This window comes from Promicromonospora sp. NPDC110617 (assembly GCF_055598465.1).
In genome coordinates, this window is record NZ_JBVKBM010000003.1 from 841,851 (window position 1) to 888,762 (window position 46,912).

At 73.2% G+C, this 46,912-nt stretch carries 33 protein-coding genes and 1 riboswitch (1 of these 34 running past the window's edge); of the genes, 14 read left to right on the plus strand and 19 right to left on the minus strand.

The window, feature by feature from the left end; all coding sequences use genetic code 11:
• The 4 genes from ACZ7LE_RS21530 to ACZ7LE_RS21545 all read right to left on the minus strand — a co-directional run.
• Window positions 1-535: the 5' portion of a MerR family transcriptional regulator gene (locus ACZ7LE_RS21530; RefSeq protein WP_470405280.1), read on the minus strand. 239 nt of this gene lie to the left of the window's left edge; only the first 535 of its 774 coding nucleotides appear in the window; its start codon is at window positions 533-535; the stop codon falls past the left edge of the window.
• Between the two features lie 46 nt (window positions 536-581).
• Window positions 582-1,379: an ABC transporter permease gene (locus ACZ7LE_RS21535; RefSeq protein WP_470405281.1), complete on the minus strand. Its 798-nt coding sequence runs from the start codon at window positions 1,377-1,379 to the stop codon at window positions 582-584.
• The gene (locus tag ACZ7LE_RS21540) at window positions 1,376-2,149 is read right to left on the minus strand and encodes an ABC transporter ATP-binding protein (protein WP_470405282.1); all 774 of its coding nucleotides are present in this window, start codon (window positions 2,147-2,149) and stop codon (window positions 1,376-1,378) included. The genes ACZ7LE_RS21535 and ACZ7LE_RS21540 overlap by 4 nt, the downstream gene beginning before the upstream one ends.
• Window positions 2,150-2,226: 77 nt before the next feature.
• Window positions 2,227-3,099: a M15 family metallopeptidase gene (locus ACZ7LE_RS21545; RefSeq protein ID WP_470405283.1), complete on the minus strand. Its 873-nt coding sequence runs from the start codon at window positions 3,097-3,099 to the stop codon at window positions 2,227-2,229.
• Window positions 3,100-3,195: 96 nt separating this feature from the next.
• Between ACZ7LE_RS21545 and ACZ7LE_RS21550 the strand changes: the two genes are divergently transcribed.
• The 4 genes from ACZ7LE_RS21550 (at window position 3,196) to ACZ7LE_RS21565 (ending at window position 6,979) form a co-directional block, all read left to right on the plus strand.
• Window positions 3,196-3,867 carry an RNA polymerase sigma factor gene (locus ACZ7LE_RS21550; RefSeq protein ID WP_470405284.1) on the plus strand — a complete coding sequence of 224 codons (672 nt, stop codon included), beginning with the start codon at window positions 3,196-3,198 and terminating at the stop codon, window positions 3,865-3,867.
• 1 nt (window position 3,868) lies between these two features.
• Window positions 3,869-4,813 carry a hypothetical protein gene (locus tag ACZ7LE_RS21555; protein ID WP_470405285.1) on the plus strand — a complete coding sequence of 315 codons (945 nt, stop codon included), beginning with the start codon at window positions 3,869-3,871 and terminating at the stop codon, window positions 4,811-4,813.
• Between the two features lie 205 nt (window positions 4,814-5,018).
• Window positions 5,019-6,218, plus strand: a complete 1,200-nt coding sequence (locus tag ACZ7LE_RS21560) for a Cmx/CmrA family chloramphenicol efflux MFS transporter (protein ID WP_470405286.1) — start codon at window positions 5,019-5,021, stop codon at window positions 6,216-6,218.
• 203 nt (window positions 6,219-6,421) lie between these two features.
• Entirely contained in the window at window positions 6,422-6,979 is a 558-nt protein-coding gene (locus tag ACZ7LE_RS21565; RefSeq protein WP_470405287.1) for a hypothetical protein, read from the plus strand.
• Window positions 6,980-7,027: 48 nt separating this feature from the next.
• Here ACZ7LE_RS21565 and ACZ7LE_RS21570 read toward each other — a convergent pair whose 3' ends face one another.
• Together ACZ7LE_RS21570 and ACZ7LE_RS21575 are read right to left on the minus strand one after the other, a co-directional pair.
• Entirely contained in the window at window positions 7,028-7,933 is a 906-nt protein-coding gene (locus tag ACZ7LE_RS21570) for a LysR family transcriptional regulator (RefSeq protein WP_470405288.1), read from the minus strand.
• Between the two features lie 44 nt (window positions 7,934-7,977).
• The gene (locus ACZ7LE_RS21575) at window positions 7,978-8,682 is read right to left on the minus strand and encodes a type 1 glutamine amidotransferase domain-containing protein (protein ID WP_470405289.1); all 705 of its coding nucleotides are present in this window, start codon (window positions 8,680-8,682) and stop codon (window positions 7,978-7,980) included.
• 178 nt (window positions 8,683-8,860) lie between these two features.
• Window positions 8,861-8,964: riboswitch (SAM riboswitch) on the plus strand.
• Window positions 8,965-8,972: 8 nt separating this feature from the next.
• Between ACZ7LE_RS21575 and metE the strand changes: the two genes are divergently transcribed.
• On the plus strand, window positions 8,973-11,366 hold the full coding sequence (metE, locus tag ACZ7LE_RS21580) for a 5-methyltetrahydropteroyltriglutamate--homocysteine S-methyltransferase (protein WP_470405290.1): 2,394 nt from the start codon (window positions 8,973-8,975) through the stop codon (window positions 11,364-11,366).
• Between the two features lie 150 nt (window positions 11,367-11,516).
• Here the strand turns inward: metE and ACZ7LE_RS21585 are convergent, their stop codons facing one another.
• The 7 genes from ACZ7LE_RS21585 to ACZ7LE_RS21615 form a co-directional block, all read right to left on the minus strand.
• Window positions 11,517-13,040 carry a ricin-type beta-trefoil lectin domain protein gene (locus ACZ7LE_RS21585; protein ID WP_470405291.1) on the minus strand — a complete coding sequence of 508 codons (1,524 nt, stop codon included), beginning with the start codon at window positions 13,038-13,040 and terminating at the stop codon, window positions 11,517-11,519.
• Between the two features lie 316 nt (window positions 13,041-13,356).
• The gene (locus ACZ7LE_RS21590) at window positions 13,357-17,703 is read right to left on the minus strand and encodes a GH92 family glycosyl hydrolase (protein ID WP_470405292.1); all 4,347 of its coding nucleotides are present in this window, start codon (window positions 17,701-17,703) and stop codon (window positions 13,357-13,359) included.
• 82 nt (window positions 17,704-17,785) lie between these two features.
• A complete protein-coding gene (locus tag ACZ7LE_RS21595) occupies window positions 17,786-18,787 on the minus strand; it encodes a LacI family DNA-binding transcriptional regulator (protein ID WP_470405293.1) in 1,002 nt (333 codons plus the stop codon).
• 4 nt (window positions 18,788-18,791) lie between these two features.
• Window positions 18,792-20,009: a sugar ABC transporter permease gene (locus ACZ7LE_RS21600; RefSeq protein ID WP_470405294.1), complete on the minus strand. Its 1,218-nt coding sequence runs from the start codon at window positions 20,007-20,009 to the stop codon at window positions 18,792-18,794.
• On the minus strand, window positions 20,006-20,830 hold the full coding sequence (locus ACZ7LE_RS21605; protein WP_470405295.1) for an ATP-binding cassette domain-containing protein: 825 nt from the start codon (window positions 20,828-20,830) through the stop codon (window positions 20,006-20,008). The genes ACZ7LE_RS21600 and ACZ7LE_RS21605 overlap by 4 nt, the downstream gene beginning before the upstream one ends.
• Window positions 20,827-22,005 (minus strand): substrate-binding domain-containing protein, encoded by a 1,179-nt coding sequence (locus tag ACZ7LE_RS21610; RefSeq protein ID WP_470405296.1) that lies wholly within the window; start codon window positions 22,003-22,005, stop codon window positions 20,827-20,829. Before ACZ7LE_RS21610 ends, ACZ7LE_RS21605 begins: the two co-directional genes overlap by 4 nt.
• Window positions 22,002-23,120, minus strand: coding sequence for an ROK family transcriptional regulator (locus ACZ7LE_RS21615; RefSeq protein WP_377231174.1), 1,119 nt, complete (start codon window positions 23,118-23,120; stop codon window positions 22,002-22,004). Before ACZ7LE_RS21615 ends, ACZ7LE_RS21610 begins: the two co-directional genes overlap by 4 nt.
• A 361-nt stretch (window positions 23,121-23,481) precedes the next feature.
• Between ACZ7LE_RS21615 and ACZ7LE_RS21620 the strand changes: the two genes are divergently transcribed.
• The 3 genes from ACZ7LE_RS21620 to ACZ7LE_RS21630 all read left to right on the plus strand — a co-directional run bounded on the left by ACZ7LE_RS21620 (window position 23,482) and on the right by ACZ7LE_RS21630 (window position 26,664).
• On the plus strand, window positions 23,482-24,771 hold the full coding sequence (locus tag ACZ7LE_RS21620; protein ID WP_470405297.1) for an ABC transporter substrate-binding protein: 1,290 nt from the start codon (window positions 23,482-23,484) through the stop codon (window positions 24,769-24,771).
• Window positions 24,772-24,877: 106 nt separating this feature from the next.
• Entirely contained in the window at window positions 24,878-25,780 is a 903-nt protein-coding gene (locus ACZ7LE_RS21625) for a carbohydrate ABC transporter permease (protein WP_470405298.1), read from the plus strand.
• Window positions 25,777-26,664 (plus strand): carbohydrate ABC transporter permease, encoded by an 888-nt coding sequence (locus ACZ7LE_RS21630; RefSeq protein WP_470405299.1) that lies wholly within the window; start codon window positions 25,777-25,779, stop codon window positions 26,662-26,664. Before ACZ7LE_RS21625 ends, ACZ7LE_RS21630 begins: the two co-directional genes overlap by 4 nt.
• 163 nt (window positions 26,665-26,827) lie before the next feature.
• On the opposite strand, the gene nhaA is transcribed toward ACZ7LE_RS21630, so the two are convergent.
• Complete coding sequence (gene nhaA, locus ACZ7LE_RS21635) at window positions 26,828-28,741, minus strand: Na+/H+ antiporter NhaA (protein ID WP_470405300.1); 1,914 nt, start codon at window positions 28,739-28,741, stop codon at window positions 26,828-26,830.
• A 144-nt stretch (window positions 28,742-28,885) separates the two neighbouring features.
• Between nhaA and ACZ7LE_RS21640 the strand changes: the two genes are divergently transcribed.
• The 4 genes from ACZ7LE_RS21640 (at window position 28,886) to ACZ7LE_RS21655 (ending at window position 36,879) form a co-directional block, all read left to right on the plus strand.
• The gene (locus ACZ7LE_RS21640; protein WP_470405301.1) at window positions 28,886-29,887 is read left to right on the plus strand and encodes a hypothetical protein; all 1,002 of its coding nucleotides are present in this window, start codon (window positions 28,886-28,888) and stop codon (window positions 29,885-29,887) included.
• Window positions 29,888-30,024: 137 nt separating this feature from the next.
• Entirely contained in the window at window positions 30,025-34,716 is a 4,692-nt protein-coding gene (locus tag ACZ7LE_RS21645; RefSeq protein ID WP_470405302.1) for a S8 family serine peptidase, read from the plus strand.
• A gap of 159 nt (window positions 34,717-34,875) precedes the next feature.
• The gene (locus ACZ7LE_RS21650; RefSeq protein WP_470405303.1) at window positions 34,876-36,174 is read left to right on the plus strand and encodes an amidohydrolase; all 1,299 of its coding nucleotides are present in this window, start codon (window positions 34,876-34,878) and stop codon (window positions 36,172-36,174) included.
• A gap of 231 nt (window positions 36,175-36,405) precedes the next feature.
• The gene (locus ACZ7LE_RS21655) at window positions 36,406-36,879 is read left to right on the plus strand and encodes a hypothetical protein (RefSeq protein WP_470405304.1); all 474 of its coding nucleotides are present in this window, start codon (window positions 36,406-36,408) and stop codon (window positions 36,877-36,879) included.
• A gap of 38 nt (window positions 36,880-36,917) precedes the next feature.
• Here ACZ7LE_RS21655 and ACZ7LE_RS21660 read toward each other — a convergent pair whose 3' ends face one another.
• Complete coding sequence (locus ACZ7LE_RS21660; RefSeq protein ID WP_470405305.1) at window positions 36,918-37,403, minus strand: SMI1/KNR4 family protein; 486 nt, start codon at window positions 37,401-37,403, stop codon at window positions 36,918-36,920.
• Between the two features lie 13 nt (window positions 37,404-37,416).
• Window positions 37,417-43,815, minus strand: coding sequence for a polymorphic toxin-type HINT domain-containing protein (locus ACZ7LE_RS21665; RefSeq protein WP_470405306.1), 6,399 nt, complete (start codon window positions 43,813-43,815; stop codon window positions 37,417-37,419).
• Window positions 43,816-44,068: 253 nt separating this feature from the next.
• On the opposite strand from ACZ7LE_RS21665, the gene ACZ7LE_RS21670 reads away from it, so the two are divergent.
• The gene (locus ACZ7LE_RS21670) at window positions 44,069-44,914 is read left to right on the plus strand and encodes an SDR family NAD(P)-dependent oxidoreductase (protein ID WP_470405307.1); all 846 of its coding nucleotides are present in this window, start codon (window positions 44,069-44,071) and stop codon (window positions 44,912-44,914) included.
• 132 nt (window positions 44,915-45,046) lie between these two features.
• Here the strand turns inward: ACZ7LE_RS21670 and ACZ7LE_RS21675 are convergent, their stop codons facing one another.
• Together ACZ7LE_RS21675 and ACZ7LE_RS21680 are read right to left on the minus strand one after the other, a co-directional pair.
• Window positions 45,047-45,472 (minus strand): ACT domain-containing protein, encoded by a 426-nt coding sequence (locus ACZ7LE_RS21675; RefSeq protein ID WP_470405308.1) that lies wholly within the window; start codon window positions 45,470-45,472, stop codon window positions 45,047-45,049.
• Window positions 45,469-46,011, minus strand: coding sequence for an OsmC family protein (locus ACZ7LE_RS21680; protein ID WP_470405309.1), 543 nt, complete (start codon window positions 46,009-46,011; stop codon window positions 45,469-45,471). Before ACZ7LE_RS21680 ends, ACZ7LE_RS21675 begins: the two co-directional genes overlap by 4 nt.
• A 64-nt stretch (window positions 46,012-46,075) precedes the next feature.
• Between ACZ7LE_RS21680 and ACZ7LE_RS21685 the strand changes: the two genes are divergently transcribed.
• Window positions 46,076-46,816, plus strand: a complete 741-nt coding sequence (locus ACZ7LE_RS21685) for an ArsR/SmtB family transcription factor (RefSeq protein ID WP_470405310.1) — start codon at window positions 46,076-46,078, stop codon at window positions 46,814-46,816.
• Here the strand turns inward: ACZ7LE_RS21685 and ACZ7LE_RS21690 are convergent.
• Window positions 46,813-46,912 (minus strand): integrase core domain-containing protein (locus ACZ7LE_RS21690; RefSeq protein WP_470405328.1); only part of this gene is annotated, 100 nt, incomplete at its 5' end. The genes ACZ7LE_RS21685 and ACZ7LE_RS21690 overlap by 4 nt on opposite strands.

Genomic DNA, 46,912 nt, shown 5'->3' on the forward strand with positions numbered 1-46,912 from the left:
CGATCCCCTCGCCGATCGCCCGCAGCACGTCGACGAACTCGGCGTCCTCCAGCAGGCGCCCCTTCGCCACCATCGCCGCGGCGATCTGCTCGCGCGAGTACACGGCCAGCGACAGGATCCAGCTGTCCCGCTCGATCTCGACGACCCGCTCGGGCACGCCCAGCGCCCGCCACCGGTCGAGGTAGGCCACGCCCTCCGGCGGCAGCGCGAGGCTGTCCCCCGCGGCGAGCCGTGCGATGCGCTCGCGGTGCCGCTCCCGCTCCTCGATCTCCGACCGCAGCCGCGCGTCGATCTCGGCGACGGCGGCCGCGAGCTCCGCCTCGTCGGCGTGCAGCAGCTCCTGGACCCGGGCCAGCGGCACGCCGGCGTCGGCCAGGGTCCGGATCCGGATGAGGTCCACCACGGCCTGCGCGCCGTACCGGCGGTACCCGGCGTGGTCGCGCTCCGGCTCCGGCAGCAGCCCGACGGCGTGGTAGTGCCGCACGGTGCGCGCCGTCACCCCCGCGTAGGACGCCACCTGTCCGATCGTCAGCATCTCCCCATCCTCCCGTCTGTCCGCCGGCCCGCGCCGTGGTGTCCGTTCAGCGTGCGGTGGCCGCGACCCGGCCGAAGGCGTGGCGGGACCAGGCGAAGCCCACACCGGCGATCAGCACGCACCAGCCGATCGCGAGCCAGCCGGCCGACCCGACGGGCGTACCCGACGTCAGGGCGCGCAGGGTCTCGATGACCGGCGTGAACGGCTGGTGCTCGGCGAACTGCCGCAGTCCGGCCGGCATCTGCTCGGTGGGCACGAACCCGCTGCTCACGACCGGCAGCACCATCAGCACCAGCGGCGTGTTGCTCGCCGTCTCGACGCTGCCGGCGGCCAGCCCCATCGCGACGGTCAGCCACGTGAACGAGAACGCCAGGAGCAGCACCAGCCCGGCGGCCCCGAGCCAGCCCACGACCCCGGCCTGCGACCGGAACCCGAGCAGCACCGCGAACCCGACCATCACCGTCAGGGCGAGCACGGTCCGGACCACCGCGCCGAGCACGTGCCCGGTCAGCACCGAGACACGGGCGATGTCCATGGTCCGGAACCGGTCGAACATCCCGCCGGTCCGGTCGATCGCGACGGAGACGGCGGTCCCGTTCGCCACGCTGGACACGGTCATCACCCAGATGCCGGGGACGAGGTAGTTCAGGTAGTCGGCGCGGCTGCCGCCGCCGTCGACCGGGAGGCCCGCGCCCAGCGTGCCCCCGAACACGTACACGAACAGCAGCAGGAACACGACGGGGATGGCGATCAGCATGACCGCCAGCGACGGGTAGCGGCTGAGGTGGCGCAGGTTGCGGCGCAGCATGGTCATCGAGTCACGGACGGCGTACGTGGTGCTCATCGTGCGGTCACCTCCGCGGCGTGCCCCGTGAGCGCCAGGAACACGTCGTCGAGACTGGTGGCGCCGCCAGGCACCTGCGCCTTGAGCTCACCCGGCGTCCCCTCGGCCACCAGCGTGCCGGCGTCGAGCACGCCGACCCGGTCGGCCAGGGCGTCGGCCTCCTCCAGGTACTGGGTGGTCAGCAGCACGGTGACGCCGTCGGCCACCTGCTCCCGGACCACCTGCCAGACCGCGCGGCGGCTGCGCGGGTCCAGCCCCGTCGTCGGCTCGTCCAGGAAGATCAGGCGCGGCCGCGTGACGAGCGTCATCGCCAGGTCGAGGCGGCGCCGCATACCGCCGGACCAGGTCAGTGCGCGACGGTCGGCGGCGTCGGCCAGGTCGAAGCGGTCGAGCAGCCCCGCGACGTCCCGGACGGCCGTCGCCCGGTCGAGATGGGTCAGGTCGGCCATGAGGCGCAGGTTCTCGCGGCCGGTCAGGAACATGTCGATCGCCGAGAACTGCCCGGTCACGCCGATCTCCGCCCGCACGCGCGCCGGCTCGCGGCGCACGTCGTGGCCCGCGACGCGCACCTCGCCGGCGTCGGCCGCGAGCAGCGTGGACAGGATGTTCACCATGGTGGTCTTGCCCGCGCCGTTCGGCCCCAGCAGGGCGTAGACGGAGCCGGCGGGGACGACGAGGTCCACGCCGTCGAGCACGTGATGGTCGCCGTAGGACTTGTGCAGGCCGGCGACCTCGATCGCGGTGCCTGTCACCGGTTGTGGTGTGGTCATGACCGCAGCGTGCAGGGTTGCCGCTACGGCAAGGTCAAGCCCGACGGCCCGGCGAGCACGTGAGCCGGGCCGGGCCGTCAGTCGGTGTAGCCCCCGCCGGGCACGTCGAAGACCTCCTCCAGCGTCGTGACACCGGTGTCCGCCAGGTACCCCGCCAGGTCGCGGCCCACCCAGCGCAGGTGCCAGGCCTCGGGGGCATACCCCGTCACCGCGCTGTTCTCGGGCGTGTACCGCACCAGGAAGCCGTACACCGCGGCGTGCTCCGCGACCCACCGCCCCTCGGCGGTCCCCCCGAAGCACGGCTCGAAGTCGCACCCGGGCTCGGTCGTGCCGCCCACGTCCACCGCCAGGCCGGTCTGGTGCTCGCTGTGCCCCGGGCGCGCCGAGACAGCGTCCGCCTGCTCGGCCCCGAGCTGCGCCACCCAGCCCTCGTACACCGCGGCCTGCTTCGGGTACCCGCGGTAGGCGCTGCGGAGCGTGAGGCGGACGCCGTCGGCGTCGGCCGCCGCGAGGAGCGCCGTCAGGTCCGGCGCGACGTCGGGCCGCACGAGGTAGCCGCGCACCGTGGTGAGGTCGGGCTCGAACTCGACCGGGTCGAGCGGCGTGTGCTTGTTGACCACCACCCAGGGGCTCGCCGGGTCGGAGATCGACCGGGCGGTCAGGTCGATGCCCGGGCCGGCACCGGGTGCGCCGTCCGGCTCGCTGCCCGGCCCGGCATCGACAGGCACGCCCTTCGGGAACACGGCGCTCGCGGCGCCCGTCCCGCCGTCGGCTCCCGTCCCGCTGGTCCCCGGCCCCTGCGCACCGTGCCCGCCGGCCTGCTCTCCGGAGCCGGCCGGCCCCGCACTGCCCGGCGGCACCGCGGGACCCGCGCCGGATCCGGCCGCGCAGCCGGCGAGCACCAGAACGGCGGCGAGCAGCACCGCGGCGACGCCCCCGGCGCGGGCCACGGACAAACGGTTCGAAAAGGTAGGCACACCGGAATCGTGTGCGGCCCGCGGTCCCCGATGTCAGGGGCGCGCTGTGACGTGGGCAACACCCGGGTCGTGTCATGGGCGGTTGCCTGCCGGACACACTGTGTCGGAAGCATCCACCCCCAGGGACCCGCACCCCGGGGCCCTGCACCCCGAACCCACGGAGACCCGGAGCCCGCCCTGACCACGAACACCGAGCCGGACCGCGTCGCCGCGGGACCGCTCACGCCCGCGCGCACGGAGGAGCTCTTCGCGACGCACGCGCGCGCCGTCCACCGGTATGCCCGCGCGCGGCTCCCGGCCGCCGAGGCGGAGGACGTCGTGGCCGAGGTCTTCGCGATCGTGTGGCGCAAGGGCGAGCTGCCCGACAACCCGCGGGCGTGGCTCCTGGCCGTCGCCCGGCGGGTGATGGCCAACCAGGCGCGCGCCCGGCAGCGGCGCACGGCCCTGGTCGAGCGGGTGCGCGCGCACCCGGCCCCGGCGAGCACCGACGACGTCCGCCTCGTCGGCGAGCTCGACGAGCTCCGCCGCGCGATGGACCGGCTGCGGCCCGCCGACCGGGAGGTCATCGCGCTGCTCGCAGCCGCGGAGCTCAGCACCGCGGAGGTGGCCCAGGTCCTGGGCTGCACGACGGCGGTCGCGGCCACCCGGGTGCACCGCGCCCGGCGCCGGCTGCGCGCGGCGTACGCACGGCTGAGCGACGAACGGCTGACTGACGAACGGCTGACCGAGGAGGGAGCCTGACGTGGACGACGACGAGCTGACCCGCGCCCGCCGTGCGCTGCGCGCGGCCGATCCCGAGCTCGACCTGGCACGCGCGTACGCCGAGTCCCGCGCGCGGGCCGAGGCGCGGACCCCGACCGGCCGGGACCACACCCGCCACGACGACCCGACCGGCATCTGGTCCGACGACGGGGCCGACAACCCGGCCGACACCGGCACCGTCGAGGTGCTGCTCCGCGATCCCGCCGCGCGACCGGGACGGGTCCCGGCCGCGCTCCGGCGTGCGTCGTCCGGCCGCCGCGGGCCGGTCCTCGCGTGGACGGCCGCGGCCGCCGCGGCAGCGGCCGCCGTCCTCATGCTGAGCCTGGCGGGCGGGCCCGCGCAGGACGCCCTCCCGGGCTCGGCCCCGGACCCGCGCACGCCGACGGCCGACACCCCGCGTCCTGGCGCGTCGCCGTCGCCCACGACCTGGCAGACGCCGGGCAAGGTCGTCACCCTGGCGGGCAAGGCGATGTCCGGCGCGAGCTGCGGCGTGAAGCTCCGCTCGACGCTCGGGGACGACTCCCTCGTGCGCTTCTACCAGGTCGACGAGCCGGACGTGGCCGTGCCCAAGCCCCCGCTGGACCAGCGGCCGCTCCAGGTGCTGCAGGCGGCGTCGGCCCGCGTGGTGCTCGGCCTGCCCGGGTACGACGGCACGAACCAGCGGCTCGACGAGGACCTCGTCGTCGAGGAGCTCGCCGGCCGGACGGTCGCGCGGATCCGGATCACCCCGTCGGACAGCCAGGTGCGGGGCGGCGACGTGACCCGCGTCGAGGTGCTCGTCGACACCGCCACGTGGCTGCCGCAGGCCCAGGAGATCTGGGCCGAGTCCGACGACGGCAAGGGGTTCCAGGTGCGCAGCGAGCTGAGCTGGTCCGGCTGCGCCGAGCCGAGCGAGGCGCCGACGCACGAGAGCGCTCGGCCGTGACCAGCCGGCGCCACCACGTGCTAGCTTCACCGCATGAGGTCTCCAGAAGCATCCAGGTCAGGGCTGCCGGTACTCCGGTAGCCCGAGATGCCCCTGTAGAGACCACCGAGCCGCGCTCCCTTGCGAGCGGGCCATGTCAGCGCATCCGAAGGGCCCGTAGTGCCGTCCCGGCCTACCCGTCTCCCTCCACCCTTCGGAGTTGCTCATGCCTGTCCTGCTCTACGTGCTCGCAGTCGCGGTCTTCGCGCAAGGCACGTCGGAATTCGTCCTCGCCGGGCTCGTGCCCGGCATCTCCCTCGGCCTCGGCGTCTCGGTCGCCCAGGCCGGCTACCTGACCTCGGGCTTCGCGGTCGGGATGGTCGTCGGCGCGCCGCTCACGGCCGCCGTCGGACGCCGCCTACCGCCCCGCTGGACCCTGTCCGCCTGCCTGCTGGCGTTTGCCGCCGCCCACGTCGCCGGGGCGTTGACCGACAGCTTCGCCGTGCTGCTCGGCACCCGGTTCGTCGCCGCGGTGGCGAACGCCGGGTTCCTCGCGGTCGCGCTGTCGACGGTCCAGCACGTCGTCCCCGCCGGCCGGCGTGCCCGGGCGCTGGCCACGATCCTCGGCGGCACGACGCTCGCCCTGGTCGCCGGCGTCCCCGCCGGCGCGCTGCTGGGCGAGCTCTGGGGCTGGCGCTCCGCCCTGTGGGCGATCGCCGGCGTCTCGGCCGCGGCCCTGGTCGCCGTGGCCTGCCTGACGCCGGTGCGGCTCGACGTCGGTACGCCGGGCGCACGGGTGGAGCCGCGCGCCCGGCTGGACCTGCGCACCGAGCTCGGCGCGCTGCGCTCCCCGCGTCTGCGGCACAACCTCGTGCTCGGGGTGCTGGTCAACGGCGCGACGTTCTGCGCGTTCACCTACCTCGCGATCGTCGTCACGGACGGCGCGGACCTCGGATCCGCCCTGGTGCCGGTGGTGCTGGCTCTGTTCGGACTCGGTGCCTTCGCCGGGGTCTCGGCCGCCGGCCGGCTCGCCGACGTCCACGGCGCGCGCCTGCTCGCGGTCGCCGGCCCCGCCCTGCTCGCGGGATGGGTCCTGTGGGCCCTGCTCGCCCCGAACCCCGCGGTGGTGTGGGTGCTCGCGCCGGTGCAGGGCGCGCTGTCGTTCGCCGTGGGCGGCACGCTGATCGCCCGCTCCATGGCGGCGGCCCACGGCGCGCCGACGATGGGCGGCGCGTTCTCGACGGTCGCCCTCAACCTCGGCGCGCTCGCCGGCCCGGTACTCGGCGGGAGCGCCGTCGCGGCGCTCGGGCCCGCGGGGCCCCTGGCGGTGAGCGCGGCGCTGACGGCGGCGGCCGTCACGCTCGGGGTAGTACGGCGCGCACACCTGGGGCAGCACCCGGGAGACGTCGCGCAGCCGAGGAGGTGACGCTGGGGTAGCAGTGCTACCCCAGCGTTACGCCCCCGGCCGTGCGACCCTCTCCCCGGAGCCGCCGGCAGAGGTCGCGCGACCGCACCCGGCGTGCCGAGTTCCCGACCGCGCCGCCGTCGTGCCTGGTAGCGTCCCCGGCACGACGGCGGCGAGCACGAACGAGGAGACGGATGCGGTCCCTGTTGCCAGCACAAGCGTGGTTGCCAGCACAAGCGTGGTTCCGGGCACGGTTCCCGGCACGTGCGCGACGGACCCGCGGCACGGCCGGCCTGGCCCTCGCCGTGCTGATCCCGGGCGTGCTCGCGTCCTGCTCCGCGGGCCCGGACGACGTCCCGGCCGGGCCCGCGGAACCGGCCCCCGCCCGGGAGGCCGCGACGGAGCAGTACACGGCGACGATGGACGACGTCCTCGGGGCGCTCCGGGAGTCCGTCCCGGGGGTGGCGTGGGCCGCCAAGGACCGCTTCCCGTTCGTCACCGGGCAGCCCGACGGCGAGTGCGTGCTCTTCCTCGCCGAGAGCCTGGGCGAGGGCGACCTGTACGAGCCCAGCGACGGTCTGGCCGAGCTCGCCGCCGGGCTCGACCCGGTGCTCCAGGAGCACGGCTTCGACCCGCTGTCGGACGTGACCCACGCCGACAACGGCGGCGACGCGTACGTGACGGCCACCGACCCGGCCGGCTGGGAGCTCCGGGTCTCGGCGTACCCGCCGCTCGTGGGTCTCTCGGGTCCGGTGGAGAGCGACGCGTGCGCCGGGGCGTGACCGGCCGAAGGGCTCGACCGGCCCGGCCGGCGTGACCGGCGTGACCGGCTAGAGGCTCCCCCACTCCGCGGCGGCCTCGGTCAGCCGCGCCTGGACGGCCGCGACCGCCGGCCCGCGCGGCACGCCGCGGCGCCCCGCGAGGTACAGCGTGTTCAGCGGCGGCGCCTCGGGGTGGTGGAGCTCGACCACCTGCCCGGCGTCCAGCGCCGTCGTGACCAGGTACCGCGGCAGCACGGACACGCCCGCGCCGCCGGTGACGGCGGCGAGCACGGCGCGCAGGTCGGGCACCACCAGCGCCGTCGTGTTGGGCGGGCGCCGGCCGAACTCGCTGCGCCAGTACCGGCGCACGATCGGGAGGTCCTCCGCGTAGGCGACCAGCGGCAGGTGCGCCAGGGCGGCCACGGGGTCGGCCGCGAGGCGCACCGGGTCGACGGTGTGGGCCAGCGCCGGCGGCCCGACGAGCAGGAATTCCTCGTCGACCAGCGGCGTCGCCACCACGGCGTCCTGCCGCGGGCGCACCGAGGACACGACCAGGTCGAGGTGGCCGGCCGCCAGCGCGGCCAGCAGCTCGTCGCCGAGCCCGAGCGTCGTGCGGAGCTGGAGCCCCTGCGCGACGAGCGGCGCGAGCGCCGGCAGCACGCGCACCGTCATCAGCTCGGCGGCCCCGCCGATCCGGACGAGCCCGCGCACCGCCGGCTCGACGTCGCGCGGGCCGAGGGCCGACCGGAGCCCGTCCACGTGCAGCCCCACCTCGGCGGCCAGCGCCACGGCGCGCTCCGTGGGCTCGGCGCCCCGGCGGGACCGCACGAACAGGCGGGTGCCGAGCTGTTCCTCCAGGCGGGCGAGCTGCCCGGTGACGGCGGGCTGGCTCACGCCCAGGCGCTCCGCCGCCGCCGACAGCGACCCGGTGCGGTAGACCTCCAGGAACGTGGCGAGGAGGTCAAGACCCGGCACCGGCACCACCCTCCGTCGTCGTCCTGCCCACAGGCTAGCCGGGCTCAGCGCGCCGCGAGCGCCGTGAGCACCGCCTCGGCGGCGGCCGCGCTGGACTGCGGGTTCTGCCCGGTGATCAGGTTGCCGTCCTGGACCACGGTGCTGCTCCAGGCCGCGCCGACCTGGACGACGGCGCCGCGCTCGCGCAGCCGCGACTCGACGAGGTAGGGCGCGGCGTCGCCGAGGCCGCCCTGGCGCTCCTCCTCGTCCGTGAACGAGGTGAGCGCCCGGCCCGCGTAGGCGAAGGTGCCGTCCGGCCCCTGGGCGCTGAGCAGCGCGGCGACGCCGTGGCACAGCGCGCCGACGGTCGTGCCCCGGTCGTTCGCGGCGAGCAGCAGGCGGCCGAGGTCGGCGTCGTGCGCCAGGTCCGCCATGGGGGCGTGGCCGCCGGGGAGGTACACGGCGTCGTAGCCGGCGGCGTCGACGTCGGCCAGCGTGAGCGGGTGGTCGAGTTGGTCGGCGATGCCGTCCAGGTACGCCCGGAACTCCGCGGCGTCGGCTGCGGGCACCCCACCGCGCTCGTCGAGGCTGACCGGGTCGACCGTGGGCGCCACGCCGCCCGGCGTCGCGACGTCGACCTGCGCGCCGGCCGCGGTGAGCACGCGGTGGGAGGCGGCGACCTCCTCGGCCCAGTAGCCGGTGGGGTGCTCGGTGCCGTCGGCCAGGCGCAGGCTGCTCGCGGCGGAGACGACCATCAGGATCTTCGACATGGTGTGGTTCCGATCTGTTCGGGGAGTGTCCCGCTGGGGTGCGGTCCTCGGGGAACGTCAGATTCCATCACCGGATGCCGAAACGGTCGGCCGGAGCTATAACCAGACTTATGGCTCCGATTTGTCCGAGGCGTGGACGGTTTGCCGACCACATCCCGGGCATGCCTACGATCAAGTCTCATCATCCAGAGCGGTCGAGAGTCCTGGCTCCACGACACCGCAGCAACCTACCTCCGAGGCGCCAATCTCGGGGCAAGGTGCTAACGCCAGGTCCGATGGAGCTGATACGCATGGCAGTCACGAACCCGCACCTTCCCACCGCCACGATCCTGGGCTACCCCCGCATCGGCCGGAGGCGCGAGCTCAAGCGCGCCGTCGAGTCCTTCTGGGCCGGCCGCACCACCGCCGACGAGCTGGAGGCGACCGCCCGCGACCTGCGGCTCGCCACCGCCCGCCGGCTCGTCGACCTGGGCCTGGACGCCGGCAACGCTGCCGTCCCCGGCTCGTTCTCGTACTACGACCAGGTGCTCGACGCCGTCGCGCTGCTGGGCGCCGTGCCCGACCGCTTCGCGGGGCTCACCGCGGACGGGGGTCGCCTGACCCTGTCCGCCTACTTCACGGTGGCGCGCGGCGAGGGCGACAACGCACCGCTTGAGATGACCAAGTGGTTCGACACGAACTACCACTACCTGGTCCCGGAGATCGGGCCGGACACCCCGATCGGGTTCGTCGACGACCGCGCGGTGCGCGAGTTCACCGAGCTGGCGCACCCGGCCGACGGCGGCCAGGCCGTCGTGACCCGCCCCGCGTTCGTGGGACCGGTGACGTTCCTGCTGCTCAGCAAGCCCGCTGATGGTTCCCCGGACGGCTTCCGCCCGCTCGACCGCCTCGACGACGTCGTCGCCGCGTACGCCGACCTGCTGCGCGCGCTCGCCGCCGCGGGCGCCCCCTGGGTACAGCTCGACGAGCCGGCCCTGGTCACGGACCTGCTGGACGTCCCGTTCGACGAGGTCGCCGACGCCGTCCGCCGGGCCTACGCCACGCTGGCGACCGAGCTCTCCCCCGCCGCTTCCCGAGCCGACCGCGCCGAGCGCCCCGCGATCCTCGTCACCGCCCCGTACGGCGACCTGCGCAGCGAGGCAGGCGACGGCCTCGCCCTGCTGGCCGGGACCGACGTCGAGGCGATCGCGATCGACCTGGTGCGCGGCGCCATCCCCACGGGCGCGGTGCCCGGCCTGGAGACCAAGACCCTGGTCGCGGGCGCGATCGACGGCCACAACATCTGGCGCGCCGACCTCGACGCCCGTCTGACCGTCGTGGAGGGCCTGGCTGGCCCGGGCACGGGAGTCGGCGCCGGCGCGCTGGCCGTCGGCACCTCGACGTCGCTGCTGCACGTGCCGCACGACGTCGCCGACGAGCCCCGCCTGGACACGGACCTGACGTCATGGCTCGCGTTCGCCGACCAGAAGGTCGCCGAGGTCGTCACGCTGGCCACCGCGCTGACCGAGGGCCGCGCGGCGGTCGCCGACCGGCTCGCCGAGTCGACCGCGGCGGTGCGCTCCCGCGCGGCGGCGCCCGGCGTCGTCGTCCCGGCGGTGCGCGAACGGACCGCCGCGCTGACCGCCGCCGACGTCGAGCGCGCGCCGTACGCGGAGCGGGCGGCCGCGCAGCAGGCGCGGTTGAACCTGCCGCCGCTGCCGACCACGACAATCGGGTCGTTCCCCCAGACCGCCGAGATCCGCAGCACGCGCGCCGCGTGGGTGCGGGGCGAGCTGTCCGACGCCGACTACACGGCGGCGATGCGCGCCGAGATCGCGAGCACGGTCGCGCTCCAGGAGGAGCTGGGCCTGGACGTGCTGGTGCACGGCGAGCCCGAGCGCAACGACATGGTGCAGTACTTCGCGGAGCAGCTCGACGGCTTCGCGACGACCGTCAACGGCTGGGTGCAGTCCTACGGCTCGCGCTGCGTGCGGCCGCCGATCCTGTGGGGCGACGTGTCCCGGCCCGCGCCCCTGACGGTCGAGTGGACGGCCTACGCCGCGTCGCTCACCGACAAGCCGGTCAAGGGCATGCTCACGGGTCCGGTCACGATCCTCGCCTGGTCGTTCGTGCGCGACGACCTGGCCCTCGGCGACACCGCCGACCAGGTCGCCCTCGCGCTGCGCGACGAGGTGACCGACCTGGAGGCGGCGGGCATCGGCGTCGTGCAGGTGGACGAGCCCGCGCTGCGCGAGCTGCTGCCCCTGCGCAAGGCCGCGCACCCGGGCTACCTCGACTGGTCGGTGCGCTCGTTCCGGCTCTCGACCGCCGGGGCGGACACCGCCACGCAGGTGCACACGCACCTGTGCTACTCGGAGTTCGGGCAGGTCATCGGCGCGATCGACGGCCTCGACGCGGACGTCACGTCCGTGGAGGCGGCCCGGTCCCGCATGGAGATCGTGCCCGAGCTGGCCGACGCCGGGTACGGGCGCGGCATCGGGCCGGGCGTCTACGACATCCACAGCCCGCGCGTGCCGTCGGTGCAGGAGGTGACCGACCTGGTCGAGCTCGCCGCCAAGTCGATCGACCCGCGACTGGTCTGGGTCAACCCGGACTGCGGCCTGAAGACGCGCGCCTACGCGGAGACCAAGGAGTCCCTCGCCAACCTGGTGACGGCGGCGAAGACGGTCCGCGCGACCCTCTGACGCCGGTTCCGACACCGGCTCGCGCCGCTCGCCTTTGAGGCCCGGGTTTCTTCGCTTTGACATGTGTCAAAGCGAAGAAACCCGGGCCTCAAAGGTGATGGCTCACAGGCGGTGACTCGGAGACGATGCGGCGTCACCGACCGGATACCGTCAGCCCACGCGCCACTTCTGGGCCGCGGTGCCGTTGCAGGTCCAGATCTGGAGCTTCGTGCCGTCCGCGCTGTTGCTGTTCGGCACGTCCACGCACTTGTTCGCGAGGATCGAGACCAGGTCCCCCGCCCCGCTCAGCGTGAACTGCTGCGCCGGGTTGCCGCTGCAGTTGGCGAGCTGCACCGCGGTGCCGTCGCCGGTGTTCGCCCCGGCCACGTCCATGCACAGGCCGCCGGCCCGCAGCGTCCCGTCGGCCTGGAACGTCCAGTTCTGGGCGCCCGTGCCGTTGCAGGTCCACAGCTGCAGCCGCTTGCCGTCGGTGAACTCGGAGTTCGGCACGTCGATGCACTTGCCCGCCAGGCCGATCAGCGGCCGGCCCCCGCTGCCGCCGCCGGTGGTGGTGAGCTGCAGCCCGTACGCGCTCAGGATCGGGTTGACCGGCTGGTAGATGAACCGGCCGTTCGTCGAGCAGTCGCCGATGCGGCCCGACGTGACACCCTGCGCCTGGTTGCCCGAGAGCACCGAGCCGCCCGAGTCGCCGCCCTCGGCGCACGCCGAGCCGGTCGCCATGCCGGGGATGTCGCCGGAGCCGTAGTTGATGGTGACGTTCTTCTCCTGGATGACGCCGCAGCGCCAGCCCGTGGTGCGGCCCGACCGGCACACGGCCGCGCCGATGCCCTGCTCCGCGGAGCCCGCGACCGCCGTCGTGCCGCCCGCGTAGTTGTTCACCGCCGGGGTGGGCGTCCAGTTGCCGTTGGTGCCGACCCAGGCCCAGTCGTGGCCCGGGAAGGTGGAGCCGCGGTAGGTGCCGAGCGCGGCGCCGTCGGGGGCGTTGACCGGGTCGCCGGTCGAGCCGCAGTGCCCGGCCGTGACGAACCCGCCGGAGACCGCGAAGCCGATCGAGCACAGCGTCACGTACCCGTTGCCGAGCGGCTTGTGGAACTCGTCGCCGCCGCGGATGTCGCGCGCCGTCCGGGGCGCGACCTTCGACCTCTCCACCCGCACGGCATCGGCCGGCACGTCCGACGCGGCGATCATCGCCTGGGCCGCCGCGGTGTCGGCGGCCTCGATCACCACCTCGTTGGTGACCGGGTCCGCGTACCAGGCGTGCACCGAGGTGGGGGCGCCCACGTCGTCGAGGGCCTCCTTCCACCCGGTCAGCTCGTCCAGGCTGCGTTCGACGACGACGGCGTCGGCGCCGGCGCGCTCGGCCACCTTGGCCGCCGCCGCGCTGGTGACGGCGACGCGCGGCGCGTCGGCGCCGTCGGGCAGCCAGGTGCCCGCGTACCGGTCGCCGAGCGCCGCGGTCAGGTGCGCCTCGACGATCGCGGCGTCGGCGTCGCGGGCCAGGCGGGCGGGGATCTCGGCCCGAGTGAGGCCGAGGTCGCGCTCCATCGCGCCGACCTGGCCCTCGGGCAGGTTGTCGGGGGCGTCGGCGCCCCGGACGTCCGCCGCGGTGCGGGCGTCCTGCGGTGCCGGGGCCGCGCCCGCCGTGCTCGCGCCGGTCAGCGCCGTGCCGACCATCAGCACCGCTGCTGACAGCGCTATCAGGGAACGTGACGTTCTCAGGGATCGTGACATGGTGGTGTGCTCCTCATCAGGCCTGGGGAACCTCGTGTGCCTGGGAGCGTATTGACGCCGGCCCACCACCAGAACGGGTGGGACGACCCTGTGTGGAAAGTACCTATCCGCCCTGTATGCACTGATACCGCAGCGCCGCAGGGTGAACGCACGCACGCGGGGTGTGTTGCTCCGCGTGGACAACGTCTACGCACAGCAACACACCCCGCGGAGGTGGTGTCGCCCCGGGAGGCGACACCACCGCACTGGCCCGTCGAGATCAGCCGCAGGCGGCCGCCTGGTACGGCACGGTCACCGTCTCGGTCGCCTTCTCGCCGTCGACGGTCGCCGTCACGACCGCGGTCACCGCGCCGGTGCCGACCTGCGCCGAGCCCGACTCGAACGTCAGCTCGCCGCCGCCCTTGACGGTCTTGCTCCCGAAGTCGGACGTGACCCTGACGGTCGCGCCCTTGGCGCCGTCCACCACGACCCGCAGCGTCGAGTCGCCGTCGACGCAGGCCGGGGCGGCCCACACCGTGATGCCGCCCGCCGTGTCCTCCGCCTGGTCGGCGGCCCGGGCCTTCGCTCGCGTCTCCGCGTCCGGCGGCGCGGCCGCCTCGAGCGGCAGCGCGTCGGCGCCGGCGCCCTGGTCGGCCAGTAGCTGCACCTCGGCCAGCGACAGGTCGCCGTCGCCGGCAACTTCCTGCACCACGATCCGCAGGTGCTCGTACTCCTCCGGGTCGTCGACCTGGAACGTCCGGGTCTGCAGCGCCCAGCGGAACGCCTCGCCGTCCCGCTCGTCGAGCACGGTCCAGCTCTCGCCGTCGTCCGACCCCTCCAGCCGCCAGGCCGACGGCGCCGCCGTGCCCGCCACGCCCGAGGTCAGCGTGTACGTGCCGACCGTGGCCGTCGTGCCGGATCCGTCCCACGTGATCGTCGGGGTTCCGGTCGCGAACGTGGTGCGCGAGGACGACGTGTCGTCCACCAACGCGTCGGCGTCAGCGGCAGAACCTCCGGCAACAGTAACGCTCCCCGCCGCCGTGGCATCCCGGTCCGGCGTCGGCGGCTCGTCACCCTCGGTGAGCGACGGCGGCGCGTCGTCCGCCCCGGTGCCCCACGCCGACGGCTCCGCGCCCATCACGAAGTCCAGCCGGGCGCCGCCCGACAGGTCCGCCTGGGACAGCGACGTCGACGTGCGCTTCTTGCCGTCCACGCGCAGCGACTGCACATAGACGTTCTCCACCGAGTTGTTCCGCGCGTTGATCACGAGGTCGCCGTCCGGCAGGTGCACGGTGGCCTTGTCGAACAGCGGCGAGCCGATCGCGTACTGGTCGGAGCCGACCTGCAGCGGGTAGAAGCCGAGCGCGGCGAAGATCCACCACGACGACATCTCGCCGTTGTCCTCGTCGCCCGGGTAGCCCTGGCCGATCTCGCTGCCCACGAACAGGCGGCGCGTGACCTCCCGCACGATCTCCTGGGTCTTGTGCGGCGCGCCCGCGGCGTCGTACAGCCACGGGATGTGGTGCGAGACCTGGTTGCTCATGCCCCACTGGCCGAGCCGGATGTCCCTCGCCTCGCGCATCTCGTGGATGACGCCGCCGTAGCCGCCGGTGTGCGTGGCGTCCTCCGGGGTGGCGAAGAACTCGTCGAGCTTGGCCTCCAGGCCGTCCTGGCCGCCGTAGAGGTTGCCGAGGCCGCGCGGGTCCTGCGGTGCGTGGAACGAGAAGTTCCAGCCGCTGGTCTCGGTGTAGCCCCCGCCCCACGTGCGCGGGTCGTAGTCCTCGGGCGCGTTGAGGAACTCGCCGTCGGCGTGGCGGGGCTGGAAGAAGTCGATCGCCGGGTCGAAGAGCTCGCCGTAGTGCGTGGCGCGCTCCAGGAAGTAGGCCGACTCCTCGCGCAGCGTCGCGCGCCGCTCCCGCGGCGTGCGCCGGTCCTCGGCCAGGGCCGCGGCCATGTTGCCGATGCCGAAGTCGTTGATCAGCCCCTCCAGGCCCCAGGAGACGGACTCGTGGGTGCTCTCCGGCGTGAAGCCGAGGAACGGCGAGGACTCCAGGCCCTTGCGGCCCACCGCGTTGTTCGGCGGGGCCACGGTGCCGTTCCGTAGCGCGGCGTCGTACGCGTCGAGCGCCTTGTCGGTGGGCAGGGAGCCCTTGAGGTAGGCGTCGGCGAACGCGACGTCGGACGACGTGCCCGTCATCAGGTCCGCGTAGCCCGGCGAGGACCAGCGGGCGATCCAGCCGCCGTCGCGGTACTGCTGCACGAACCCGTCGACCAGCTCCGCGGCGACGTCCGGGTACAGGAACGAGTACGCGGGCCAGGCCGTGCGGTAGGTGTCCCAGAACCCGTTGTTGACGTAGATCTTGCCGTCCGTGATCTTCGCGTTCGTCGCGGTGTCGGTCGCCTCGCCGGACGGCGCGGTGACGGGGCTCGCGTACTTGTACACGGGCCGCTTGGCGGTGCCGGTGTTCTCGAACTGCGAGTTCGGGTACAGGTTGAGGCGGTACAGGTTCGAGTACAGCGTCACGAGCTCGTCCTCGCTGCCGCCCTCCGTCTCGATCACGCCGAGCCGGTCGTTCCACTGCCGCTCGGCGGCCCGCTGGACCGTGGCGAACGAGCGGCCCGTGACCTCCAGGCCGAGGTTGGCGCGCGCCTGCTCCAGCCCGATGAACGAGGTGGCCACGCGCAGCTCGACGGTGCGGTCGGTGCTGGTGTCGAACGTCGCGTAGCGGGCTCCGGCGCGGTCGCCCGCGGCCTCGCCCACGGCCGACGGCGCGCGGTCGAACGTGCCCGCCACGTACATGCGGGTGCGGCCCACCGAGAGGCCGCTGCCGTTCTCGACCCAGCCGGTCAGCTCGCCCGTGATGGCGTCGAACGACAGCTTCGAGGACCCGGCGACCCGGTCGACCAGCACGTGGCCGGTCGCGGGCCCGGCGTCCGCGTCCGCGTCCGCGTCCGCGGGGAACGTGTACCGCAGCACCGCCGCGTGGTCGGTCGGCGTCACCTCGGCCTTGATCCCGTCGGCGAAGGTCACGCCGTAGTAGTCGGGACGCGCGGTCTCGTCGGCGTGGTCGAACGCCAGGCCGCGCGCGTCGAGGCCGCCGTCGGGCACGCCCGCGCCGGTGGCGGGCTGGAAGGCGAGCTGGTTGCGGTCGCCCATCCACGGGCTCGGCTCGTGCGAGATGCCGATGCCCTGCAGCACCGGGCGGTTCTGCTCGTCGTTGGCGGCCTGGTACTCGTACAGCCAGCTCTGCGAGGACGCGTTGGTGAGCGGCGTCCAGAAGTTGAAGCCGTTCGGCACGGCCGTGGCCGGCACGTTGTTGCCGCGCGAGAACGACCCGCTGGACAGCGTGCCGCGGCGCGTGTCGACGTAGTCGGTCAGGCTGTCCCCGTCGATCCGCTCGGGCTGCGCCTCGATGGCGACGTCGTCCAGCCAGCCGGCGAACTTCGTGACTGCCGCACCGCCGTCGTTGTCGTAGCCCAGCAGCACCTGGTCGACCGTCTTCCCGCGCGCGACCGACCCGAGGTCGACCCGCACGGAGTTCCACTGGTCGGCGTACAGGATCTTGCCCGCGCCCTGCCCGGCGGCCGTCGCGACCGTCCCGTGCGCGTCGCGCGCGTCCAGGTCGGACAGGTAGGTGCCGTCGGTGAAGCGCAGGTCCATGCTCGCGTAGGTGGACGGGTACTCCAGGTCGCCCAGCAGCTCGGGGAAGATCTTCCAGCTCAGCCGGGTGTCGCGGCCCACGCGGACGTCGACGTCGTCGTAGAGCACGTTGGTCGCGTGCGCCGGGCCGTCGGCCTGGTGACCGCCGTCGTACCGCAGGGAGCGGGTGCCGGTGAAGCCGACGCCCTTCTTGTTCGTGAAGTCCACCGTGGTGGGCCCGGAGCCGACGGCGGTGGTCATCGGCCGGTCCGCGGGCTGCTCGGTGAGGTCCGCCGACAGGTCCCAGTCGGCGAGCTGCACGATGCCCGCGCCCGCGTTCTGCGTCACGTCCAGGCGGAACCAGGTGTAGGCGGCGGTCGGCTCGTCGAGCTCGAAGGTCCGCTGCTGGAAGCGGTCCTCGAAGGCCTCGCCGCTGCGCTGGTCGATCGTCTCCCAGGTCTCGCCGTCGGTGGAGCCCTGCAGCGTCCAGGCGCGCGGGTCACGGTCGGCGAAGTCGTTCGCCGAGGTCAGCGCGTAGGCCGTGACCACGGTGGGCTCCGCCATCTCGTAGGTGGCCCAGCCCGTGGTAGCGAACGTGAGCCACTTGGTGGCCGACGACGCGTCCGCGAGGTTCGCCGCGCCCTCGTTCGGCAGGTTCTCCGCGCTCGCCGCGACGGCGGAGACGCGGTCCAGCACGCTGCCGGGCAGCCCCACGACGAACTCGCCGACGTTCTCCTGCCACGGCGCCCCGTCGCGCTGCGCCGGAGTGGACTCCAGCGGCGCGGCGTCGTCGTCCTCGAAGGACGTGGCGAAGTCGCCGCCGGCTCCCCCGCCCGGCGCGGGCGCTGCGGGCGCGGTGGCGCCCGGCGCGGTCGCTGCGGGTGCCGCCAGTGCGGTGCCCGACGGCACCGCGAGCAGCAGGGCGAGTGCTCCCGAGAGAGCGGCGGCCGCCTGCCGGGATCTGGCCCGGCCGGGGACTGTGGACATGGGTGGTCTCCCTCGTCGGCTGACAGCGCTGTCGAGCCAGAACGTAGGTGGAGGTCAGGCCCGGTGTCAACGGGCCGGTCCGTCAGCGGGGCGGCCGCTCGCCGCTGCCGCGGGTCACCACCCGCGTGGGCAGCACCACCTGCTCGACCGTCCGGTCGGCGTCGGCGGACCGCGCGACGGCGAGCTCGGCGGCCCGCCGCCCCATCTCGACGGCGTCGTAGGCGACCACGGTGATGCCCAGCAGGTCGGCGAGCTCGAAGTCGTCGAAGCCGACCACGGCGACGTCCGCCCCGCCCGGGGTGTCGCGCAGGGCCTGGAGCGTGCCGACGGTGGCCCGGTTGTTCGCGGCGAGGATCGCGGTGGGTGGCTCGGGCGCCGCGAGCAGCTCCAGCGCCAGGTCGCGGGCGGCCGCGGCGTCGTGGGCGCCGGAGCGGACCCAGCGGTCAGCGTCGGACACTCCGGCGTCGCGCATCGCGGCGAGGAACTCGTCGCTGCGCTCCTGGTAGGTCCACAGATGGGGCTCGTCGCCCACGAACGCGATGCGGCGGTGGCCGTGCGCGAGCAGGTGGCCGACGGCGGCGCGTGTGCCGCCCCGGTTGTCGATGACCACGGTGTCGACGTCCATCCCGGCCGCCGGCCGGTCCACGACCACCACGGGCAGCCCCGCGGCGATCTCGCCGCGCAGCGCCGAGTGGTCGGCACCGGCGGGCGTGACGATCAGGGCGCCGACCCGCCGTTCGAGCAGCTCGCCCGTCAGGGACGCCTCGCGCTCGGGGTCCTCGTCGGACGACGCCGTCAGGAGCTGCAGCCCGTGCTCGCGCAGCTCCCGCTCGATGCCGCTGGCCAGGGCCGAGTAGAACTCGTTGGCCAGGTCTCCGGTGATGAACCCGACCAGCCGCGAGAGGCCGCCGCGGGCCAGGTCGGCGGCCACGGCGTTGCGGCGGAAGCCGAGCGACGCCGCGGCGTCCTGCACGCGCTCGCGCGTCGCGGACGCCACGTTGGGCTCCCCGTTCAGCACCCGGGAGGCGGTCTTCAGGCTCACCCCGGCGGCCTGCGCCACCACTGCCAGCGTCGGTCGACGCATCACCTCAGGCCTCCCGTCGCTTGCGCATCAGCATGTCGATGATGATCGCCAGCAGCAGCACCGCGCCGGTCACCATGTATCGCGCGGCCTGGTCCACGTTCATCAGCGTGAGCCCGTTCGCGATGGACTGGATCACCAGGACGCCCAGCACGGCCGACCAGGCACTGCCACGCCCGCCGAACAGGCTGGTGCCGCCGATCACGGCCGCGGCGATCGCCACGAGGTAGGTGTCCGCTCCCCCGGTCCCCTGGTTCGCGGCGCCCAGCCGCCCCGCGGCGAGCACGCCGCCGAGCGCGGCCAGCGTCGAGCAGGCGACGAAGCACAGCACCACCGTGCGCTGCACGGGCACCCCGGCGAGCATCGCCGCCCGCCGGTCGCCGCCCACCGCGCGCACCGACCGCCCCCACCGGGTGCGGCGCAGCAGCACGTCCGTGACCACGACCAGCGCGGCGAACAGGACCACGGTGTACCCGATGCCGCGCGCCGTGCCGAGGTAGGCCACGATCGCCGACAGCACGGCGGCCAGCACCAGGGTCCGCACCACGATCTGGGGCACGCTCGCGCAGGCGAGGTCCGCCCGGCGGCGGCGGACCCGGGCCACGACCTGCACCGTCGCCGTGGTGGCGACCACGGCCACCACGAGCGCCCAGGCCACGGCCGGCGAGAGGAAGCCCTGCTGCACCGACCGGACGAACCACGACTCGAACGGCAGGTTGATCGAGCCGTACGGCCCGAGCACGCGCAGCTGCACCCCCGCGAGGAACAGCAGGCCGGCCAGGGTGAAGACGAAGCTCGGCAGCCCGAGCCGCGTCGAGAGCGCGCCGTACGCCAGCCCGACCACCACCCCGCACGCCAGCGCGGCGAGGATCGCGAGCGCCACGGGCCACCCGAGCGTCACGGAGCCGACGGCGACGACGGCCGCGGCGAGCCCGCTCACCGAGCCGACGGACAGGTCGATCTGGCCGACCAGGAGCACGAGCACGACGCCGAGCGCGATGACGCCGACGGGCGCGCTCTGCAGCGTGAGGTTGACCAGGTTCTCGGGGGCGAGGAACGCGGGGTTGACGGCGCCCATCACCAGCCAGATCACCACGAGCGCCCCGACGATGGGGAGCAGGCTGTTGCCGCCGCGCACGCGCTGCCAGACGGCGCCGGTCAGGCCGCCGGTCCCGGCCAGGCCCGTGCCGGAGATCCCCGCCCCGGTGCCGCCCTGCGCGGTCATCGGCGCACCGCCCGGCCGGACTCGGCACCGGACTCCGCGCCCGACCGGCCGCCGGTGCGCGCGCCGGAGCGGGCTCCGGTGTGCTTTGCCCCCGGGCGGACCGCGCCGGTCATGGCGGCGAGCAGGTCCTCGTAGGACGCGTCGCCGTCGAACACGTCGTGCACGCGACCGAGCCGCAGCACGAGGATGCGGTCGGCGACGGCCTGCAGGTCGCCCGCCTGGTGGCTGACCAGCACGACGGCGTGGCCGCGCTCCCGCAGCCGGACGATGAGGTTGAGCACCTCGGCGGTCTGCCGCACGCCGAGCGACGCCGTCGGCTCGTCCAGCACGACGACGCGCGGCGAGCCGAGCAGCGCGCGGGCCACGGCGACGGTCTGGCGCTGCCCGCCGGACAGGGTGCGGACGGGGTCGCGGACGCTGGGCACGCTGGCGGCGAGCTGGTCGAGCAGCTGCCACGCCTCGCGCTCCATGGCCACCTCGTCGAGCAGGGGCCCGCGCCGGGTCTCGTGCCCGAGGAACAGGTTCTCCACGACGTCCAGGTCGTCCACGAGCGCGAGCTCCTGGAACACCGCGGCGATGCCGAGCGCCCGCGCGGCGGCGGGCGAGTCGAGCACCACGGGGCGCGCGTCGAGCAGCACCTGGCCGGCGTCGGGCCGGTGGGCGCCGGCGAGCACGCCCGCCAGGGTGGACTTGCCGGCCCCGTTGTCGCCGACGACGGCGAGCACCTCGTGCTCGTGCACGTCCGCGTCGACGTCCACCAGGGCGCGGACGCCACCGAACCGCTTGGAGACGCCGCGCAGCGAGAGCACCGGATCGCTCATCGGACCGCCTCCCCGAGGGTGGCGGGCACGGAGGCGTCGTCGGCAGCCGCGCCGGCGTCCGGGCCGATCAGGCCGGCGCGCTCGCACGCGTCCCGGTAGGCGGGCACGCAGATCTCGTCGGTCGTGTACACGTGCCCGTCGACGATCACGTGCTGGACGTCGTCGACGCCCACGGCGCGGGGCGCCAGGAGCACGGTGGGCACGCCCTGGATGACGGCGGTGGTGCGCGGCTCCTCGCCGCGGAGCACGCGCACCGCGAGCTCCGCGGCGGTCTGGGCCTGCTGGTCGGTCGCCTTGTAGACCGTCATGTACTGGTCGCCCGCGATGATGCGCTGCACCGCGGCCAGCTCGCCGTCCTGCCCCGTCGTGACGGGGACCGGGTCGAGGCCCGCGGCCTTGGCCGCGGCGATCGCGCCGCCCGCTATGCCGTCGTTGGCGGCGAGCACGCCGTCGACCTGCCCGGGGAACCGGGTGAGCATGGCCTCGGTCCACTCGGTGGCCTTGTCCGGGCTCCAGTCGGGCGTGTAGTACTCGGCGAGCACGTCGATGTCCTCTCCTTCGAGGGCGCGGCGGGTGCCGGCGGCGATGGCGAGCGCGTTGGGCTCGGTCGCCGATCCGTGCACCAGGAGCACCCCCGGCCGGTCCTCGGCGTCCGGTCCGGCGTCTGCGTCTGGTTCAGCTTCTGTCTCAGCGTCTCGTTCCGTGACGCCACCGGCAAGTGCCGAGCCCAGCAGGAAGCCGATGAACTCGTAGTCGTACGACACGTAGTAGTCCGCGCCGTCCACGAACCGATCGTAGGCGATCACCTGGGCTCCCAGGCGCTTGGCCTGCGCGACGATCCCGGCCGCGGCCACGGTGTCCACGGCGTCGAGCACCAGCACGTCGGCCCCCTGGGCGAGCATCGACTCCGCCTGCTGGAGCTGCGCCGCGGCGTCCTGCCCCGCGTTGGCGTACAGCACGGTGCAGCCCGGGCACCGGCGGCCCGTGACGGACACGAACGTCGGGTGGTCGGACGCCTCGTACCGCGCCGTCTGGGCCTCGGGCAGGAGCAGGCCGATCGTCCCCTCGTGCGGCACGCCGGCGGACCCGGCGGGCTCGGCCGGCGCGCACCCGCCCAGCCCGGCCACGAGCGCGAGCCCGGCGACGGCCGCCACGGCCCTGGTCAGGCGGGTCATGAGCTCACCCCCAGGGAGCCGAACATCCGCGCCTGGTCGAGGGCGGCCGCGAGGGCGCCGCGCACCCCGGCGTCGGCCCCCAGGGCGGACGGGACCACCTCGACCGGGCCGCGCGAGGTGGCGACGACGCGCTGCCCGAGCGAGGTGCGCAGCGGTTCGAGCAGCAGCTCGCCGGCCTCGGCGAGCTTGCCGCCGATGACCACGACGTCGGGGTCCACGAGGTTGCACAGGTTGGCGAGCGCCACGCCGAGGTGGCGTCCGGCGTCGAACACGACCCGGCGGGAGCCGGCGTCGCCCTCGCGGGCGCGGGCGACCAGGTCGGCGAGGGTGAGGTGCCCCGCCTCGGGCGGGAGCATGGCGAGCAGGCTGGAGGCGCCGACCAGCATCTCGAGGCAGCCGCGGTTGCCGCAGCGGCAGACGGGGCCGTGCTCGTCGACGGACACGTGGCCGATCTCGCCGGCGACGCCGGAGCGACCGTGGACGGCGCGGCCGCCCAGCACGAGCCCGCCGCCCACGCCGTGGGAGACGCGGATGTAGGCGACCGAGTCGTGCCCGGCGCCGGCACCGAACCGGGCCTCCGCGATCGCGGCGAGCGTCGAGTCGTTGTCGGCCGTGACGGGCACGTCGAGCTCGGCGGCGAGGATGTCGTCGACGTGCACGCCGTCCCAGCCGCGCATCATGCCGACGGTGACGACCTGGCCGGTGCGGATGTCGACGGGCGCGGGCACCCCGACGCCGACGGCGAGCAGCTCGGACGGGTCGGCGTCGACGGACTCCAGCATCTCCCGGATCAGCATCGCGGTGCGCTGCAGGCCGGCGTCGGCGCGGTGGTCGGGGGCGAGCGGCATGCGCTGCTCGGCCAGGACCCGCATGGAGGCGTCGGCGAGCGCGACGCTGAGGGAGCGCATGCCGAACCGGATGCCGGCGACGACGCCGAGGTTGCGCGCGAGGGTGACCTGGAGGGCGCGGCGGCCGTTGCGCACCGACTGCGACGTGTGCAGCACGCCCGCGACGGTGAGCTCCTTGACGATGTTCGAGATCGTGGCTGGGGACAGCCCTGTGACGCCGGCCAGCTCGATCTGCGTGAGAGAGCCACGCTGCTGGACGGCGCTCACGATCCGGGCTCGGTTGGCCTCACGCAGTGAGGTCTGCGAACCCGGGGTTACCCGATCCGCGCGCACAGCGCCCAGGGTAACCGCCTTCCGGCGTGCTCCGGCCGGGAATCGGCCTGGTATGACGGGTTTGGATACACGAACTGAACGTTCAGGTCACGATCGAGCGACGCTTGCGTTCATTTCTTGACACCAAGGCCTCGCGGCCGTTCGATAGGACCCGGGTTCACGGGCGTACAGGCGCGCCCGGCCGGTCCACAGGTACGACGCCGTCCTGGCCGCGAGGAGAATTCACCCTCGCCAGGTACGACGACGCCGTCCCGGGTCGGTGCTCCAGCGACCGAGGAAGGTTGAGGGACCCCAGATGCGAGTGAACCGGAGGATGACCGCGACGGTGGCGACAGCCGCTGTGCTCGGTCTCACGCTGGCCGCGTGCGGCGGCGGCGGTGACGGTGGCGAAGGCAGCGGCGAGAGCGGCAGCGCCGACCAGGTCGAGGTGTTCACCTGGTGGGCTGCCGGATCCGAGAAGGCCGGCCTCGACGCCCTGGTGGGCGTGTTCAACGAGCAGCACCCCGACATCGAGTTCGTCAACGGCGCCGTCGCCGGTGGTGCGGGCTCCGCGGCGAAGGACCTGCTGCAGACCCGCCTGCAGGCGCAGGACCCGCCGGACACGTTCCAGGCCCACGCGGGCGCCGAGCTGCAGGACTACATCGACGCCGCGCAGATCGAGGACGTCTCCGACCTCTACGACGAGTTCGGCCTGACGGACGTCTTCCCCGCCGACCTGGTCGACCGGCTCTCCACGGAGGACGGCGCGATCTACTCGATCCCGTCGAACATCCACCGCGCGAACGTCGTCTGGGCGAACCCGACGGTGCTGGAGGACAACGACATCGACCCCGAGGCCGAGTACGCGGACCTCGACGCCTGGATGGCCGACCTGGAGAAGCTCGACAAGGCCGGTGTCACGCCGCTGTCGGTGGGCACCACGTGGACCCAGGTCCACCTGCTCGAGACCGTGCTGCTCGCCGACCTGGGCGCGGACGGCTACAGCGGCCTGTGGGACGGCTCGACCGACTGGGAGGGCCCCGAGGTCACGGCGGCGCTCGAGGACTTCGAGACGCTGATGAGCTACACCAACGACGACCGTGACGGTCTCGACTGGCCCGAGGCGACCCAGATGGTCATCGACGGCAGCGCGGCGTTCAACGTCATGGGCGACTGGGCCGTGGCTGCGTTCGAGGAGCAGGACAAGGTGCTCGGCACGGACTTCACGGCGGCCCCGGTCCCGGGCACCGACGGGACGTTCGACTTCCTGGCCGACTCCTTCACCCTGCCGGTCGGCGCGCCCCACCCGGACGGCGCGAAGGCGTGGCTGGAGACCGTGGGCTCGCTCGAGGGCCAGGTCGCGTTCAACAAGGCCAAGGGCTCCATCCCGGCCCGGACCGACGCGGACCCCGCCGAGTTCTCGGAGTACCAGCAGACCGCCATCGAGTCGTTCGCGAACGACACGATCGTGTCCTCGCTGGCGCACGGTGCGGCCGCCCCGGTCGCGACGCTGAACGCGATCTCGGACGCCACGAGCAAGTTCACGACCGGTGCGTCCGACCTCGCCGGCTTCCAGTCCGAGCTGGCCTCGGCCACGCAGAGCTGACACCCGGGTGCGAACAGCTCCCGCGTAACGCACACCGCCGTACGTCGCGCGCCGTCGGGTCCGTCCCGACGGCGCGCGGCTGCGCCCACTCCTCCGAGGTACCTACATGCTGAACAAACTGCGGCGCGTCGGGCCACCGCTGCTCATGCTCGCCCCGTCCCTGATCCTCGTCGGCGTCTTCGTCTACGGGCTGATCGCCGCCAACTTCACCACGTCCCTGACGGACAACCACACGGCGGCGCAGGCCACCGGGCAGAAGCCGGCCGTCTTCGTGTGGTTCACCAACTACCTCGACCTGCTGGCCAGCGAGGACTTCCAGCACTCGCTGATGAACCTCGTGCTGTACACGGTCGTGTTCCTGGTCGGCACCATGATCATGGGCTTCCTGTGGGCCTGGATGCTCGAGAAGCCCGTCAAGGGCGAGGGACTGTTCCGCTCGGTCTACCTCTTCCCCATGGCGGTCTCGTTCGTCGCCTCGGGTGTGGTGTGGCGCTGGCTGCTCAACTCCAACCAGGGCGAGCAGGCCTCCGGCCTGAACCGGCTGTTCCAGATCGTCGGGCTCGACGCGCTGCAGAACAACTGGTGGAACAACGTCACCTTCGGCATCATCGCCATCGCCATCCCCGCCATCTGGCAGCTCTCCGGCTACGTGATGGCGCTGTTCCTCGCCGGGTTCCGCGGCATCCCCGAGGAGCTGCGCGAGGCGGCCCGGATGGACGGCGCCTCCGAGTGGAAGCTCTACCGGCACGTGCTGTTCCCGCAGCTCTCGCCGGTCGCACTGTCCGCGCTGATCATCATCGGCCACATGTCGCTCAAGGCGTTCGACCTCATCATGTCGATCTCCAAGCCCGCGAACTACCAGACCAAGGTCCCGGCCGTCGACATGTTCGTGTTCAAGTCGAGCTTCGACTACGCGAACGCCGCCGCCGTCGGCTCGATCCTGCTGATCATCGTCGCGATCGTCATCGTGCCCTACCTGATCCGCACGAACCGTGAGGAGAAGCGATGACCGCCGAAGCCGAACAGCTCACCGCGCACCGCCCGGCGCCCGTCGCGCCGCGTGTGCACAAGGGCCGGTACTCGCTCGCGCGCACGCTGAAGTACGTGGGCCTGATCTTCTTCCTGATCGTCGTCCTGATCCCGGTGTACGTGCTGCTGGTGACCAGCTTCAAGGGCACCGGCGACGCCGACCCGAGCCGCGCCTGGAACCTGCCCCAGATCTGGACCATGGACAACTGGGCCATGGCGTGGACCACGCTGGCGCCCGCCATCGGGCGCACGCTGGCCATCGTCGTGCCGAGCTCGATCATCTCGGCGTTCCTCGGCTCGCTGAACGGGTTCGTGCTCTCGCGCTGGAGCTTCAAGGGCGCGGACATCGTCTTCACGCTGATCCTGTTCGGGATGTTCATCCCGTACCAGGCCGTGATGATCCCCCTGACCCAGCTCGTGCTGAACCTCGGCATCCCCACGGGTGTGCCCACACTGATCCTGCTGCACGTGGTCTACGGCATCCCGATCACGACGCTGATCTTCCGCAACTACTACTCGACGGTGCCGCACGAGCTCATCGAGGCCGGGCGCGTCGACGGCGCGGGCATGCTGCGCACCTACTGGTCGATCGTGCTGCCGATCTCGATCCCGAGCTTCGTGGTGGTGCTCATCTGGCAGTTCACCTCGGCCTGGAACGACTTCCTGTTCGCGGTGTTCTTCTCGTCTTCGCAGAACGGCCCCGTGACCGTGGCGCTGAACAACCTCGCCAACGGCGCGCTGCTGCAGAACTACGGCGTCTCGATGGCCGGCGCCCTGTTCGCGTCGCTGCCGACCCTGCTGGTCTACATCATCCTCGGCAAGTACTTCGTCGGCGGCCTGATGTCGGGCTCGGTCAAGGGCTGAGCCCCGGGGCGCCCGCTCCGGCCGGGGCGGGTGGTCGGTAGTTTCGGGTGGTCGGTAGAAGGTCAGGTGGTCGGCAGTTCGAGCTGCCGACCACCTGACCTTCTACCGACCACCCGAAACTGCCGACCACCCGGAACTACCGATCACCCCGTGCCCGTCCCGGTCACGCCTCCTCTGGCGCGCGCTCCCCGGCCGGCGACGCCGGAGCCGCCTGCGCGGCCGGCGCCGTCGTCTCCAGGGCGTGGATCAGCGACTGCGCGTCGTACGGGCCGGTGTGCCGGCGGCCGTTGACGAAGAACGTCGGCACGGCGGTGACCTCCATCGCCTCGGCGTCGAGCACATCGTCGCGCACCCGGCCCGCCACCTCCGGGGAGACCAGGTCCCGCTCGAACCGGTCGACGTCGAGCCCGAGTTCCTCCGCGCGCCGGACGATGTCCGACGGAAGCTGGTTCTCCTGGTCGAGCAGCAGGCTGCGCTCCATGTCGAAGAACTTGCCCTGCATCGCGGCGGCCTCCGCCGCCTCGGCGGCCGCGACGGCGTTCGGGTGGTACCGGTCGAGCGGCGCGTGCCGCCAGACGTACCGCAGCCGGTCGCCGATCTCGCGGTGCACCTCCTGGATGGCGCCCGAGGCCTTGGAGCAGAACCCGCACTGGAAGTCGCCGTACTCCACCAGCGTGTACGGGGCGTCGGCCGGGCCGAACACGTGGTCCCGGGCCGGGTCGACCGGGCGCAGCAGCGTGGCTCCCGCCTCCTTGGACGGGTGCACGCGGTCCGAGATCTTGAAGATCACGGCGGCGAGCAGGAACGCGACCACCGACGCCGTGAGTACGCCCACCCGCGCCTCGTTCTGCACGGCGGCGTCCTCGATCGCGAGGTCGACGATGAACAGCGAGATCGTGAAGCCGATGCCGCACAGCGCGCCGCCGCCGGCGAGCCGGTCGAGCGTCAGCCCGGGCCCGAGGTCCCCGAGGCGGAACACGCGCATGACCGTCCCGGTGCCCAGCACGCCGATGAACTTGCCGACCACGAGGCCCACGATGATGCCCCAGGTGATGGCGGAGCTCGCCGCCGCGGCCAGGATCTCGGCGTTGATCTGCACGCCCGCGTTCGCCAGCGCGAACAGCGGGAGGATCACGTACGCCACGTACGGGGCGTACGCCGACTGGAGCCGCTCGTTGATCGAGATCGACTCGCGCAGGCTGTTCGCCGCGGCCCGCGCGTAGTCGCTGTTCGGCGACTGCCGGAACGTGCGCGCCAGGGTCAGCGCGTGCTCGACGTCGCGCCGGCTGGGCCGGTAGACCGGCACCAGGAGCGCGATGGCCACGCCCGCGAGGGTCGGGTGCACGCCGGACGCCAGGAACGCGCCCCAGACGATGATCGACAGGGTGGCGTAGATGGGCCCGCGGCCCGTGGGCACGTACCGCGTGAGGTAGACGCCGACCAGGCCCACGGCGGCGATCACCAGCGGCAGCGGGTCGAAGTTCTCGGTGTAGACGAGCGCGATGATGCTCAGGGCGCCGATGTCGTCCACCACCGCGAGCGCCAGCAGGAAGACTCTCAGCCGGCCGGGCGCGCGTGGTCCGATCAGCGCCAGCGCGCCGACGACGAACGCCGTGTCCGTCGAGATGACGACCCCCCAGGCGTGCTCCCAGCCGGAGCCGCGCGCGATGAGCACGTAGAGCACGGCGGGCACCACGAGCCCGGCGACGGCGGCGGCGACCGGGACCATGGCACGCGACCAGCTCGTGAGCTCGCCGATCGCGAACTCGCGCCGCACCTCCAGGCCGACGGTGAAGAAGAAGATGGCCATGAGCGCGTCGTTGACCAGGGCGTGCAGCGTGAACTCGAGCTGGAAGTCGCCCACCCCGAGGTTGAGGTGCGTCTCCCAGAACTCGCTGTACGACTCGAACGAGATGTTCGCCCAGAGGATGGCCGCGAGAGTCCCGACCAGGAGGAGGAGCGCACCGAGGCGGCTCTGGCCGAGCGAGCGGATCCACACGGCGATGGACGGCCAGTGCGGGCCCGGGTCGTGCGTCTCGGGGTCGGGCGACCGCTCGACAATGGTCAGGTTCGCCATCATTTCTCCTGTTTTCGCGGGTCGCCAGGGCCGTGCAGCATGAAAACTGGTGAATCTTTGTCGCTCAGATTAGTGGGCGACCCGGCGCGCGACGGGGAATTTCACCCGCTCCCGGCCGACGTCGGCTGACCTACGCTGACCCCCATGCCCCTGGATCCCGAGTCCGACCTCGACAGCGACTTCGAGGCTGTCGGCATCGACGACGACACCCGGCTGGTCTACCGGTACGTGCTGGCCCAGGGCACCGTCCGGGTCGAGGACGTCGCCCAGGACGTGCCGCTGGAGGGCACCGACCCCGCCGGGATGCTGGCGCGGCTGCGCACGGCCGGGCTGATCAACCGCACGGCCGGGAGCGACGGCGAGTACACGGCGGTGGACCCGCGCGTGGCGCTGCGGGCGCTCACTGACCGCACCGCCGCGCAGCTCGACCGTGTCCGGGCGACGATCCCGGACCTGGCCGGCCTGTTCGAGCAGGCGTCCGACGCCGCGGGCTCCGGCGCCGGGGTGCACGTGATCGACGACCCCGCGCTGATCGGCGCCTGGTACACGCGCATGGAGCACGAGGTGACGGCCGAGTTCATGGCGTTCGACCGGCCGCCGTACGTGCTGGCGGACGAGAACCCGGTGGAGCCGCTCGCGCTGGCCCGCGGCGTCCAGTGGCGCGCCGTGTACGCGGCGGAGGTGCTGGACATCCCCGGCGCGTGGGCGGAGCTGCGCCACGCGGCGTCGGTCGGCGAGCAGGCCCGCATCGCGCGGACCCTGCCCACCAAGCTGGCCATCGCCGACCGGCGCACCGCGCTGGTCAGCACGGACCTCGACCCGCAGCACCCGGCGGCCGTGGTGGTCGAGGGCGGCCCGCTCGTGGACCTGCTGGTCGCCGCGTTCGAGGCCGTGTGGGCGGACGCCGTGGAGATCCCGGCGTCCGACAGCCTGGAGGGCACCGCTCCCCCGGACCGCGGACCGAACAAGGACGACCGCGCGCTGCTCGCGCTGCTCGGCTCCGGCGCCAAGGACGAGGCGATCGCGCGCGAGCTCGGGCTGTCGGAGCGGACGCTGCGACGACGCAGCGCGGACCTGCTGCGCCGCCTGGGCGCGGCCAACCGCTTCCAGGCGGGGGTCCAGGCGGTCCGCAAGGGCTGGCTCTAGGGATGTCGCCCGCGCGGGGTGAAAAATGCCGCGCCGCGTGACGCCCGTGTAAAACCTTGCGGCCGGTACCGGCCAGTGGCCAGATACGGCCATTCCGCCCATTGCTCGCACAGGGTAGCGCGGGCTAGACAGCCCTCATGCAACCTCTGCCCTCCGGCCGCCGCCGGGGTCTCCTTCTCGGGAGCACCCTCGTCTCGGCCTCCCTGGTCCTGTCCCCCGGAGCCGCCGTCGCGGCCCCGGACGCCGCACCCGACGCCGATCCGGTGCGCGTCATCATCGAGCTCGACTCCCCCACGGCCGCCGACGTCGTCGGCCAGGAGGCGGTCGCCGCCGCCCGTACCGCCACCGGCGCCGGTGCGGCCCGCGCACGCAGCGACTTCGCCGCCGACTACCGCGCCGCCGTCGACGAGGTCGAGGAGGCTCAGGAGGGCGTCACGTCCTGGGCCGAGCAGCAGGGCGTCGAGCTCGACAAGCCCGAGTCCGTCACGGGCCTGCTGTCCGCCGTCGTCGCCACCGTCGACCCCGCGGACCTGGCCGAGCTGCGCTCCGCCCCCGGTGTCGCGCGCGTCACCGAGAGCGCGGCGGTGCGCATCCTCGGCGACGAGGCGAACATCCCCGCCACCGGCGCCCCGCAGGTCTGGGAGCGCGACGACGCCGACGGCGCCCCCGTCACGGGCGAGGGCCGCACCGTGGCGATCATCGACACGGGCATCGACTACACGCTGGCCGACCTCGGCGGCGGGTTCGGCCCCGGCCACCGCGTGGTCGACGGCTACGACTTCGTCAACGACGACGCCGACCCGATGGACGACCACATGCACGGCACGCACGTGGCCGGCATCGTGGGCGCCGGCGGGGACAACCTGACCGGCATGGCGCCCGACGTGACGTTCACGGCGTGGAAGGCGATGGACGCCAACGGCGGCGGCACCACCGAGGACCTGCTGCTCGCGCTGGAGGCCGCGACCGACCCGCTGGGCGACCACCCGGCCGACGTCGTGAACATGAGCCTCGGCACGCCCGGCGACGGCACCGACCCGCTGGGCCGCGCCTCCACCGCCGCCGTGCGGCAGGGCGTCGTGGTCGTGGCCGCGGCCGGCAACGCCGGCCCCTACGACCAGACGGTCAGCTCGCCGGCCGCCGCCGAGGGCGTCATCGCCGTCGGCGCGCAGGTGACCGGCGTCGCCGACCCGACGCTGACCCTCGACGGCGCCGCGCCGGGCGACGACCCGCGGCCGCTGGACGTGACCCGCTTCCCGATGTCGGCCAACCCGCCGGCCGAGGGCATCACGGGCCGCCTGGTCGACGTCGGCGACGGCTTCGACGAGGAGGACTACGAGCTGGCGGGCGACGTGCGGGGCGCGATCGTCGTCATGCAGAGCATGACCGCCACCTCCCTGGGTCAGGTGCAGGGCCCGCACCTGCTGCAGGCCCAGCTCGCCGAGGAGCACGGGGCCGTGGGCGCCCTGCTCTACACGCCGAGCCCGACCGACCCCGCCGGCGACGGCGGCGCGGGCCCCCAGGGGTCCGCGAACATCCTGGCCGGCGGCGGCTTCGACCTGCGCCGCGAGTCGCTGGTCATGATGAACCTGAGCTCGGCCCAGTACCAGACCTTCAAGTCCGAGGTCGCGGCCGGCACCGTCTCAGGCACGATCGGCTCCGTCGACGTGACCGACACGATCACCGACTTCAGCTCCCGCGGCCCGAGCGACGCCATGACGCTCAAGCCCGAGATCGTGGCGCCCGGCTTCGAGATCATGTCCGACATCCCGGCGATGTTCGGGGTGGACGGCGACCAGTACCGGATGTCCGGCACCTCGATGGCCGCGCCGCACGTCGCCGGGGCGGCCGCCCTGCTGGCCCAGGCGCGGCCCGAGCAGACCGCGGAGCAGCTCCGCGCGACCCTCATCGGCAGCGCGCAGCCGCTGGAGTCGGACGAGGCCGACGTGTCGCCGTCCGCCCAGGGCGCCGGCAAGCTCGACGTCGCCGCCGCCGTGGACCAGCAGGTCACGGCCGCGCCCGACGCCGTCTCGCTGGGGCTCGCCGACATGGGCGGCAAGCCCGCCCGGACCAGCACCGTCGTGCTGCGCAACTCCGGCACCAAGGCCGTGACGGTCAAGCTGTCGGCGAGGCCCGCCGCGACGAGCACCGGCGAGGCCGAGCTCTCCGCGCGCCAGGTCAAGATCCCGGCCGGCCGCAGCGCCTCGGTCGACCTCACCGTCACCCCGGACACCAGCACCCCGGACGCGGGTGGCACCGAGACCTCCGGCGTCGTGGTGGGCACCGTCTCCGACGGCACCACCGTGCGCATCCCGTACGCGGCCTACGTGCGGCCGCTGCAGGTGCAGTCCTCGCCGACCCTGGCGACCGGCAGCAGCGACGTCTTCGTCTACGCGCCGATGACCCCCGAGGCGACGCCGACCGCGACGGCGACCGCGCCGTCCGGCGAGAAGTACACCGCCGCGCTCACCGCCGTCGGCACCAGCCCCGGCTGGTACCGCGGCACCGTGCCGCTCGACGAACCCGGCACCTACCGGCTCGACGCCCGCGCGACCGTGACCGGCCGCACCCTGACCGGCACCGGCGGCGTGCAGTCCGAGGGCGCCGACCAGGCGGGCGCGTGGGAGCAGGTCGGCCTCTCCGGCGCGGCCCGCGAGCTCGCCACCTCCCCCACCACCCCGGGGACCGGCCTGGCGATGGCCGGGTCCGGCGTGCACCCGTTCGTCACCACCGACTACGGCGTCACCTGGCAGCGGGTGCGCAGCATGCCCGTCGCCGACGGTTGGGGCATCCCCGTGGCTGACACGACCACGCCCGGCGGGTTCTACGTGGCCCTGAACGGCGCCGCCGGCAAGGTCACCCTCGACCCCAGCTACTCCGGCCGCATCGTGCACACGCCCGACGCCGGGGCCACCTGGACGGTGCTGCCCTTCCCCGACGTCGCCATCAGCGAGCTCGTCGCCCACGGTGACGCGCTGGCCGCGGTGACCGACTCCGGCCTCTACGTCAGCCGGGACGGCGGGCAGCGCTGGAGCCGCGTCGCCCCGGAGTGGAGCGGCCTCGTGTACGGCGCCGCCTTCGCGGACGACGACCTGCTCATCGCCACCTATGACGGCGTCTACCGGATCGCCGACGTGCTGTCCGGCGGCCGCGAGGTCACGCAGCCGTACGTCACCAACGACTACCGCGACCGCCCCCAGGGCGTCGTGGCCGACGGGTCCACCGCGGTGCTGGTCCGCGGCGACGGCGTCGCGCTGACCTCGGCGGACGGCGGCGCTACCTGGACGGAGGGCGCCGACACCGAGCAGTCCTACGTCACCGTCACCAGCCTGACGAACGGCACCGTGTACGCGTCGGGCCTGTCGTCCTTCAGCACCAGCGACGACCTCGGCAAGACCTGGCAGACCCACCCGCTGCCCGTGCGCGGGCCGCTCGCCACCGATGTCGACCACTGGCCCGGCACGCCGGACGAGCAGATCGTCATGTCGATGGAGAACGCCGGGATCTTCACGACCGACGACGGCGAGGAGTGGACCAAGGCCGGGGTCTCCGGCTCCGACGTCTCCGGCGTGCACGCGGGCGTCGACGCCGACGGCGAGCCCGTGCTGCGCGCCGTCGACTTCGAGGGCCTGCACCAGCAGCCGCTGGCAGAGCTCGGTCCCGACGCGCAGGACTGGGGCTCGATCGGCCACGAGGGCGTCATCGGCCGCCAGGTCTCCGAGGTGGCCCAGTCCCCGCTGGGCGACCACGACGTCTGGGCCGTGGGCACCAACGCGTTCGGCGGCGGCCGCATCCTGACGGCGGGCGCCGGCGAGTCCGACGCCGACCTCACGCAGGTGGGCCCGACGGGCGGCTTCAGCCCGACGGCGCTGGCGGTCTCCCCGCACGCCGAGGACACGGTCGCGGTGGGCTACACCTCGCTCGTGGACACCGGCCTCATGGTCTCGACCGACGGTTTCGAGACGTGGACCAGCTACGCGCACGAGGTGCTGGTGCAGCAGGTCGTGATGGACCCGGTGGACGAGAACCGGCTCTGGCTGGCGACGTCGTCCGGGCTGTACCGGTCGGACGACCTCGGCCGGACGATCACCCGGCTGACGCAGGACGAGGCGCGGTCCGTGTGGGTCGACCCCGCCGACACCGACCACGTGGTGGTCGGCGAGACGCCGGGCATCCGGGTCAGCACCGACGGCGGCAGGTCCTTCACCGACGCCGAGGTGCCGAACACGTCCGCCGCGGTGGGCACGTTCGTGGCCGTCGAGGTGCCAGACGGTCCCGCTGCCGGCACGGAGCTGCTGGTCGCGGGTGCGGCCCGCTGGCGCCCGTACGGCCTGGCGGCCAACGGCGCGGGGGTGCTCGTCTCGGCCGACGGCGGCGCCACGTGGGCGTCGGCGTCCAAGGACCTGACGGCGATGTCGGTGCGGTCCCTCACCGTGAGCCCCGACGGCGCCTGGGTCTACGCCGGCACCGACGAGGGCGGCGTGCACCGCACCGCTGTCAGTGCGCTGGTGCCCGGCGACCTGCTGCCCGCGGCGACGTCGACGCAGATCAAGGCCCCGGCCTCGGTCCGCCCGCTGGAGCCGTTCCTGGTCAAGGTCACCGTGTCCGCCGACGACGTCACGCCGTCGGGCCGCGTGACCGTCACGGTGGGCCGCGAGGGAGACCGGCACCCGTACGAGCGGACGGTGCAGCTGCGCCACGGCAAGGCCGACGTGCTGGTGCCGCCGCTCCTGCGGGCCGGCGACTACACGATCACGGCCCGGTACGCCGGGACCGACGAGCTCGCGGCCTCCGAGGCGACCGCGGACCTGGAGGTGAAGCGGCGCTGAGGTTCGCCGGGGCGCGCTGAGGTGTAGGGCGGCCCGGCCGGGTGGTCGGTAGGACGTCAGGTGGTCGGCAGCTCGTGCTGCCGACCACCTGCCGTCTTGCCGACCACCCTCGGGCGCGCTCGCCGCGCCGCCTCGGGGCGCCGATGGCATCGTGAGCGCATGACGACTCCTCCTGCGGTGCGCGGTGCGGTCCCCGACGTCGACACGGTCCTGGCACCGCTGGCCGAGCTCCTGCCCGGGCTGCGCGAGATCTACGTGGACCTGCACGAGCACCCCGAGCTGTCGTACCAGGAGACCCGGACGGCGGCGCTGGTCGCCGAGCGGCTCGCCGCGGCCGGGTACGTGGTGCACTCCGGCGTCGGCGGGACCGGTGTGGTCGGGGTGCTGACCAACGGCGACGGCCCGTGCGTGCTGCTGCGCGCCGACATGGACGCCCTGCCTGTCACGGAGGACACCGGGCTGCCCTACGCCAGCACCGTCCGCACCACGACGGCCGAGGGGGTCGAGTCGGGCGTGATGCACGCCTGCGGGCACGACGTCCACGTCACCGCCCTGCTCGGCGCGGCCGACGTGCTGGCCCGCGGCCGGACGGAGTGGTCGGGCACGCTGGTCGTCGTCTTCCAGCCGGCGGAGGAGCTCGGCACGGGCGCCCGCGCCATGGTCGACGACGGGCTGTACGACCTCGTGCCCCGCCCCGACATCGTGCTGGGGCAGCACGTGGCGCCCGTCGCGGCGGGCCTGCTCGGGCTGCACGCCGGTCCGGCGTTCGCGGGCACCGACATCCTGGACATCCGGCTGATCGGCCGGGGCGGCCACGGGTCGCGTCCGGAGGCCACGGTGGACCCCGTCGTGATGGCCGCCTCCACGGTGCTGAAGCTGCAGACGATCGTCTCGCGCGAGGTCGCGGCGGGCGACGCCGCCGTCGTCACGGTGGGCCGCCTCCAGGCGGGCACCAAGGACAACATCATCCCGGACGAGGCCCACCTCGGCGTGAACATCCGCTCCTTCGACGAGGCCGTGCGGACCCGCGTCCTGGGCGCGATCGACCGGATCGTCCACGCGGAGGCCGACGCCGCCGGTGCGCCCCAGCCCCCGCAGATCACGCCCGGCGAGTCGTTCCCGCCGCTGTTCAACGACCCGGCCGAGACCGAGCGCACCCGCGCGGCCCTGGCCGCCCGGTTCGGCGCTGAGCGGGTCATCGACCCGGGCGCGGTGTCCGGCAGCGAGGACGTCAGCGTGCTCGCGACCGCCGTCGGCGTGCCGCTGGTCTACTGGCTGCTCGGCGGCTGGGACCCGGCGGCGTTCTTCGCGGCGGAGCAGGCGGGCACGACGGACCGGGACATCCCGTCCAACCACTCCCCCCGGTTCGCGCCGGTGCCGCACCCGACCCTGGAGACGGGCGTGACGGCGCTGGTCGTGGCGGCCCTGGACCGGCTGTCGGCGCCGGGCGGGGCCTGAGGCCACGGTCCCGCGCGGCACGTTGCGCGTTCGGGCCGAGGCAGGCCGGGGGGGGGGGGGCAAAGGCCACTCCCCCAGCAGCGTTACGGAGAGTGAACAATGCTCACTCTCTGTCACGTACCCGGCGGCGTGCCCATTACCCCGCACCTCGCTCACCACTCCGGCCCTGCTCGCTGGACCTCCTCGCTGACGGCCTTCTCAAGCACGCCCGGCCATGGTTGGCTTCGGCCCGTGGAGATCATCGTGACCAGCGTCGTCGCCGTCGTCGGAACCCTGCTCGGCTCGCTCGCGACCCACTACTTCCAGCGCCGCAACCGCGCGGACGCGGAGCGCTTCGAACGCGGTGAACGCCTGCGCCAGGAGCGGGTCAGTGCGTACACGAAATTTGGCGGAGTCCTCGTGAACCTGCGCCGCGCCCACATGGACCGCTGGTTCGCGATCCACGACGAGCGCAAGAGCGTCGATCCCGAGGCGCTGCGCTACGAGACCTACCGCCTCTACACCGACGCGCAGGAAGCCCTGTTCCGCGTCCAGCTCGTCACCGAGTCCAAGGACCTTATCGCCCTGGGCAAGGAGGCGATCGAGGGCGTGGACCAGATGAAGCCGAACCTCTCACCGGAGGAGTTCGCGAGCACCCGCGACACCTCCCGTCAGGGCGTCTTCCGCTTCATGGAGGCAGCCCGCAAGCACGTCGAGGTGGCGTGACCGCGAGCGGCCGCCGCCTCCGCAGCTGCTTGACGGAGTCAGTCCGCGTCCTCACCAAACGTCCGGCAGGATACGAGTCCGCGCAGAAACTCCGGAAAAGAATCCGCGATGCGCCGCGGCACCCTGTCCTCGTCGACGTACGCAACAGAAGGCTCGCCGAGAGGACCGCTCGCTGAATAGTCGAGCATCACCGTGTCGTACCCGGCCGAAGGCGTGATTCCGAGCACTACTCCGATCTCTGGGTACTGCCATTCAGCAATCATGTTCGATGAAACAACGTCGACCCCCCATGCACCGCCAACGCCCCAGATCGCATCGATGCAGATATGGTCAGGCGCCCACGATGTGGCGAAGTCGGTCGGAAAGCACCGGTTTCGCAATAGACCGCCGTTCTGCACGAGGAGCAGTTCGACGTAACCTTCCGGGAGGCGGACCTGGAGCACCGTCTCGGCCTGCCGGATCATCTCCGCGTCAGCAGGCTGACCGATGTAATCTGATTGGTCGGTCGGATCGAATACGGTCATCACGAACTCCGCTCTAGCAAATCGCGAACCCACCAGTGTGGCCGGTCTTCGCGTGGACAGACATGCTGACCAATTGCATCACACCGCAATTCTGGTGATGGTTCCAGGTCCACTTGCCCTTGCGATACGCCGCCGTGATTCCGGCCGCTTTGTCCGCGGCAGCGAAGTCCTGCGCCCTGTTGCCGGTCAGAGTAATCGTGACATCCGGTGTGGCCGGGTCCCTGTATGCGCTGAAGTCGGGAAACCCTTGGGCATCGAACGGCACGCCCGTCACCGGGTGCGTTCCACCAGCAAGGTGAGCGTTGATCGGCCCGACGGGGGTCCCTCCCGACGCACAGTTGCACGCGGAGGTGTGACCCCCGACCGACCCTCCGCAGTTGTGGACCAGCACCGAGCTGGTATCCAGGGCGTCGCCGGCACTGGCATAGAACGTGTGATCTGAGTCGACAGCGAGGTTGTACACCACTGCCTGCTTGCGCTCGACATCGACGTCCGCGACCTGCATCCAGGTGCCAGCACTGGACTTGAGCCAGTCACCGGCCCGTAGGTCGATCGCGTCGACCCATGCGCCCTCCTTGGCACTCCAGAACGGGTGGCCTTGCGTGGCGACGATCTGCTGCCTGTCACCATCGTCGTCCCGGGCCGTCACTGTCACCAGGGTCTTTTCGCCACTTCCGGTGACGTGCGCAGTGACCAGCCTCCCGCCCGAACGGCTGCCGGTGTTCTCGTCTCCGGAAAGGACCTCGTCACCGGGCTTCAAGTCCTCGATCGGCTTTCGCGTGCCGTCTGCCATCAAGACCAGAGTGCCTGCCGCAAAACTGTTGCCGATCTGGCAGGAAACCGGCTCGTCCGTCTTCGCCGAGTCCCCCTTGCCCGTCGTGTCAGCCTTCTTCTTGGCCGCGTCCGCCCGCGCCTTGGCCTTTGCCTCGGCCGCGAGCTTCTTGATCTTGGCATCGGCAGCAGCCTTCGCCTTGGCCGCCTTCGCCGCCGCCTCACGCGCGGCCTTCGCAGCTGCTGCCTTTGCCGCCTCCGCGGCTTGTTTCGCCTTCTTGGCGCCGGAGAGGATCTTCTGGGCCCACTTCAGCTCGCTGGAGAAGGTCATCACGGCCTTGCCGGCCTTGTAGATGGCCTCGCCGATCTTCGCGGCCTTGAAGATCTTGCCCCAGGGCAGCGCGCCGACCACGAGCATCACGCACGCGCCCAGGTCGCCGTCCAGGCAGTCCATCAGGTCGGTGATCCCGAGGAACTCCATGAGGATCTGCCCGCCGGCCTCCAGGATGACGTCGAGCATCGACTTACCCTGGAGCTGCTGCGCCTTGGCGACGTCCTCGGCGCTCGGGCCCTCGACCTCGGCGCCGGGATCGTTCGGGTTGGACGTCGTGTCCGCGCCGGTCGGGCTCTCCGTGGTGCCACCGCCCGTCGGGCCCTCGATCTCCCGCTCGCCCGTCGGGTCCGTGAACACCATCGGGTTGTTGCCCGCGTACGCGTACGGCGACGACCCGATCGGCTGCGCCCCTGCCGGGTCCACGGACGAGAACCGCCCCGTGCCCGGGTCGTAGTTCCGCGCCCGCATCGCGTAGTTGCCCTCGCCCGTGGTCGGGTCGAGGTACGCGCCGGCGAACCGCATCGGGTTCTTGATCGTGTCGCCGGGCTGGGCGTCCGCCAGCGGCCCGACGCCGGTCAGCGTCGCGCCGTCAGCCGAGCCGCCGTCGCCCGAACCAGCACCGTCCGAGCCGGTGTCGGCCGAGCCGTCTGCGCCACCCCCGGCCGCCTCGGCGACGGCCCCGGCCAGCGTCGTGCCCTGCCGCGGGTTGCCGAACGGGTCGTAGTCGTACCCCTCCTCGACCTGCCCGTCGGCCGAGAGCATGTTCGCCACGCCGCCCAGCCAGTCGTGCGTGTAGACGTGCGCCCCGCCCTGCGTCTCCAGCAGCGCGAGCGGCTCGTCCGTGGGCCCGTAGGCGAAGGCCTGCCGGCCCTGCACCACGCCGTTCACGTCCGAAAGGGTGTCGACGGCGATGTTCTCCAGCGACCCGTTGACGTCCCACGACCAGTGCCGGGTCTTGGCGCCCGCGCCCACCCCCGTGATCGCGTCCAGCCGCATGCGCGTCGCGTCGTAGGTGTAGTCCGTGCGCACTCCACCCACGGTCGCCCGGGCCAGCGTGCTGTCCAGGTTGTACTCGAGCCGGTCGTCACCGGCGCGTGTCTGGTTGCCCAGCAGGTCGTAGCCGTACTCCTTGCGCTCGACCTTCGGCCGGCCGTCGTCCTTGCCGAACGTGACCTCGCGCAGCAGCTGGCTCGCGTGGTCGTAGGTGTACCGCGTCAGGTCGTCGCCCGCCGAGCCGGTCCGCTTCTGCTCGGTCCGGTTGCCGAGCAGGTCGTACTCGTACGAGATCCGGCCGGCGGCCTTGCTCTTCGGCTCGCACTCGTGCGCCGCGTAGCAGGCGTCCGTCACGCGGTTCGCGTCGTCGTACGCGTAGGCGACCCCCTCGGTCACGCCGCCGCGCGTCGTCAGGACCTTCGTCGGGTTGCCGACCTCGTCGAGCGTCAGGTCGAACGCCGAGACCGGGTCCTGCACGCCGTCCACCGGGTCCCCGGTGCGCTCCGTGCCGATCGAGGTGAGGCGGCCCGCGTCGTCGTAGGCCCGTTTCTCGGTCAGGCCCGTGGTCGCCGGCAGCGTCGTCGCCGTCCGGCGGCCGGCGACGTCGTACGCGTACTCCCAGCGTGCGCTGCTCGCGCCCGCCGAGCCGCCGGCCGCCGTCGTGGAGACGAGCCGCGAGTCGTCGTCGTACGTCGAGGTGATCTTCGTGCCGTCGGGGTAGGTGCGGTCGGTGATGTTGCCGCGCTGGTCGTACCCGTAGGTGAAGGTCTCGGCGGCCTGGTTCGCCTCCTCGCGGACCACCTGGGTGATCTGGTCCTCGTCGTCGTACGTCACCGTGCGCACGCCCAGCGGGTCGCCGTACGACGTCGTCCGGTCCTTCGCGTCGTACCCGTAGGTGTACCCGGGCCCGCCCGAGCCGACCTGCTGGCTGGTCAGGCGGCTGCGCAGGTCGTACTCCGAGGTGATGGTCCGCTCGGCCCGCTCGGCGTCGCTCAGGTCGTCGAGGTCCTCGCGCCGGTCGGTCGTGATGCTCGAGACGGCGTTCGACTCGGCGTCGTACCCCACGTGCGTGGTCCGGCCCAGCGGGTCGGTGGTGGCCAGGGGACGCCCGGCCTCGTCGTAGGTGACGTGCGTGCGGCCGCCCTGCGGGTCGCCGACGCCGACCACGCGGCCGTCGTCGTCGTAGGCGAGCACCGTCGCGAAGGCCTGGGAGAACAGCGGCAGCCTCGGCGCGTCCGGCTGGCGCACGTGGCTCACCTGGTCGTCGTCCCGGTAGGCCACGTAGGTGGTCCCGCCCCGCGCGTCCGTCACCTCGGTCGGGCGGCTGTTCTCGTCGTAGGTGGTCGACGTCGTGTTGCCGAGCGGGTCGATCTCGCGCACCCGGTTGCCCGCCAGGTCGTACTCGTACCGGGTGGTGAAGCGCGCCTTGTCGGCGCCCTCGACGTTGCCGCGCGGCTCCGTCACCGACGCGAGCAGCCCGTCGTCCGTGTAGGCGTACGTCGTGACGCCGCCGACCGGCGAGATCTCCTTGATCTTGTTGCCCGCGGCGTCGTACTCGGTGCGGGTCGTCTTGTCCCCGGCGTCGGTGCGCTCGGTCTGCCGGCCGTTCTTGTCGTACCTCATCGTGGTGGTACGGCCCTTGGTGTCCGTCACGGAGCTGACCTGACCGGTGTTGCTCCGCTCGAAGCTGGAGGTCTTGTTCAGCTCGTTGATCGACGCCGTCGTCCGGTCCAGGGCGTCGACCTTGATGTCGCGGTCCACGTGCTTGCCGCCCGGGTACGGCATCCGCATTCGGACCGGGTTGTCGTTCGCGTCGTAGAAGTACTCCGTGGTGAAGTCCGCCCGGTTCGCGCCCGGCACGTTGCCGCGCGGCGAGGTCACGGTCTTGACCAGGCCCTTCGCGTCGTACGTGTACGACGTCGTCAGGTCGTCGCCCCGCATCCGCACGCCCTCGGACTTGCGCCGTCCCGCCGCCGTGTACTCGAACACGAGCACCCGGCCGCCCGCCTCGACCTGCGACTGGAGGCCGTTGTCGAGGTAGCTGTACCTGCTGACCACGCCCTCGGGCGAGATCTCCTGGGAGAGCCGGCCGACGTCGTCGTACACCGACCGCCAGCCGCGGGTCTTGCCCGGCTCCTCGACCTCGACCACACGGTCCTGCTCGTCGTAGCGGGTCTCGGTCGTGTAGCGCCGCCGGTCGCGCGGGTCCGCGGTGCCGCGCGGGTCGGTCTGCGCGACCTGGCGCCCGGTCCTGTCGTAGAAGAACTCGCTGCGGCGACCCTCCGGCGACACGACGGCGGACAGCAGCCCCGCGTTCTCCTCGCCGTCCGGCAGGTACTCGTAGCGCGTGACCTTGTCCCGCTGGTCCGTCGTGGACGTGCGCAGGCCCCGGTCGTCGTACTCGTGGTGGATGTCGTTGCCCTCGGCGTCGACGCTGCGCACCAGCTCGTCGAACTCGTTGTACGTGTTCTTCCAGACGTTCCCGTTCGCGTCGGTGAACTCGATCGGGTTGTTCCGGTCGTCGTACTTCGTCTTCTCGTCGAAGCCCTGCGGCGCCACGGCCTGCGTGGGGTTGCCCTGCGCGTCGAACCGCACGACGTGCTGGTACTGGTTGCCGTTGACCACGAGGTTGCGGTCCAGCCGCGCGTTGTACCGGTGGTTGTCGGCGTCGCCGGTGCTGCGCTGGCTGTAGAGCAGCACGTTGCCGCGGTAGCCGTCGTACACGGAGACGTCGTCGGCGTCGGTGCTGCGCGCCTCCTGCTCGTCCGCGTCCCAGGCGAACGTCATCTCGGCGCCCACGCCGTCGCGCTGCGCGACGACGCGCCCGCCGGTGCCGTACTCGTTGTGCACCGCGACCACGTCGTGCGGGTCCACCACCTCGGCCAGGCGGCCCTCGGCGTCGTACCGGTACTCCCAGACGTTCCCGCGGGCGTCCTTGACCCTGCTCAGCAGACCGTCGGCGTACTCGAACCGCACCTGACGACGGTCGGGCAGCGCCATCTTCTCGATCAGCCCGTCGACCAGGTGCGCGACGGCGGTGCGTCCCGACGCGTCGGTGATCCGGACCTCGTCGCGGTCCACGTCGCGGTCCCGGCCCTTGTCCTCGACCTCGACGTAGGCCAGGCGCACGCCGTCGTCGCGCGGGCTGAGCACGGCGGAGAGCCGACCCGCGGCGTCGAACCGGTACCGCACCTGCCCGGGGGTGACCAGCACCCAGCCGTCGCCGTCCTTCCGGAGGTTCGAACGCACGCCCGGCGGGCGCGTGTACCCGTCGCCGTCCGGGGTGTAGAGCGCCTCGGCGCCGTCCTCGGCGCGCACGATGACACCGTCGTCCGTCGTGGTGACGCGCATGTCGTACGACCACGCCCAGCCCACGCCGAACGGCCCCTGGCGGTTGTTGGCCGAGGAGTAGGTGCGGGCGCTGCCGAACGAGATGCCGAACGACGCCATCTGGAGGTCGCGCTCGACGCGCACGAACGCGCCGGTGCCCGTGTTGACGCCCACGCCACGCTTCGCCTGCCCGACGGCGGTCGGGGCCAGCGCGTTCTCGCACCCGCAGCCGGCCGCCTGGTCGTCGGGGATGGCCGGCGGCAGGATCGTCGCACGCGGCCTCGAGTCGCCCGACGGGTCCGAGACCACCTCGTCGCCGCCCGGCAGCACCGCCGCGACCGTGACGAAGTAGTTCCTGTCCTCGTCGAGCTCCCAGCCGTCCTGGGCGCCGAAGCTGCGGCAGAACTCCGCGCCGCCGCAGAACCGCGGACCCTCCAGCTCCGCCCGGCTGAGGCGCACCGACTCCTGCTCGGTCTGGTCGTCCCCCTCGTACAGGCGCACGACGGCGGCGGTCCAGTCGGGGTCGACGTCGCCGCTGTCGAAGTACAGGACCAGCGAGGTGTCGCCGAGCAGGAAACCCGGGCGCAGGTCGATCCCCGTGAAGCTCGCCGCGGCGGCGTTCGGGCGCACGCTCGTGGCGGTGCTCGTGGCGGTGCTCGGGGCGGTGCTCGTGGGGGCCGTCAGCGTTCGCCACGCCGTCGCCGTCACCTCGGCGGGCTCGCCGCCGGCCCGCACGGCCTCCGGCACCACCGGCGGACGTTCGTCCTCGGCGTACGCGGTGGACCGCCGCACCCCGTCCGGCATCGCCCGGTCGGCCGGGCCCTCCCCCGCCGAGGCGGCCTGCGGCACCGAGGCCGCCTCGGCCTGCTGCTGCGGCGCCACGGCGATCAGCAACGACGCCGAGAAACCGACGGCTACTGCCAGCGCCAGCCAGCGCCGCAACAGCCAGGTGCTGACCAGGTGGTGCGCACGTGCCTCGGACATCGCCAACCCCCGTGTTGGTGTGTTTCCTGAGGAGCCGGGCCGCTGGGCAGCAACCCGACATCGAGTGTGAACACGCTGAACATTTCCTACAACTGGTTTATCCGGCTTTTCGCATTCATATACATTTAGTCAGGGTGAAAAGCGCAGGTCAGAAGGCTGTTCGCATCCGGAAAACTCGCGCAAAACTCGACGTCCGCCGCAGGCCCGGAAGCGCCAGCCCCGGCGGACCCGCGTGCAGGCGCATGCTTTTCCCATGGACGAACCCGCCCGCAGGACGATCGTCATCACCGGTGCCAGCGACGGGATCGGCGCGGCGGCCGCGCGCCTGCTGTCCGACGCCGGCCACCGGGTCGCCGTCGTCGGACGCTCGCCGGAGAAGACCGAGCAGGTCGCCCGCGCCCTCGGCGCCGATCACTTCGTGGCCGACTTCGCCCGGCTCGCCGACGTCCGCCGGCTGGCCGCACAGCTCGACGCGGCCTTCCCCCGGATCGACGTCCTGGCCAACAACGCGGGCGGCATCCTGGGCGACCGCACCAGGACCGAGGACGGCTTCGAGCCGACGCTCCAGGTCAACCACCTGGCGCCCTTCCTGCTCACCAACCTGCTGCTCGACACGCTCCTGGCGAGCCGCGCCGCCGTCGTCCAGACGTCGAGCGTGGGTGCGCGGCTGTTCGGCCACCTCGACCTGGACGACTTGGACCACGACCGGGACTTCACACCCCACCTCGCCTACGGCACGGCCAAGCTCGAGAACATCCTGTTCACCGCGGAGCTGCACCGCCGCTTCCACGGGCAGGGCCTGTCGTCGGTCGCGTTCCACCCCGGCGGCGTCGCGACGAACTTCGCCGCGGAGAGCACCAGCTTCATGCGGCCCCTGTACCGGAGCAGGATCGGCAAGCTCGTCATGGCCTCGCCCGAGCGGGGCGCCGCGCAGCTCGTCCGGTTCGCGCAGACCGCGCCCGGCGTCGACTGGCAGTCCGGCGCGTACTACGAGCGCGGCCGGGTCGCCCACCGCACCCACCCGCAGGCCCGCGACGCCGACCTGGCCCGCCGCCTGTGGGACCGCTCGGCGGAGCTGGTCGGCCTCCCGGCCCGCTGACGCCGCCCTGCCGACGCCGGCCCGCCGACATCGGCCCGCCGACATCTGCCCGCCGACATCCCCTTTGAGGCCCGGGTTTCTTCGCTTTGGGCGCGGCCAAAGCGAAGAAACCCGGGCCTCAAAGGTGAGTCATCACGTCCCGAACGCGGCCGGCCGGCGTCGGCCCCACGCCGCGACGACCTCCTGGCAGGCCGCGACGTCGTCGTCCGCGACCAGCAGCACCAGGTTGCCCACGTGGTCGCTGTACTGGACCCGCACGTTCACGCGCGCATCGCCCAGGCGCCGGGCGAGCGTACCGAGCTGACCGGGCGTCTCCTGGTCCAGCCGGGCCAGCACGACGTCGCGCACCACCGCCGGCCCGAGCCCCGCGGCCGTGACGGCCCGTAGCGCGCGGCCGCCGTCGTGCACCAGGTAGTGGGCCACGGCGGCGCCGTCGACCGTGAAGACGCCGCCGCCCTCCAGGCTGACGCCCGCCGCGCCGAGGGCCTCGCCCAGGTCCGCGAGCGCCCCGGGACGGTCGGGCAGGCGGACCTCCAGGTCCCGCAGGTGGGTGCTCATCCGGCCGTCACCGCTCCGACCAGCACCGTCAGGGTGGCCTCGACGGGGACGGCCAGGGAGGCGGCCACGTAGCAGGCGTGGTGCGCCTGCTCGGCGAGCTCCCGCACCAGCGCCTCGTCGGTCCCGGCGGCCACGCGGACGGTCACGGCCAGGCGGATCGTGCCGAGGCGCGCGGGTGTGGCGGTCAGGTCCAGGTGGCTGGTGGCCGCGTCGTCGTACGCGAGCACGTCCACCCCGGCGCGGGCGGCGGCGCCGAGGAAGGAGAGCATCTGGCACGACGACGCCGCCATCACGACGAGCTGCTCCGGGTTGAGCCGGTCGGGGTCGCCGCGGAAGGCGGAGTCGGCACTCAGCTCGACGACCGGTGTGGCCGGGGCGGCGGTCGCGACGTGGTCGCGGGAGTAGGTGCGGATCCCGCCGCCGGTGGACCCGGCCCAGTGCAGGCGGGTCGCGTAGGGGTGCGACGGGGTGACGCGCGACGGGGTCATGTGCGGTGGGGTCGCACGAGGCAGGGGCGGGGCGGGCTGTGGCTGGCTCATGCCGGGACGGTAGGCCGGATACCCTTCGGTGGACGCCGAAATGTCCGCGCCGTACCGTCGGGCGATGACCCGGGACCGAGACTTCACCGTGGTGGGCCGGGCGCTGTCCACGCCGGCGCGCTCCGTGTTCCTCAACCTGCTCCTGGACGGCACCCGCCGCCCGGCGGGCGAGCTGGCGACAGCGGCCGGCGTGAGCGCCTCGACCGCCTCAGAGCACCTGGCCGTCCTGGTCGACGCCGGCCTCGTCACGGCTCGCACCCAGGGGCGGCACCGCTACTACGCCCTCGCGGGGCCGGACGTCGCGGCCGCGCTGGAGTCCCTCGGCATGCTGGCCGACGCCGCGCCCGTCTCCGGGTACCGCCGCAGCCGCCGGGCCGAGTACCTGGCCGCCGCGCGGTTCTGCTACGACCATCTCGCCGGGCGCCTCGGCACCGGGCTGACGGACGCCTGGGTGCGGTCCGGCTGGCTCGCCGGCCGCGACGAGCTGACCCTCACGGACGCAGGCGCGGTCGGGCTGGGCGAGCTCGGGGTGGACGTCGACGGCGCCGTCGCCGCGCGGCGTCCGACCACCCGGGCCTGCCTCGACTGGACGGAGCGCCGGCCGCACCTGGCCGGGGCGCTCGGCTCCGCCGTCGGCTCGCGGTTCCTCGACGCCGGCTGGGTGACCCGACACCGGTCCGGCCGTGGCCTGGACGTGACCGAGGCGGGGCGCGCGCTGGTCCGCGAGGCGTGGGGCCTCGACCTGGCCGAGCCGGGACACGCGCCAGGCTCGTGGGTCGAGTCGGCCAGTCGGTCAGCCGGCTAGCTGTAGTTCCCCGTGAGGTTGTGAACGCGTTGAGCTGGGGTCTGGCCGCCGATGCCGGTGTGTGGTCGGTGATGGTTGTAGTGGTGTAGCCATGTG

What these genes read in the sequence shown, in the direction of transcription:
- ACZ7LE_RS21595 (WP_470405293.1), bottom strand. Translation starts at nt 18,787, where the DNA reads ATGCGTCGACCGACGCTGGCAGTGGTGGCGCAGGCCGCCGGGGTGAGC.
- ACZ7LE_RS21630 (WP_470405299.1), top strand. Translation starts at nt 25,777, where the DNA reads ATGACCGCCGAAGCCGAACAGCTCACCGCGCACCGCCCGGCGCCCGTC.
- ACZ7LE_RS21685 (WP_470405310.1), top strand. Translation starts at nt 46,076, where the DNA reads ATGACCCGGGACCGAGACTTCACCGTGGTGGGCCGGGCGCTGTCCACG.
- ACZ7LE_RS21640 (WP_470405301.1), top strand. Translation starts at nt 28,886, where the DNA reads ATGCCCCTGGATCCCGAGTCCGACCTCGACAGCGACTTCGAGGCTGTC.
- ACZ7LE_RS21680 (WP_470405309.1), bottom strand. Translation starts at nt 46,011, where the DNA reads ATGAGCCAGCCACAGCCCGCCCCGCCCCTGCCTCGTGCGACCCCACCG.
- ACZ7LE_RS21590 (WP_470405292.1), bottom strand. Translation starts at nt 17,703, where the DNA reads ATGTCCACAGTCCCCGGCCGGGCCAGATCCCGGCAGGCGGCCGCCGCT.
- ACZ7LE_RS21585 (WP_470405291.1), bottom strand. Translation starts at nt 13,040, where the DNA reads ATGGTCGGCACGGCGCTGACCGGCGCGAGCACGGCGGGCGCGGCCCCG.
- ACZ7LE_RS21535 (WP_470405281.1), bottom strand. Translation starts at nt 1,379, where the DNA reads ATGAGCACCACGTACGCCGTCCGTGACTCGATGACCATGCTGCGCCGC.
- ACZ7LE_RS21560 (WP_470405286.1), top strand. Translation starts at nt 5,019, where the DNA reads ATGCCTGTCCTGCTCTACGTGCTCGCAGTCGCGGTCTTCGCGCAAGGC.
- ACZ7LE_RS21605 (WP_470405295.1), bottom strand. Translation starts at nt 20,830, where the DNA reads ATGAGCGATCCGGTGCTCTCGCTGCGCGGCGTCTCCAAGCGGTTCGGT.
- ACZ7LE_RS21625 (WP_470405298.1), top strand. Translation starts at nt 24,878, where the DNA reads ATGCTGAACAAACTGCGGCGCGTCGGGCCACCGCTGCTCATGCTCGCC.
- ACZ7LE_RS21675 (WP_470405308.1), bottom strand. Translation starts at nt 45,472, where the DNA reads ATGAGCACCCACCTGCGGGACCTGGAGGTCCGCCTGCCCGACCGTCCC.
- ACZ7LE_RS21670 (WP_470405307.1), top strand. Translation starts at nt 44,069, where the DNA reads ATGGACGAACCCGCCCGCAGGACGATCGTCATCACCGGTGCCAGCGAC.
- metE (WP_470405290.1), top strand. Translation starts at nt 8,973, where the DNA reads ATGGCAGTCACGAACCCGCACCTTCCCACCGCCACGATCCTGGGCTAC.
- ACZ7LE_RS21620 (WP_470405297.1), top strand. Translation starts at nt 23,482, where the DNA reads ATGCGAGTGAACCGGAGGATGACCGCGACGGTGGCGACAGCCGCTGTG.
- ACZ7LE_RS21645 (WP_470405302.1), top strand. Translation starts at nt 30,025, where the DNA reads ATGCAACCTCTGCCCTCCGGCCGCCGCCGGGGTCTCCTTCTCGGGAGC.
- ACZ7LE_RS21600 (WP_470405294.1), bottom strand. Translation starts at nt 20,009, where the DNA reads ATGACCGCGCAGGGCGGCACCGGGGCGGGGATCTCCGGCACGGGCCTG.
- ACZ7LE_RS21650 (WP_470405303.1), top strand. Translation starts at nt 34,876, where the DNA reads ATGACGACTCCTCCTGCGGTGCGCGGTGCGGTCCCCGACGTCGACACG.
- ACZ7LE_RS21665 (WP_470405306.1), bottom strand. Translation starts at nt 43,815, where the DNA reads ATGTCCGAGGCACGTGCGCACCACCTGGTCAGCACCTGGCTGTTGCGG.
- nhaA (WP_470405300.1), bottom strand. Translation starts at nt 28,741, where the DNA reads ATGGCGAACCTGACCATTGTCGAGCGGTCGCCCGACCCCGAGACGCAC.
- ACZ7LE_RS21610 (WP_470405296.1), bottom strand. Translation starts at nt 22,005, where the DNA reads ATGACCCGCCTGACCAGGGCCGTGGCGGCCGTCGCCGGGCTCGCGCTC.
- ACZ7LE_RS21660 (WP_470405305.1), bottom strand. Translation starts at nt 37,403, where the DNA reads ATGACCGTATTCGATCCGACCGACCAATCAGATTACATCGGTCAGCCT.
- ACZ7LE_RS21575 (WP_470405289.1), bottom strand. Translation starts at nt 8,682, where the DNA reads ATGTCGAAGATCCTGATGGTCGTCTCCGCCGCGAGCAGCCTGCGCCTG.
- ACZ7LE_RS21540 (WP_470405282.1), bottom strand. Translation starts at nt 2,149, where the DNA reads ATGACCACACCACAACCGGTGACAGGCACCGCGATCGAGGTCGCCGGC.